Raw genomic sequence first — 57,671 nt, 5'->3', positions numbered from 1 at the left:
CAAAAATAAAGTCGATGACTCAGAAGTTTCTGAAGAAGAGCGAATAGATTTTGAGAGTATTGACGAACAAGAAGTCCAAAAACCAAATAAAAGAAAAATTTTTCCTATATTGAAAAAAATGTGGTGGGTGATACTAGGCTTTTTGGTTGTCTTACTACTCAATCTTTATATTGTTAGTCCATATAGTAGAGTTCAAAAATTTGTTGTGAATGGTGACACACATGAATCTATAGAGTCAATCGCCAATGCAACAGGTATTCGAGAGAATGATAGAATTTATAATATCTATCATCATCGTTCAAAGATATCAAAAGGGGTTTTAAAAGCCTTCCCTCGAATTGAAAATGCTAACTTGCAAATAAAACTACCGAGTACGGTTGTTGTAAATGTTAAGGAGTATCCAGTTGTTGCATATGTGAAAAATAACAATGATTTTTATCCTGTTATTTCCACTGGTACTTATATTGAATCTGAGAAGATTGGTGAAGATAAGATTGATAAAAAATTGCCAGTATTAGATAAAATATTAGACAAAAATGAAGTTAAGTCATTTATTGATTCATATTCAAAACTTCCTGTGGAGATTAGAAGCCAAATTTCAACTGTTACAAAAACACCAACTAAATCAACATCTGATTTCTTAACAATGGAAATGAGAGATGGAAATCAAGTTTTGGTTCCTTTATCTGAAATTGATATGAAACTTCCTTATTATACAAGTGTCAAGAAAAGTTTGGATCAACCAAGTACTATTGATATGGAGGCTGGGATTTTTTCGAGTCCACGAACGAAAGCAGATTCTGAAAAAGATGATTCGCAAGAGAAAGCAGAAGATAAAAAGAAAAATTCCAATCAATAGGGTTAATAATATTAATCTTGATTAATATAACCTAGATAAACGAAAAAATGAATTTTCTTACAATATTATTAAACTGTAAGCTAGAAAGCTTACAGTTTTTTTGGTAAAATGAGGCGATACGTCAAATTCTAAGCAAAGTTGAGCTATATTTTGTGAAAATCTAGTTGATCTTTGTCTAGAAAGACGTTATCAAAAGAATATAGTTAATATTTAATTTTCTAGAAAAAGTGGCTAGTAATTAGACCAAGTAGCTATATTTGCAAATCAAGGGTGTTAAAACACCACTAAAGTAAAGGTGAGAAAATGTCGAAAAAAACTTTTGAAATGGAATTTTATGGTCGTCCTCTAGTTGTTGAGGTTGGTCAAGTTGCTAAACAGGCTAATGGAGCAGCAGTAGTTCGTTACGGTGAAACTACAGTTCTTACAGCAGCAACAATGAGCAAACAAATGAAAGATGGAGATTTCTTCCCTCTTCAAGTAAATTATGACGAAAAAATGTATGCCTCAGGTAAATTCCCTGGAGGATTTAACAAACGTGAAGCACGCCCTTCAACAGAAGCAACTTTAAATGCTCGTTTGATTGACCGTCCAATTCGTCCAATGTTCGCAGATGGATTCCGTAACGAAGTGCAAGTTATCAACACTGTGCTTTCATATGATGAAAATGCAACAGCGGCAATGACAGCCATGTTTGGTTCAAGTTTGGCTCTATCAATTTCTGATATCCCATTCAACGGTCCAATCGCTGGTGTTGAAGTAGGGTACGTCGATGGCGAAATTATAATTAACCCAACTGCTGAACAAAAGGAAAATAGCCTTTTAAATCTATCAGTAGCAGGTAACCGAGATGCTATCAACATGGTAGAATCTGGAGCCAAAGAACTTTCTGAAGAAATTATGCTAGAAGCCCTTTTAAAAGGTCATGAAGCAGTTGTTGAGTTGATTGAATTCCAAGATAAAATCGTTGCTGAAGTGGGAGTTGAAAAAGCAGACGTAGAACTTCTACAAGTTGATGCAGATTTACAAGCAGAAATCGTTGCTAAATACAATGACGATTTGCAAAAAGCAGTTCAAGTTGAAGAAAAATTAGCTCGTGAAGATGCAACAAACGAAGTTCGTGCCCGTGCGATTGAAGAATATGAAGAAAAATTTGCAGAAGATGAAAATAAAGTTCGTTTAATGCGCGAAGTAAATGAAATTCTTGAAATCATGGAACATACAGAAGTTCGTCGTCTTATCACAGAGGACAAAGTTCGCCCTGATGGTCGTAAAATTGATGAAATTCGTCCACTGGATGCCGAAATTGATTTCTTACCACAAGTACATGGTTCAGGTCTATTTACACGTGGACAAACTCAAGCTTTATCAGTATTAACGCTTGCTCCAATGGGAGAAGCTCAAACTATTGATGGACTTGATGATGAATACAAAAAACGCTTCATGCACCACTATAACTTCCCACAATATTCAGTAGGTTCTACTGGTCGTTATGGTGCTCCTGGACGTCGCGAAATTGGACATGGTGCACTAGGTGAACGTGCTCTTGAACAAGTTATGCCAAGTCTGGAAGAATTCCCTTATGCTATTCGCTTAGTTGCTGAAGTATTGGAATCAAATGGGTCAAGTTCGCAAGCCTCTATTTGTGCCGGAACTCTTGCTTTAATGGCTGGTGGTGTGCCTATCAAAGCACCTGTAGCAGGTATTGCAATGGGACTTATCTCTGATGGTGAGAACTATACTGTTTTAACCGATATTCAAGGTTTAGAAGACCACTTTGGCGATATGGACTTTAAGGTTGCCGGAACTCGTGAAGGAATTACTGCCCTTCAAATGGATATTAAGATTGATGGTATTACTCCTCAAATTTTAACCGAGGCTCTAGCACAAGCTAAGAGAGCAAGATTTGAAATTCTTGATGTAATTGAAGCTACAATCCCAGCTCCTCGTCCTGAACTTGCACCAACTGCTCCTAAGATTGAAACAATCAAGATTGATGTTGATAAGATTAAGATTGTTATCGGTAAAGGTGGAGAAACGATTGATAAGATTATCGCAGAAACTGGCGTTAAAATTGATATTGATGAAGATGGACTTGTTGCAATCTTCTCTAGCGATGCAGCAGCAATTGCACGTGCTAAAGAAATCATTGAAGAACTTGTTCGTGTTGCTAAGGTTGGTGACGTCTACGAAGCTAAGGTACAAAGAGTTGAAAAATTCGGTGCTTTCGTAAATCTATTTGGAAATGTAGGAGCTCTACTTCATATTTCTGAATTAGATTGGGCTAAAACAGATAAAGTTGAAGACGTAGTAAATATTGGTGATGTTGTAAAAGTTAAGGTTATCAAAATTGATGACCGTGGACGTATTGATGTAAGTCGTAAAAGACTACTGCCAAGACCTGAAAGACCAGCTAAGCCAAAAACAGAAGAAAAATCAGATGTTGTAAAAGCTGCTGAAAAAGCTGAAGAAAAACAAGATTAAAATTAATACTCATAATATGCAAAAAAGGGAAAGCTTTTATTTCCTTTTTCTGTATATGCTTATAACTAAATTGATTCCATTTATTAATATTAGAAAAAGATATTTATCTAGAAAGGTGTTATTTATGATTTTAGAGGAATTTGAAAATACAAAAGCTGTTATCAACCCTGAAGATTTACGTTCACACTATCCTGATTTTAAGGAAGTATGTGATGTAATGATAATGCCATTTTCTGGAGTGATTGTTGATACACTTATTGCTCAACCTGAAAGTAGACACATCGGCAATATATCTAATATTAATGGATTATTACCAGTCTACATTTATGAAAAATCGGACATAAAAGTTGCCTTTTGTTTGGCTACTTTGGGGGCTCCGTCGACAGTAGGTATGTCTGAAGAGCTGCATGCACTTGGATTTGAAAAATTTATCTATATGGGTTCATGTGGTGTGCTTGATAGAGATCTAGAGGCAGATAAAATTGTTCTTCCGACTTCTGCTGTACGAGATGAAGGGACTAGTTATCATTATGCCCCTACTAGTGATGAAATTGATATTAAAACAGAAATTACAGAAAAGCTGATAGATATTTTTAAGAAAAATAATATTGGTTATGTTCTTACCAAGGCTTGGACTACAGATGCTTTCTTCCGTGAAACGCCTGCCAAGGTCAAAAGAAGACTTGAAAGTGGCGTTCAAGTTGTTGATATGGAATGCTCAGCAATAACAGCTTGGTCACAATTTAGAAATTTACCTGCCTACCAGTTCTTCTATACAGCTGATTTTGTCAATCACGAAGATGAAATATGGGAAGAGAGAACAGATGAGCGACAAGAAGATGTCTTGGTATTTTGGGATATTGCCTTGAAAATAGCGAAAGAGATTTAATATGATTAAAATTTATAATACTTTAAGTCGAAAAAAAGAAGATTTCATACCATTAGAAGCTGGAAAAGTTAAGATGTATGTCTGCGGACCAACAGTTTATAACTACATCCATATCGGAAATGCTAGAAGTGTAGTAGCTTTCGATATGATACGAAAATATTTGGAATACCGTGGCTTTGAGGTGAACTATATTTCAAACTTTACAGATGTGGATGATAAAATAATTAGAGGCGCAAAAGCTGCAGGTCTTGATATTAAAGATTTTTCAGATGGATTTATTGAAGCCTTTTTCGATGATGTAACTTCCTTAGGTGTTAAAAAAGCAAGTCAACATCCACGTGTTGTTGACTTTATGGATTCGATAATTTTGTTTGTGGAGACTTTGATTGAAAAAGAATTTGCATATGAAGTCAATGGAGATGTATATTTTAGAGTTCGTAAATTTCCAGATTATGGGAAATTAGCCAACAAGAATATCTCTGAACTTGAAGAAGGTGCAAGTGGACGACTAGATAATGAATCGTTCAAAGAAGACCCGCTTGATTTTGCCCTATGGAAATCAGTCAAGAATGATGAACCATCATGGGATAGTCCGTGGGGACCAGGGCGTCCTGGTTGGCACATTGAGTGTTCAGTAATGGCTACTGAAATATTAGGTGATACAATTGATATTCATGGTGGAGGACAAGACTTAGAGTTTCCGCATCACACAAATGAAATTGCACAATCGGAAAGTAAAACTGGAAAAACTTTTGCCAATTATTGGATGCATAATGGGTTTGTAACTGCAGCTGACGGTGAAAAAATGAGTAAATCTCTTGGAAACTTTAAAACTGTTCATGAAATGCTTGAAGTAGCAAATCCTCAAGTTTTGAGATTCTTTTTAGCTACTACACATTACCGTAAACCATTGCCGTTTTCAGATGATAATGTTCGTGATGCAGAAAATAACTTGCAAAAGATAAAGAATGCGTACGAAAATTTAATCTTTGATTTATCAAACGGAAAAGATGCTGACAATGAAATTCAAGTTGATGAGTTTCGTGGCAGATTTATCCAAGAAATGGATGATGATTTTAATATCGCCAATGGATTAACAGTTTTTTATGACTTTATAAAATTTATTAATTCTGGTGGTTCGAGCCTTGCTTCTAAAAAACTTTTTGACGAAATAAATGGAATTATTGGCTTAGATTTTGAAGGAAATTCTTCAAAAAAAACTGATGATGAATATATTGAAGCAAAAATTGAGGAAAGACAAACTGCTAGAAAAAATCGTGACTTTGCCCTTGCTGATGCAATTCGTAATGAATTGGCAGAACAAGGAATTATTTTAGAAGATACTCCAGATGGGGTAAGGTGGAAACGTGGCTAAAGTTGATGTTAAATTATTAAATGGGATTGCTCTTGCCTATGCAGGGGACTCAATTTATGAAGTATATGTACGGGATCATTTGATTTTTAATGGTTTGACAAAACCGGATAGACTGCATAAATCAGCAACGAAGTTTGTTTCAGCAAAAGCTCAAGCTTGGCTGGTTAGTCAGATGGAAGAGGCAAACCTTTTGACTGATGAAGAATGGTCTTATTTCAAACGAGGAAGAAATGCAAACAGTAAAACTAAAGCAAAAAATGCTGATATTTTAACATATCGTATTTCAACAGGATTTGAAGCAGTCATGGGATATCTTCATCTTACTGAACAAAATCAAAGATTAGATGAAGTTGTCAGATGGTGTATTGCGAAAATTGAAGAAGAACAAGCGAAACTGTTAGATGAACGTAATTAATTGATATAAAGTCTTATGCTATAATTAGTGTAAGACTTTATTATTTATAGAAATAGGGAAAACATGAGAAAACAAGACAATAAGCGTTTTAATAACAAAAATAAAAATGATTTTAGAAAAAAAAATACAGGTAAAAAGGTATTTGATAAAAATAAAGGAAATTCAAATTTCAGAGAGAAACAAGAATTTGATGCGGAACAAATAGATAATGATATTGTCTATGGTGTACATGCAGTTATTGAAGCTTTGAAGGCAGATACTGGTAATAAGTTATATATCCAAGAAGATCTTAGAGGCAAGAACTTGGCGGATATAAAGGTACTTGCAGCTGATAAAAAAGTCTCAATATCTTTTGAGAAAAAACAAGAACTTGATAAGATGAGTGATAATGGCGTTCACCAAGGTTTTGTGCTAAAAGTTAGCGCATATGCATATATAGATTTTGATGATCTTTTGAAATTGGCAAATTCAGATGAACAAGATAATCCTTTTATAATTATTCTTGATGGCTTAACGGATCCGCATAACTTAGGTTCGATTTTAAGAACAGCAGATGCCACTGGAGTCACTGGTGTAGTCATTCCTAAACATAGAGCAGTTGGAATTACGCCAACAGCTGTGAAGGCGAGTACAGGAGCGGTTCAATATGTGCCGGTTAGTCGTGTAACTAATCTCAGTCAGACACTTGATAAGCTTAAAGAAGATGGATTCTGGATTTTTGGAACTGATATGAACGGTACTAAATATACAGATTGGAACACTCAGGGGAAAATTGCTTTGATTATCGGTAATGAAGGCAAAGGCGTTTCTACAAATATAAAAAAACAAGTTGATGAAATGATTACTATTCCTATGACTGGACATGTTCAGAGTCTTAATGCAAGTGTAGCTGGTGCAATTTTAATGTATGAGGTGGCCAGAAAGCGAGGCTTCTAAATGAAGAGACAGCTGCTGATAGTGGATGGATATAATATGATTGGATCATGGAAGGAAACTCATACACTATTTCAACAAAACAGGTTAGAAGAGGCGCGTGATTATTTACTTGAAAAACTTTCTGAGTATGCAAATTTTGAAGGGATAGAGGTTGTGTGTGTCTTTGATGCACAATATGTACCCGGAGTTAGAACATCGTATAAAAAGTATAATGTACTAGTCGTTTTTACAGAAGAAGATGAGACGGCTGATGATTATATCGAACGCTTAGCGGGTGAGTGTAATGATATATTAACTCAAGTTTTTGTAGCTACTAGTGACTTGGCAGAGCAATGGGTTGTTTTTAGTCAAGGTGCTGCTCGAATTTCCGCCCGAGAACTTGAAAAAATGGTTGATTTAGGTAAAAAAGATGTAAAAAACTTCACAAATTCACTAATGGATGTGAAACCTAGAGCAACACAATGGAGTGAAGAACAGATAAATCAACTGAAAAATCTTATGAATAAATTGGATTAAATATAAAAAATTGATTTAAAATTTTTGTTAAAAAAACCAAAAGAAATATGATAAAAACAGGGGTAAGTTATTGCTTTACTCGGTTTTTATGTTAAAATATTGAATGAGTGTTAATATCTAGAATTAGGAATATTATCTACTTTAATAATAATGTACTTTAAGAATAGGAAAGGAGTCACTTTCATGGCCAAAAGTGGACTTTTTACGGGTGTAGATATCGGAACAAACACAATTAAGGTGTTAGTTGCTGAATACATCCGTGGGGATATGAATATAATTGGTGTAGGAAATGCCAAAAGTGAAGGGTTGAAGAACGGAATTATCGTTGATATCGATAAAGTAGCAACTTCACTTCGTAAAGCTGTAGAAGCAGCAGAAGAACGTTCTGGAATTAAAATTACAAATGTTAATGTGGGGTTACCTGCAAACATGTTGGAAGTTGATCCTTGTCAAGGGATGATTCCAATATCAAATGAATCAAAAGAAATTACAGACAATGATGTCGATCAAGTCGTAGATAATGCATTACTTCGTAGTGTTCTTCCTGAAAGAGAAATTATCGCAGTAGTTCCTAAAGAATTTACTGTTGATGGCTTTGAAGGAATTACAGATCCACGTGGAATGTTTGGAGTTCGTCTTGAAATGAAAGGCCTACTATACACAGGACCAAAGACAATTATTCATAACTTACGTAAGGCAGTAGAACGTGCAGGCTTGGTTGTTGAAAATATAGTGATTACTCCATTATCACTGTCAAAATATGTGTTAAACGAAGGTGAACGTGAATTTGGTACAGTAATAGTTGACATGGGTGCAGGACACACTTCAACAATTGCAATGAAAGATCAAGAACTACAACAAATTGATGTTAGCTCTGAGGGTGGAGATTATGCCACTAAAGATGTATCAACAGTATTAAATACATCAATTGAGATTGCTGAAGATTTGAAAATTAACTACGGTGAAGCTAGTACTGAGAGAGCCAGTAAAGATGAGCGTTTCTTAGTTGACGTTGTTGGTAAAAATGAGCCCGAAGCTATTGATGAGTATTATTTAGCTCAAATTTTAGAAGCTCGCTTAACACAAATTTTCACGCATGTTAAGCATGAACTAGAGCAAAGTAGAACTATTGATTACCCAGGTGGTATTGTTCTTATCGGCGGTGGAGCAGCGATGCCAGGAATCGTAGAATTAGCTAGTCAAGTCCTAGGCGTAAACGTTCGTTTGTTCGTTCCAGCTGAAATGGGGTTAAGAAATCCAATTTTTGCTAATGTATTAAGCATAGTTAACTATGTTGGAAGCCGAAGTGATATTGAAACTTTAGTTCAAAATGCAGTGGTTAAATTAGAATCACCTGCAGAAAGTATTCATAGCCAAAATTCTCAAAGTACAGAATATACAAACTTTATCCCTGTTTCTCGCGAAGAAGATGTAGTTGTATCTAGCAACGTAGCAGCTTTAGCTCCTGAACAGGTTAATCAAGATAATAGAAAAGAAGGTGGGGTATTCCACCGAGTAAGAGACATGTTTGGAAACATGTTCGACTAATAGGAGGAATAAACATGGAATTTTCATTTGATGGTGATTTAAATCAAGGTGCAGTTATAAAAGTAATTGGTGTTGGTGGTGGTGGCGGAAACGCAATTAACCGTATGGTTGAAGAACAAGTTGGTGGAGTTGAATTTATCGCTGCTAATACTGATGTTCAAGCGTTACGTTCATCAAAAGCAGATACAGTAATTCAAATTGGTCCAAAATTAACTCGTGGACTTGGAGCAGGTGCTCAACCAGAAGTTGGAAGAAAAGCTGCTGAAGAAAGCGAAGAAGTTCTTGAAGAAATCCTTCACGGAAGTGATATGGTATTTATCACAGCTGGTATGGGTGGCGGAACTGGTACAGGTGCTGCACCAGTAATTGCTAATATTGCTAAAAATTTAGGTGCCTTAACTGTTGGTGTTGTTACACGTCCATTTGGATTTGAAGGTTCAAAACGTGGTTACCATGCTGCTGAAGGAATTGCTGAACTTAAAGAGAATGTTGATACTTTATTAATTATTTCAAATAATAATTTACTTGAAATCGTTGATAAGAAAACTCCTTTAACAGAAGCTTTACGTGAAGCTGATAACGTTTTACGTCAAGGTGTACAAGGAATTACAGACTTGATTACAAGTCCTGGTATGATCAACTTAGACTTCGCTGATGTTAAAACTGTAATGGCAAACAAAGGTGATGCTTTAATGGGTATTGGTGTTGCAGAAGGAGACGATCGTGTTATTGAAGCAACTCGTCAAGCTATCTATTCACCATTGCTAGAAACTACTATTGACGGAGCTGAAAACGTTCTTTTAAACGTTACGGGTGGACTTGATATGAGTCTTACTGAGGCACAAGATGCATCAGAAATCGTTATTCAAGCAGCTGGGAATGATGTAAATATCTTACTTGGAACTGCAATTGATGATAGCTTACAAGGTGAAATTCGTGTAACTGTTGTTGCAACTGGTGTTGATAAAGAAGAAGTTAATCGTGTTGTTAATCAAAAACAAGAACAACCACGTCGTCGCATCTTAGGAGCATCTTCTGGTGAATATTCAACAAATAATGATATTCGTCGTAAAGAAACAACTTCAAATAACCAAAACCAACAATCTGCTTTTGGTGAATGGGATTTGAGACGTGAGACAAGCGCTCCACGTCCAACACAAAGTACAAATCGTGAAGAACAAGCTTCAGTTAGTAAATATAACGCTCCAAGTCAAACATCTCAAAATGATGGTGAAAACTTGGATACACCTCCATTCTTCCGTAATAACAAATAATTAACATGACAATATCTGAGAATGTACAAAATGTTCTCGATAATGTAAGTAAATCAGAAAAACATTCCTGTCGTGCAGAGAATTCAGTAACAGTAATTGGTGTAACCAAATACGTAGATGAAATCGCTGCACGACAACTTGTAATATCAGGAATTAATAACTTGGCTGAAAATAGAGTTGATTTATTTCTTGATAAGTACCATGCTTTGGATGATTTAGATATAACATGGCATTTAATCGGGACACTTCAAAGACGCAAAGTCAAAGATGTAATAAATTATGTTGATTACTTTCATGCTTTAGATTCAATGAAATTAGCTCAAGAAATAAGTAAACGTGCAGAACATGAAATTAATTGTTTTTTACAAGTTAATGTTTCAGGCGAAGAAAGTAAGCATGGTTTTACAAAAGAAGAAGCATTTGATATAGTAAAAGACCTAAACGAATTGAAAAACATAAAAATTGTCGGTCTGATGACAATGGCACCGTTTGATGCTCAAGAGGAAGAGCTTGCTGTAATTTTTTCACAAACTAAAGAATTACAAGAAGCTATTTCTAAATTAAATTTACCTAATATTCCTTGTACTGAATTAAGTATGGGAATGAGTAGAGATTATCAACTTGCGATTGAAAACGGAGCAACTTTTGTCAGAATCGGGAGTGAATTTTTTAAGGAACGAGATTAATTATGGATAATGTAAAAGATGTGTTCGGTAGAATGCGAGATTTCTTTCTTGGAGATGACGAGGATGACCAAGAAGAATTTTCTGAACAAGGTTCAAGTGTATATGTAGCTAATAATAATCAACAAACAGCTAGAACTAAAACTTCAGCAAATAGGTCTTCACAAAGTCAAGAACCACCAGTTAGACAGCGTCAAGAGTCTAGTACTCCTCAGTCAAGACCTGCTAACAAACAAGAAAACAAACAAACTACTAGTAATAGAAGTCAACAGACTAGACATAATCAACAGTCTGATTCAAATAGACAGAGTCAAAGGGTACAACAACAGTCAGCACCCACTAGACAAAATTCAGAAACTTATAATAGACAAACACAAACAGAGAATAATACAAGAAAGAGCCAAGATAAAAGAATGACTAATGATGATAAATTTTCAACAATTGTAATTAAAGAGCCAAGAGTATACGGCGATGTAATGGAAATTGCGACAATCGTGAAAAATGACGAAAGCGTCTTAGTTAACTTTAAAACAATGGACGAGTACCAAGCTCGTCGTAGCATTGATTTCTTTACGGGTGTTGTTTACACTTTAGACGGAGATATTCAAAATGTTGGTGGACAAATTTTCTTATTAACACCATCAAGTGTTTCAGTAGAAGCAAGTGCTGAGATGAGTTTATTAGCTCGTCAAAATTATGATGATTTTGACTTATAGGAGATAAAATTGTTAAATTTAATTTTCAAATTAATAGATTTATATAGCTGGGTACTTGTTATCTATGCCATGTTAAGCTGGATACCTCCATTGAGAGACTCCAAAGTGGGAGAAATTATTTCAAAAATTTCTGTTCCCTATTTAAATCTTTTTAAAGGCTTGCCATTACAATTTGGTGGATTTGATTTTACTGTTGTAGTGGGGATTGCAGCACTACAATTAATTGAAAGATTCATATATATTATTTATAATTTGCTTTTCTAATATGAATGAAATTTATCAGCATTTTAAACCTGAAGAGAAGGCATTTATTGATAGAGCTAGCGATTGGATAGATCGAGTAAAAGAAAATTACGAAGTTATCTCTACCAATTTTTTAAATCCTAGGGAAGTTGAGATATTGAAATCATTGGCTAATGGAGCTGACATAAAAATATTTTCAAGTTTTGATACAGTGAGAACTGAAATGGTAAAAGTTATTTTAGCACCGAATTTTTATGAACTTACTCTTGATGATTTTCAATTATCTTTGATAGAAATTGATTTCCCTAGTAAATTTGCAAAAATTGGTCATCCACAAATATTAGGAACAATTCTGGGGCAAACTGGACTTGAAAGAAATAAAATTGGTGATATTTTAGTTTCTGATAGTCGCGCTCAATTTTTCGTAGATTCTAAATTTACTAATCTTTTATCTGAAAATATTAGTAAAATAGGTAAATTAGGTGTAAAATTATATCAGGTTCCTTTTGATAAGTTAATAACTATAAGTAATAATGGTTCTAATACCAGACAAAAAGTGTTAGTTGTTTCTAGTCTACGCCTTGATAAACTTGTGGCTTCAAGTTTTAATATTTCAAGAAAGATAGCGGCAGATTTAATTGATAAAGGATTTGTTAAATTAAATTATTCACTAGAAGCACGAAAAGAAACTATTCTTGAAATCAATGATTTGGTAAGTGTTAGGGGATATGGGAGATTCACTTTGATAAATAAGCTTTCTTTAAGTAAAAAAGATAAGAATAGAGTTGAAGTCGAAATTACAAATAAAAAATAATGGAGGAATGTGATGGTTTTAAATAGCTTAGATATCCAAAATAAAGTTTTTTCTAAAGAAATGCGTGGCTATAGTAAAAAAGAAGTTGAAGAGTTCATGGATATAATCATTCGTGATTATGATGAATATGCGCAAACAGTTAAAGATTTAGAAAGAGAAAACAAACATTTAAAAGAAAAAGTTAGCTACTTTGAAGAAATGAAAGATTCTCTGAATAAATCATTAATCATTGCTCAAGATACTTCAGATAATGTTCGTGCACAAGCCGAAAGCGAAGCTGATAACATTTTAACTGATGCTCGTCAAAAATCTGATATTATTATTGAAGGTGCTAAAAAAGAAGGAGCTTTGATTCTTGATACGGCTCGTAATGATGCAGTCCGACTAGTTAAAGAAACAGATGATTTGAAGAGAAATATGCGTTCATATCATCAAAAAATACAGCTGTTGGTTCAAGCACAAATGGACAACATTAACAATGAAGATTGGGATGAAATTTTTAAACCAGTATCAACATATATCCCAATGCATGATGAAACTCTGAAAAACGTTATTGCCGAAGCTCTTGGTAATCAACAATATACAACAAAACTACCAGCAGAAGAAATCAAAGCAGCGGCAAAACAACTTGCTGAAAATGCTGATGCTGAAAAATCGACAGAAGATATTGAGTTAGATCAAGAAAGTGATGCTGATTCAGAAGCTACGAAAGAAACAAAATAAATAAAATTTCAGAACAAGAGAGACTTTGATATTTAAAGCGAACAAGGAAATGGTGTAAGCCTTGTAATTACTCACTGTCTTTTATCATCTGATTAAAATTCCTCCTGAAATAAGTAAGTTGGAACGTGACTCGCGTTAAGAGTTTGAGATATATGATAAACTTTATTTATCATATAAATTAGGGTGGTACCACGATCTTTCGTCCCTTGACGAGAGATCGTTTTTTTTATATTAAAAAATTATAATAAAAAATTAACGAGGTAAAGATTAATGAAAGTTAAAGATACTTTAAACTTAGGGAAAACAGGATTTCCAATGCGAGCTGGTCTTCCTAATAAAGAGCCAGAATGGCAAAAAAACTGGGAAGAAGCTGATTTATACAATAAACGTCAAGAATTAAATGAAGGCAAACCATCATTTATGTTACATGATGGACCTCCATATGCTAATGGAAATATTCATTTAGGACATTCATTAAATAAAATTTCAAAAGATATAATCGTTCGTTATAAAAATATGGCAGGTTTCCGTGCTCCTTACGTTCCAGGATGGGATACTCATGGACTACCAATTGAACAAGTATTGGCAAAAAATGGTGTTAAACGTAAAGAAATGGATCTTCTAGATTACTTAGAAGAATGTCGTAAATATGCTCTTAGTCAAGTTGATACGCAAAGGGCAGACTTTAAGCGTCTTGGTGTTATGGGTGATTGGGAAAATCCATATATTACTCTTGATCCAAGTTATGAAGCAGCTCAAATTCACGTTTTTGGCAAAATGGCTGAAAAAGGATACATTTATAAAGGTCAAAAACCAATTTATTGGTCTCCATCAAGTGAGTCAAGTTTAGCTGAAGCTGAAATCGAATACCAAGATGTACGATCTGCATCAATTTATGTAGCTTTTAAAGCTGTAGATACTAAAGGTAAATTACCAGAGGATACTGAATTTGTTATCTGGACAACTACTCCTTGGACAATTCCATCAAACATGGGTATCTTTACTCATCCAGATTATGAATATGTTTTAGTTGCTGTAGACGGACGTAAATTCCTTATTGCTAGTGATTTATTAAATGACGTTGCTGAAAACCTTGAATGGACTGATTATGAAGTTATTCAAACTATCAAAGGAAGTGAACTTGATGGAATGGTAGCTCGTCACCCATTCTATGATCGTGAAAGTCTTGTAATGAATGCTGAGTATGTAACTCTTGATAGTGGTACTGGTTTAGTCCACACAGCTCCTGGACACGGGGAAGATGACTATTTCTTCAGTCGTAAATATAATCTTCCAGTATTAAGTCCAATTGATGACCGTGGTTACTATACAGACGAGGCACCAGGTTTTGAAGGGCTATTCTATGATGAAGGTAATAAAAAAGTTACAGAATTACTTGAAGAAAAAGGTGCATTACTTAAATTAAGTTTCTTTACTCACAGCTATCCTCATGACTGGAGAACTAAGAAACCTGTCATCTTCCGTGCTACTCCTCAATGGTTTGCTTCAATTGATAAATTCCGTCAAGATATCTTATCAGAAGTTGAAAAAGTTGACTGGGTAATGCCTTGGGGAAAAACTCGTCTTTATAATATGGTTCGCGATCGCGGTGATTGGGTAATCTCTCGTCAACGTGCTTGGGGTGTTCCACTTCCAATCTTCTATGCTGAAGATGGATCTGAAATTATTACTCCAGAAACAACTAATCATGTTGCTGATTTATTTAAAGAACACGGTTCGAAAGTTTGGTGGGAACGTGATGCTAAGGATTTACTTCCTGAAGGATTTACACACCCAGGTTCACCAAATGGTGAGTTCACTAAAGAAAAAGATATCATGGATGTGTGGTTTGATTCAGGTTCTTCACATGAAGCAGTTCTTCGTGGACGTAAAGAATTATCATTCCCAGCTGATTTATATCTTGAAGGAAGTGACCAATACCGTGGTTGGTTCAACTCTAGTATTACTACAAGTGTAGCAATCAATGGTGTTGCTCCATATAAAGCAGTTCTTTCACAAGGTTTTGTTCTTGATGGACAAGGACGTAAGATGTCTAAATCAATCGGAAACATCATCGCACCTGGAACAGTTGTTAAACAATACGGTGCTGATATCCTTCGCCTTTGGGTTGCAAGTGTTGATGCTGAAAGCGATGTACGTGTTTCAATGGAAATTCTTGGTCAAGTATCAGAAACATATCGTAAAATCAGAAATACTCTTCGTTTCCTAATCGCAAATACAAGTGATTTTTCTAAAAATGATAATAGTGTTGATTATGATGAATTACAAGGATCAGACAAATATATCTTAAACCGTTTGAATGAAGTTGTAGCTGCCTCTCTTGAAGCATATAATAAATATGACTTTATGACTGTTTACAAGACAGTATTTAACTTTTTAACAAATGATCTATCAGCATTCTACTTAGATTTCGCTAAGGATGTTGTTTATATCGAAGGAGCTGATAGTAAAGCACGTCGTTCAATGCAAACTGTATTTAACGAAATTTTGGTTAAACTTACTAAATTATTGTCTCCAATCATCCCTCACACTGCCGAAGAAATCTGGTCATATTTGGATGAAGAAGAAGAGTACGTATATCTTGCTGAAATGCCAACTACTGTTGAGTATGTTAATTCACAAGAATTAACTGATACATGGTCAGCATTTATGGACTTTCGCGATGAAGTATTGAAAGCTCTTGAAGTAGCCCGTGATGAAAAAGTAATCGGTAAATCGCTTGAAGCAAGTGTTACTGTTTATCCGAACGAAGTTGTAAGAACTCTTCTTGCATCTATGAATGAAGATATTGCAAAACTTCTAATCGTTTCAGAATTTGTTGTAGCTAATGGTGACGCACCAGCAGATGCTCAACAATTTGAAGATGCGGCTATCTCAGTTAAACATGCTGAAGGTGAAGTATGTGATCGTTGTCGTCGTACTGACTTAACAGTTGGACAAAGTGAAAACGAACACCTCGCACACTTCTGTAAACGTTGTGCAGACATCGTAACAGAAGAATTCCCTGAAGTATTAACAGAAGGATTTGAAGCTTAAAAATTTGCCGTGCAAGTGGTAATAATAATTTTGATTCCAAAGTTACTTTTGCTTTCAAATATAAATAAAACTAGTAGCTGACAACGAAACACTACTAGTTTTATTATAAAATTAAATACTATTTTAATATTATGATTGAGATATGGAATGAACAAATCTATCATTATTTCAGATGAGGAAAGTGATAATCAATCAATTAAGTTTTCGCAAGTTCGTAATGCTAGTCGAGGAATTGTATTAAATGATAAAAATGAAATTCTGATTGAAAAATTTTTGAAATACAATCTTTATACATTGCCAGGTGGTGGAATTGAAAATGATGAAGAACCATCTAAGTCATTTAAACGGGAAGTATTAGAAGAAGCGGGATTGAGCTGTGAAATAATAAAACAACTTCCTGATGTAGTTGAATTACGACATAAGCAAGACTATAAGCAAATAAATCATTGTTTCTTGGCAAAGTTGTGCAATAAAAATGTACAAAACCAAAATTTGGATATACACGAGGAAGAAGATGGTCTTCAGATAAGCTGGTATCCCTTATTTGAAGGAATTAAGATTTTACTAAGCCAAGTTCCAGAAACTGAACAACAGAAGTTTTTAACTTTAAGGGATAAGATTATCCTTCAGCAAGCAATTGGTGATTTATTCAATAATTCAAATTTATTTATTAAATAATCTTTTAGAACTAAACCGAACTAAATTTCTACTTTCAGAAAATATAGTTCGGTTTCTTCTATATAAAACTTTGAAAAATCAAAAAACTGCTTGACTAGAATTACAAAAAGTCGTATTATGGTGAGAAATAATTTTGGGAGATGAAAAATGCTAGACAATAAGATTATTAAAGAAATGCCAAAAATTGAATTACACTGTCACTTAGATGGTTCATTATCAGTAGACGCAATTAGACGGATGGCAATAAATGAAAATATTCAACTTCCAGAAAAAGATGAGGATTTAAAAGCAAATATTCATGCACCTCGAGAAACTCATTCTTTACTTGATTATCTATCGTGTTTTGATTACGTATTACCCCTTTTACAAACAAAAGAAAATCTTGAACTAGCAGCATATGATGTCGCTAAACAGGCAGCTGATGAAAATGTTAAATATATTGAAATTCGTTTTGCCCCAATGCACCATACAAAAAAAGACCTAAATATTATTGAAGTCACAAAAGCTATCTGCAAAGGTTTTGAACAAGCAGAAGCTGATTTTGATATTAAAGTCCGTGGTCTCATATGTGGCTTACGTCATGAAAGCGTTAGTACACTAATGACTTTATTGGACATTTTTGCGGAAGAGGATGAAAATCTAATTTCTCACTATATAGTTGGTTTCGATTTGGCTGGTGATGAAGAGAACTTCCCACCAAAACTTTTTGCCCCTCTCTTAGAAAAAGTTAAGCAAAAAGGGGTGAATTTAACCCTTCATGCTGGTGAATGTGGCTGTGCACAAAATATTTTTGATTCAATTGAACTCGGAGCAAGTAGAATTGGTCACGGTGTTGCCATTCATGAGAATCCTGATGAATTTTCTTTTCTTAAAGAAAAAAATATAACCTTTGAAATGGCTCCAACTAGTAACTTTCAGACTAAGGCAATTGAAAGTTTGGAATTATATCCCTTTAAAGAACTGTTCGATGCAGGTGTTGCAGTAACTATTAATACTGATAATAGAACTGTAAGTGATACAAACTTAGTGAAAGAATATAGGAAAATCAGAGATTGGTATGATTTTACACTTGATGATTTTTTGAAGGTAAATATTAATGCTATAGAAGGTTCATTTGTAACAGGTACTGAAAAAAAATTTTTACTTGATAAAATCATATTAGAATACAAGCAGCTTGGTTAATCACCTTGCTGTATTTTTTGTGGGAAAGCGACAACTTATGTAAGATATGGTAAAATAATAGAAAGAGCATTTAGAAAAATTTATGTAAAAGAAATTTGGAGATAGTAATGAAATTATCAGTAATTGTACCTTGTTATAATGAAGAGGAGTCAATTCCATTATTTTTTGCTGAAATGCAAAAGGTAAACGAAGGGCTACCTTTGGATTTTGAATATATTTTTGTTAATGATGGAAGTAAGGATAAGACGCTAGATATTTTAAGGGACTTAGCGAAAGAAAATAATAACGTTCATTATATTTCATTCTCACGTAATTTTGGTAAGGAATCTGCTTTGTATGCGGGTCTTGAAAATGCTACTGGTGATTATGTAACTGTTATGGATGTTGATTTACAAGATCCGCCAGAATTATTGATAGAGATGTTTGAGAAGATTCAAGATCCAGACATTGATTGTGTTGGATGTCGTCGAGTTAGTCGTACTGGTGAACCACCAATCCGTAGTTTTTTTGCACGTATGTTTTATAAAATAATTAATAAAATTGGGCAAACTGAAATGGTTGACGGTGCGCGTGATTTTCGATTGATGACTAGGCAAATGGTGGATGCAATTTTAGAAGTAAGGGAATATAATCGCTTTTCGAAAGGTATTTTTACATGGGTTGGGTTCAATACAATTTATTTAGAGTATGAGAATCGTGAACGAGTTGCTGGTGAGACTAGCTGGAATTTTTGGTCATTATTAAAATATTCATTGGAAGGTATTATTAATTTTTCAGAAGCGCCATTAAATATTGCTACTTATGGTGGTATGCTTTCAGTATTCATTTCGATAGTTGGGGCGATATTTATTGTTATACGCACATTGGTATTTGGTGATAGCACAAATGGATGGCCTTCGCTTGTGATAATTATTCTATTTTGTAGCGGAATTAATTTATTAATGTTAGGAATTATTGGGAAGTATATTAGTAAAATTTTCTTAGAGACAAAAAGTCGTCCAATTTATGTTGTTCGTGAGACTGAAAAAGATTTGAAAAAATTAACTATTATGAAATAAAAAAGATGAACTCCGGAGAGTTCATCTTTTTTAATTATGTGGCAATGTGATTGTTGATTGACTTAGGTCTATTTCATAAGTTGCTTGTCTATTATCTCGGACTGTAAGTTCAAAATCAGTGCTATATATAATAACTCTTAGACTATCACCTTTTTTCAATTGGTAAATTGTTGGTTGAAGGTCAAGTTTCACATCCATCCATGTGTCAGCTGGTACTTCATCTACTTGGAGTAGACCATTACGGTTTTGAAGATTTAATAAGGCTTTTGATACTAATTTATAAGGAGAATCAGCAAGTTTCAATTCTTTTAAATCATCAAATTGGAAATTATGTCCTAAATCAATTTCTTTTGGTTCAAGCATAGTTGCTAAAGTATTGAGACGTTTTTTGTCACCATATTCAAGAACTTGTGCTGAAAGTAGTCCCTTACTGTCATTTAGTTTTACCTTCAAATTAAGCTGAATTTGACCATTAATTAAAATATCATCATCAATATTTATATCAATTACAGAAGCATTAGCCTTATCTGTATAGAGGTCAGTAATAAATGTACGGTAGTTTTTGCTATAGCTATCGTATTTTTCTTGCTCGTATTGATTTTCAAAGTTTGAAATTTCACTGCCAAGCTTAAAGCTAGTTGCATCCTTTTCGCCAAATCTATCAAGTGACTTGAACGACTGTTCAATATTATTTTCCTGCCATACAACTTCAGGCAATTCAAGATTGAGCTTACGATCCAAAAGTTTTGCTGTGAAATAAGTGTTAATTGTTTCAGAGAAGTCTAGGCTTTGCCAGTTATTAATGTAGATGTGTTCTCCGTGATGGAGGAAGGCATGCTTAGTGACATTTTCAGGAAGGTCTTTTAAGTATTCAAAGGCATGGATTGGTTTAACATTCCAATCTTGTAGGCCGTGAACAGCGATAATATCTGCTTTAACTTTATTGATATGTGGTCTGTAGTTTCTATCGTGCCAATATTGATTATAATCACCAGTTGTACGGTCGATATCAGAGGTCATTTGAGAAAGTTCTTTTTGATAAAAGTCATTGTTTTTGAGGTAGTCAGCTGCATCAAGATTTTTTGAATATGTTAACGCAGCAAGTACATCTAAGTCTTCACCAGGGTAGCCACCAGGACTTGAAATTGCTCCATTTTCACGATAATAGTCATACCAAGAAGTTATTCCAGCTTCGGCAACGATAACTTCTAAACCATCAACACCAGTAGTTGCTGCACCGTATGCTAGAGTACCAAGATAAGACTTACCTGTCATCGCTACTTTACCGTTTGACCAGTTGGCTACAACACGAGAAGTGCGTTTGCGGTCGGTAAAGGCTTTAGCACGTCCGTTTAACCAATCTATTACTGCAGTTACACTTGCTACTTGTTGGTAGTCTCCTGATGTCATAAAACCATCAGATCCACGTGTACCAACACCGGCAACATAGATAGATGCAAATCCTCGAGCAAGCATATAATCATTGAGAGTATAAGTCCAACCATGGGTGAACTTTTCAGTTTCGTCAGATTCAGGAATAAGAATAGCTTTCTCAGGTAATTTCGGAAATTCTGAAATTTCATCGGTAACTTTGATTTCATGACTTTCTTTTTGAATCAATTCAACGTTCATATCATGAAGTTGGTCATCATTTGCCTTAACATTAATTCCTAAATGATAAGGGCTAGCTGTCATAACAGAAGGAAGTTTACCATCAAATTTTGGACGAATAATCTGTACCTTGATTAAATCATATTCCATGTTATTATCTGTATCAACTGGACTCTCAACATAGACAACTTCCCTAATCAAATCTCTTGTATCGAAAGTAGCAAGACTCTTATCGTTGAAGAAGTGGTAGTTATTATCCATAGGTAAAAAGTCTTCTGATACTAATTTTTCAATTAGAATAACTCCATATTTAGTACGAGTTACCAGTAAAAGATATATTGCTTGCCAGACATTGTCTTTATTCACTGAAGGATCTTTATCATAAATTGGAAGATTTACTTCCTTAATAAATTTAAACGCTTCATTAATTTGAAAATCAAAGTGAGCTGTAAAATTTAAAAGTTGTAGGGCAAGTGTATAAAAAATATCCCAAGTTAAATCTTCATCACTTTGAATAAACTCAAAATAATCAAGTGAGTCTGTTGCTTGAAGAGTTGATAAATCGAAGGGAATCTTTACGAGAAAATCATTTAATATTTCTTTTTCTGTTAAATCTCTATCTACTGAAAATCCAAGATTTTTAAGTTCATCAAGTTGCTCTGCTTTTTCTTTTTTTACGATCGAAAATTGGTTAAATTTCATTCTTTTACCTTTCTGGATGCATTATTAGTAAAATTATATCATACATGAGAAACTTTCTATTAACTTAAGCGTTTTCATCTTCTGGAAGTTCTTTACAAAAGACTTTTAACTTGTTAGAATTACTTGAATTGATAATTTTTGGAGGTTTTTTTAATGGATGTAACATGGACAGTCAAGTACATTACGGAATTCTTGGGTACGGCTTTACTTATTATTTTAGGTAATGGTGCGGTAGCTAACGTCGACCTTAAAGGTACTAAAGGTTTTGCCTCAGGTTGGATGACAATCGCATGGGGTTATGGTATGGGTGTAATGATCCCAGCACTTATGTTTGGTAACGTTTCTGGTAACCACATCAACCCAGCTTTCACTCTTGGTCTTGCGGTTTCTGGATTATTCCCATGGGCGCATGTAGCTCAATATATTATTGCACAAGTTTTAGGAGCAATGTTCGGACAACTAGTTTTGGTTTCTGTATATCGTCCTTACTACTTGAAAACAGAAAATCCAAACCACGTTTTGGGTACTTTTTCAACAATTGATAATATCGATAACGGAACAGTTGAAGCTCGTCGTGGAGCAACAATCAATGGTTTCCTTAACGAGTTTGTAGGTTCATTTGTTTTATTCTTTGCTGCTGTTTCAATCACAAGCAACTTCTTTGGTGCTGAGATTGTTAAATCAGTTGGTAAATTATTAACTAGCCAAGGACAAAACCTTGCTACAATGACTACCGACCAACAAATTCAAGCAGGTATCACATCAATCGTTGGAGCTAGCTCTGCTTCTAAAGCAGTAGCTCACGTAGCACTTGGTTTCCTAGTTATGGCTCTAGTAGCTGCTCTTGGAGGACCTACTGGTCCAGGTCTTAACCCAGCGCGTGACTTTGGTCCTCGTTTGGTTCACTACCTATTACCAAAATCAGTATTAGGTGAAGCTAAAGGCGATAGCAAATGGTGGTATGCATGGGTTCCAGTTGTAGCACCAATCTTAGCATCAGTAGCAGCAGTAGCTTTATTCAAGCTTCTATATGCTTAATATTAAATCAACCAACCTTGGGTTGGTTTTTTTGATGGAAAAAATAATTTTCAATATATTCTGATTAATATTAACTATCAGTCATTAAATATTTGTGATAAAATTATGAAAAGACATTGGAGATTTATTATGAAAATGACAAATGAAGAGATAGGATCTTTTTTCAGAGATAGTAGCAAAGTACGCAAGTTAACTTTAAATGATATTGCATCGGATAATATTACTGTTGCTCAATTATCAAAATTCAAACGTGGTAAAACGGTTCTTTCTTTTGATCGCTTATTTCATATTATTGATCATTTACATTTAACAATTGAGGAATTTTCCTATGCTATTAATGGTTATGAAAATGATGAATTGACCTAATACGGACTTCAAATATCTGAAGCATATGATCAAAGAGATATCAGTCGGTTATAAAAAATGTTTGAAGAGTATCGTAATTTTGAAAATCTTACTAGTGATGATAGAATAAAAAAATATTTGTATCAACTACTCTTTACAAATTAAATAAGTATTCAAAAGAAACTTTTCAAATTGAAGCTGATGATATTCGTTTTGTTGCAGATTATTTAATGTCTATTTATGAGTGGACTATGTATGATATGGTTCTTTTTAGTGAGATTATGTGGATGATGAACATTGAAACAGTTAAAACATTAGTAAAGGAACTTATATGTCGCGATTCCTTTTATTATGGCATTTTAAATAATAAGCAATTTAGTATAGTTATTTTGATAAATATATACTGTAGAATGATTTTAGGGTCGGATAGACAAAGTTGTAGGTTCTTTAAAAATAGGATTTCTGAAATGCTCAGTGATTATTCTGGACTTGTAGAAGAAAAAATATATTTTAATTTTGCTAGCGCTTTTGAAGATTATACATTCAATAACTCGCAAGATGGTCTTTATAAAATGGAAAATATTATAGACTATACAAGTAAGTTGGAATTATTTAAAATTTCTTCACATCTTAAATCACAGTATGATAATTTGTTAGCACAATTACAGGAGAAAACGACAATATATGAAAATGACAAATGAAGAACTAGGGTTATTTTTTAGGGAAATTAGAAAAGCTCGCAAGCTGACATTAAATGATGTAGCCTCTGATACTGTAACAGCTGCTCAACTATCTAAGTTTGAACGTGGAGAAAGTGCTTTATCATTTGATAGACTTTTTTCTGTAATTAATGCCTTAAATATGAGTATTGAAGAATTTGCATATGCAATGAATGGTTATGAATTAAATGACTTTCAGACTTTCATAAGTAAGCTAAATGATGCTCAAGGAAGAAAAAATGATAATTACTTATTACAATTAAGAGAAAAATATTCATCAATTGAAAATCCAACAACTGACGAGAGAATGAAAAAAATTTTAATTGACACATATCTAAGAAATTTAAACCGTTTTATCGGAAGCGAATATAAAGTTTCTAAAGAAGATGCGGATTTTGTAGCAGATTATTTGATGTCGGTGGATATATGGACTAACTATGAAGTATTACTACTTAATCAAATTATGTATTTCATTAATATAGAGACAATAAATACCTTGGCAAAAGATATGATTTTTCGTGATACATATTATCAAGATATACATGAGAACAAAGAAGCTATTTTCAGTTGTCTATGCAATATATATTGTTTGATGATTCTCAATAAGGATAATAGCTATCATTTTTATAGGAAAAAAATAGAAGAAATTTTATCTAGTTCATCAGAATCAGAGTTTATATCTTGTAAGATATTCTTTGATTTTGCAACTTGTATGGAAGATTATATTATTAATCAATCACTTCAAGCACTGGAGGAAATGGAAAAAATAATTTCGGGTGTGAAAATATTAAAACTTAATGGGACTTCATCTCACTTACAATTTGAATATGATTTGATTTTAAAAAAATATCCTTTAAAGGAGCAGATCAATGAAGATGACGAATGAAGAACTTGGGATTTTTTTCAGGGAAATACGGAAAGCAAGGAAATTAACTTTAAAAGATATATCTGATCAAAATATAACAGCAGCTCAACTATCAAAATTTGAACGTGGTATTTCTAACCTGACTTTTGATAGGCTTTTCTCAGTAATTGATTCACTAAATATGAGCATAGAAGAGTTTGCCTATGCGATGAACGGATATGAATTAAATAATTTTCAAAGTTTCATTATGGAGATTGAAAATGCATATGATCGAAAAGATGAATTTCATCTATTGAAAATGAAAGAACAATTATTTTTAGTTGAAAATGCAACTACTGATGATAGAATAAAAAGAGTACTAGTTGAATCTCATCTGTGGAAATTAAACTGGTTTTTGAAAACTGATTATAAGGTAAATCGACAAGATGCAAAGTATGTTGCGGATTATCTTATGTCTATTGATGAGTGGACAAATTATGAGGTATATTTGTTCAATGAAATAATATATTTTATAAGTATTGATACTGTCAATGTATTAGCTAGAGAAATGATATTTAGAAATTCTTTTTACCAAGATATTTTAGAAAATAAGAAGACAGTCCTCATTTGTTTATTAAATATTTATAATGTAATGATTCATACTGGTAATAAGGATACTTCTAGATTTTTTAGGAAAAAAATAAAGGAGATACTTCCAAGTAATTCAAATTACCTTTATGAGAAAATCTCTTTTGACTGCTCTAAAGCAATAGAAGATTATGTTTTTAATGAGTCGCAGGACGGTCTTGTGAAAATTAAGAAAATTATAGGAAATCTTGAAGAGTTGGGATTACATGAATTTTCTTCTCAACTGGAATACGATTTAAAAAATATAATTAATCATTATTCAAAAGGTGGAGGTAATCCTTATGATAATTCAGATTAGGATTTATAGTCACTTAAAAATAGACTAATACATCGTTGCGACTCACACTAATAAGCTTGCTTATTTAAGTGTAATCGACAGGGTAGAAAAAAAGGTATTTCTATTTTAATCAACTATATTAAGAAAAAAGTCTAAATTGTAGTTTTTTAAGTTAAAGATCTAGGGAAAATATCATATATGATATTTTCTCTTTTTTATATTCACATACCCTATACTTTATTTATAAAAAAATAGGAATGGAGTATAGAATGAAAAAATATATTTTAAAGCATAAGGGACTAAATATACTGTTATTAACAATTATAATTGTTATTGCCACTATGCAGACATCAGCAAGTCTACTAATAATTCCTTTAACATCAGCATTAAAAAGTGGGGAAAGTTTGAAGTTTTTCAAGTTAATTGTAGTTTTAGGATTATTATATTTAATATGGATTATTGCTAATTTTTTTAAAATCATATTGCAAGCAAATATTACACAAATACAAATTAATGATATTAGAAATGATATTTTAGTTAATATATCTAATATGGATTACCAAGAGTTTCATTCTAGAAAGGCTGAAGATTATGTATCTTGGATAACTAATGATATGAACATGATAGAGACGGAAGTTTTTGATAATTATTATATTATTATTGAATGTATTATAGAAATAATATTAACTTTATTTGCATTTGCTCAGTTAAATTTAATAGTTTTAAGTTCGGTTTTTGTTCTTGGAACTATTATGGCAATAGTACCAAATATTTATAACAAAAAAATGAAAAAAGCGGTATCGAAAATTTCTGAAGAAAATGAAGAATTTACTTTTATATCGAATAATTATCTTACAGGCTTTGATCTTCTTTTTCATAACGGTAGGACATTAGTAATTATAACTAGGATAAGAAAGGTGTATGAAAAACTTAAGAAAGCTAAAATTAACCAATCTAAAGTTCAGGCAAGTATGATGGCATCTGTGTTATCTTTAAATGTTTTTGCACAGCTATCAACTCTTAGTTTTACAGGATACTACATAATCCAAGGAAGTCTTGCATTAGGAGCATTTATGACAGTTAGCAACCTATCATCAACCTTCTACAACAATATTCAATCAATGATTTCTGCATATTCACGCGCAAAAGCTAATGGTAATATCCTTGATAAGTATCCAGTTGTCGAAAGAGATGATTTAGGCATTTCAAAAGACTTTGATAATATTATAAGTTCCAAAAATCTGACTTTCAAATACAATGACAAATCAACTATCACTTACCCATCATTTACTTTTTCTAAAGGCAAAAAATACGCACTAATAGGATCAAGTGGATCAGGGAAATCTACACTTTTTAAACTTCTGATAGGAGATTTAAGAAAGTACCAAGGAAATTTAAACTTTGATAATGATTCATATAGTGAGTTAGATGTTTCAAGTTTACACAATAATATTTCAATAGTAGACCAATCTAGTCATATATTTTCTGACACAGTGAGAAATAATTTAACTTTGGGATTAGAATTTACTGATCAAGAGATTAGAGAAGCCACTGATAAAGCTCAAATTACAGATTATATTGAGAGTTTAGAAAACGGTTATGAAACCATTCTTAAAGACACGGGAGATTTATCTGGCGGTCAAGCTCAAAGAATATCGTTAGCAAGGGCATTACTTTTTAACCGTAATATTTTCTTAATTGACGAAGGTACAAGTAGTTTAGATAAGGAAAATGCAAGAAAAGTAGAAGATACAATTCTTAAGATGAAAGATAAGACAGTTATCATGATTACTCATCATCTACGTGAGGAAAGTAAGAAAGATTTTGATGAGGTTATTGAGCTTTCTTAGTTAAAAATCACGATATTCAATAAAAACAGTAAGAAATTAAAGGAAAATTATTAAATATGATAATTTTCCTTTTTAGTTAATTTTGTAGTCTATACTATGTCTATCAAGCGATGATAGGAGAAAGACATGAAAAAATATTTTCTAAAACACAAAGGACTGAACTTATTGCTAATAGTACTTTTGGTGATTCAAACAGGTATTAATACAATTACCAGTTTATTATTAATACCTATGATGAATTTTCTATCTAATCATAAGCAAGAAGACTTTATCAAGATTGTAATTATTATGGGAGTTTTGTTTATAGTTATGATTATTGTTGGAAATCTAGCACAAGTGTTGCAAGCTGATCTTACTCAAAGACAGGTAAATGATATTAGGGAAGACATCTTGACTAGTGTATCCAATATGGATTACGAGCAATTTCATTCGCATAAATCGGAAGAGTATGTTTCATGGCTTACGAATGATCTGGCCATGGTCGAGGCAGAAGGATTTAAAAATTACTATAGTATTATTGAAAATATAGTTGCTATAATCCTTACAGTTGCTGCCTTGACACAGCTTAATTGGACGATCACGATTACTGCAATTATCTTGGGTATAATCATGGCGGTAGCTCCAAGTATTTTTGATAAGAAAATGAGAAAGGCTGTAGAAAATATTTCTGAAAAAAATGAGTCATTTACTTCAATTTCTAATAACTACCTAACTGGTTTTGACTTATTATTTCATAATGAAAGGACTGTACTTTTAATTGAAAAAATTAAAAACAAGTATGAGGAATTGAAAGATTCAAAAGTTAAACAAGCCAAGGTTCAAGCAGCAATGATGGTTCTGATTTTATTCCTTAATATCATAGCTCAAATGACGATTATTGGAATGACAGGTTACTACATTTTATCAGGCTCATTGACCGTTGGAGCAATTATGACTGGCGGAAACCTATCAGGCTCACTCTACAATAGTATTCAAATAATGGTAGGAGCATATTCACGCGCAAAAGCTAATGGTAATATCCTTGATAAATATCCAGTCATTGAAAGAGATGATTCAGGTATATCTAAAGACTTTGATAATCTTATAAGCTCCAATAATCTGACTTACAAATACAACGACAAATCAACTATTACTTACCCTTCATTTACTTTTTCTAAAGGCAAAAAATACGCACTAATAGGAGCAAGTGGATCAGGAAAGACTACGCTCTTGAAACTTTTGATAGGAGACTTAAGAAAGTACCAAGGGAATTTGAATTTTGACAATGATCTATATAGTGAGTTAAATGTTTCAAGTCTACACAATAATATTTCAATAGTAGATCAATCTAGTCATATATTTTCAGACACGGTGAGAAATAATTTAACTTTGGGATTAGAATTTACTGATCAAGAAATTAAAGAAGCCACTGAGAAAGCTCAAATATCTGATTACATTAACAATCTCGAAGATGGCTATGATACAATTCTTAAAGATACAGGAGATTTATCTGGTGGGCAAGCTCAAAGACTATCACTAGCAAGAGCATTACTTTTTAACCGTAATATCTTCTTAATTGACGAAGGTACAAGTAGTTTAGATAAGGAAAATGCAAGGAAGGTTGAAGATACAATTCTTAAGATGAAAGATAAGACAGTTATAATGATTACCCACCATTTACGTGAAGAAAGCAAAAAGGATTTTGACCAGATTATTGAGTTGAGGTAAAATGGTTTTAAAGGAGCAATCAAATGACTTTTTTTGAAAAGATAGAGGATTATTATAAGGAAGCGACAGATATTGAACTTGTAGCTTTGAATGGTTCACGTGTTAACACAGAAGTCACACCAGATAAATTTCAAGATTATGATTTAGTTTTTTTTACAAATGATATAGCAAAATATCGTGATAATCCTTCTTTTCTTGAACGCTTTGGAAAAATAATGATTATGACTGAACCTGATGGTGAGGGACAAGCTGGTCCTCTTATGTATCCTAATAAAGAGGGATATACATACTTAGTTCAATACGAAGATGGTAACCGTTTAGACTTACAAATAATGGATATGTCCTTACTCAAAAATTATCCTACAGAAGATAGTCTAACTAAAATTATCTTTGATAAAAAAGGATTAATTGAATCTGAAATTATTCCCAATGCTCGCGATTATTATCTTATAAAACCAAGCCAGCTTGAAATTGAAAATTCTGTTAAAGAATTTTATTGGCAATTTAATAATGTATTAAAGGCGAATCTGAGGGGACAATTTCTTTATAGTCAAGAGATATTAAATCTTGTTAGAGACGAGTTGAACTTGCTTATATCTTGGGATATTGGCTTTGAATATGGTTTTGAAAGGAATCTTGGCAAAGCAAATAATAAAATTTTAGATTTTATTGATATGGAAGATGCGAGATTGCTTAAGGAGTCGTATGATACGAGTAGCGAGCAAAAGATATTTTCAGCATTGAGAACATTGAAAAACTTAGAAATTAAGTATTTAAAAGAGCTTGATAAGTTAAGTATTTATACAATGGATGATTTGCTTAATTTGAGTGATGTTCCAGTCAAATATTTACAATCCATGGGAGTGACTGATGAGATTATCAAATGAGGAAATTGGTGAGTTTTTTAGAGATGTCAGAAAAGCACGTAGTTTAAAACTTAAGGACTTGGCAAATGAGCAAGTAACTCTTGCGCAACTCTCTAAGTTTGAACGTGGGGAGACAGTTTTATCCTTTGATCGGCTTTTATCTGTGATTGATCGTTTAAATATGACCTTTGAAGAATTTTCTTATATGGCAAATGCTTATCAGCAGCCAACTTTTCACGAATTTTATGACAAGGCAATTAAGGCAGCTCAATTCCAAAATGTAAATGCTCTACAAAATATGTTAGATATTGAACTCGCAAAAAATAATCCGAACTTTACTGATAAGATTAATCAAATCTATATACGAAATTTTCAAGGAAAATTATCAGATGACGATAAAAAATTTGTAATTAATTATTTGATGGCAGTAGATAATTGGACTTTTTATGAGTTGTTGCTTTTTAACGATACACTATCAAAATTAAAAATTGACGCAGTAGATACTTTAGCTAAAGAAATGATTTCACGCACTAATTTTTATAAAGATATATATCAGAATAAGAAACTTTTTTTAACAATTTTAATAAATGTTTATCGCTTTATGATTAAACATGATGAAAGGGTTAAAGCGCTCTTTTATCAAAGGGTAGTTGAAGAAAATATATCAGAAGGATTTACAATTGAAAAAATAGTTTTTGATTTTATCAAACAAATATTTTTGTTTAGCTTTGCTGATACTCAATCAAACAAAGAAGAATTAAAATTAAAAATGAAAGAGATTATTATTGCTTATGAAAAATTAGATTTTCCAGCCATTGCAAAAAGATTAAGAGAAGAACTAGATGAATTAGAAACATAATATATAGTAACTAAAAAATAGATTGATACATCATTGCGATTTATACTATAAGCTTACTTATTAAGTGTAATCAACAGTGTAGGAAGACGAAAATATTTGTATTTAAATCAACTATATTCATATAGGAACTAAAAAAACCAAATCAAAATCGATTTGGTATTTTTTATCCTAGCATGGACATAGAAGCAAATGTTACCATGCAATTCCACAGCGCGTGGACTGACATGTTAACATATATATTCCGATGTTTATAATAAGGTATTGTAAGAGCTGCGGACATTGCTAAGTAAGGAATGAGACTTAACAAATCACTTGAACCGTGGATATGAAGTAATGCAAATATTAGCATAGAAACAATAACAGCAGTTTTAGGATGTTTGGGTAATAGAAGTTCGAAAATACCAGCACGAAATACTAGTTCTTCAAAGAAACCTGCTGAGATAGTTGTAAGTGCAAAAGCATAAAATGGAACTTTTGACATTAACTCATTAAGAGTTGTCTGATTTGCGGTGTCAGTGCTTCCTAAAAACTGTGAAATAATGCTAGAGGCTGCTGAAGCAATGAAAAGGATAATAAATCCTTGTGCAATCTTACTAAGATTAAAGTATTTAATGTTTATTTTAGGTATTATCTGTAAATATATTGCGTAATAGTAAGTTGCAAGTATTGTAATTAGAAGTCCTGCTATAAATAAAATATTGGATATTGGGGGACTAGTGAACTTATGTACTAGCATTAAAAGAACCATTGGAACTTGACTTAGAATAAAAAGTCCAATCCAATTTGCTTTCCATATGACAATCTTAAGAAAGTTTATAATTTTTTTTAGTATATTCATGCTTGTATTTTAGCAGAGTAAATTAATTTTGTATATAAAAAAAGCCATATCAGGCTTTTAATCTTAATACTTACTATTTTGAATTTAAGTTGTGTATTTTTACGTAATTTTATTTTAAAATACTTTATTGAATTTTCTTTTTGAAGGAGCTATGTATCAAAGAAATACCTGTGTAAATTACTATTACAATTGTTACTTTTTTGAGTAGTTCAATATCAATTCCTGTTAGTACTTTGGCTGCGATAAATACTCCTATAATACCACCAAGTATCATACCAAGAAGCCCGTTCCACTCAACTCGGTCTCTTTTAATGAATTCTTGCGAGCTAGTAACCATAACCATTGCAGCATCAAGCATCATTACAGGTAATGCTATCAAAGGGTTTACTCCAGCAAGTGAAAAGAATACAAGTTCAGGTGCATAGTTTCCAAGTCCCATAGTCATGAGGATCCCTAGGGTAAAGTTGAAGATGATTCCGGCTACTAGCCATGTACCATGAAGTCCATGAACTTCAATAGAATTACTTGTCCCTGGATCAAATATCATTCTTATAATCATTACGATAGCAGCAATTAAAAGAAGAAATCCTAAAGTTCTTTGGACAAGCTTGGCATTCCAGTTTTTCGTAACTCGTGTTCCGATGAATGCTCCAAGAATCGCTGAAGATGTCATCAGAATAAGTGTTGGCATCTCAACTTTTACCGCCGTGATGAAAAATAATGCTTCAAATAATACTGGAATTGCATGTGCTACGGTCATAGTTCCAGGCAAGAATTTGTCGTCTTTGATAAATTTGGTTGCTTTGAAAAGAGTTGTTGTTGTAGCAAAAGAGCCAATACCCCATGTATCAAGTAAGTCTGTAATAAAACCTATTAAAAAAGCCGTAATAAATTTCTTAGGTGTTCCGACAATATTGATTTTTTTAGCGTATACATGTTTGAATATTGTGTATGCTGTAAAAATAATAGATATAATAACAATAATTTTAATAATATGTAGTAAAAAATTTTCAGTCATATTGGTATTTTATATATAAATATGACTGAGGTCAATTGATTTTGAATAATTATCAGAAAATAGACTATATTTTGTTTATATTTATAATAAATTTGTAAAGTAAATTACATATTAAATCCTTTGACAAAAGCGTAAATTATAAATACAATATACATTATAGGTGCTCTATCGCCCTTTTTTTATGGCCTGAGCACAATCATAAGGAGATGTGATGAATAAAATCATAAATGATATAAATAATTTTATTCCCACTGTACGTGTAAACAATAGAGATCTTAATATCGACTTTTACCAACAGTTTTTCGGGTTTAAAAATTTATATGAAGAAAATGCTATCGCAATACTTGGTGGATATGCCAATAGAGAAGAAAAACTTATTTTAGAAGAGTCTCCAAGTATGTGGACTAGGAAAGTTTCTGATGGACATAAGAAATTAAATCGTTTATCCTTTAAAGCTAAACAAGATGAGATATTAGAATTGATGAAAAAACATGATAGTTTACATGATATAAAATATTATAAAGGAAAAAATGGATATGCTTTTGAAGCATCTTCTCCTGAAAATGATTTGATTTTAATCCATTCTGAAGATAATCTGTCAAATTTAGAACGTATTGAAAGAAACCCCATGGAATTATACGTTTCAGATATTAATTTTCGAGGATTATCAGTGTTCAGCGTTAGCGATATAGATATTAATGTTCCTGATGTTGATAAGGCGATGGAATTTTATATTAAAGTATTTGGTATTATGCCAGAAGGAAATACAATTACTCTACCATTTGTTCGTATTAATTTTATTGAATCAAACGGAGCTGACTTACTTGTAGATGCTGCGGACACATGGGATTTAGAAATCTTAGAATTGAATGTTCCTGAAGACTTTGACTTAAAAGAAGCAAATGAACGTTTTGAAGCATATGGTTATGAAACTTATGTTGATAAACCAGGTAAAATATTAAGTGTTAAAGACAATTCAGGTATTGAAACATGGTTTCAAAGAAGTAAGGTAAAGTCTTAAAATGCAAGAAACAATCAAAAAAATAAAAGAATATATAGCGTCTGGCGTCTTTCCAGGCGCTTCTTTTGCAACTATTGATGAAAATATAACTCATAGATATTATCTAGGAAATCAACAAGTTAAACCTTATCAGAAGTTTACTAGACCAAATTTAATTTATGACTTAGCAAGTGTAAGTAAGGTTGTAGGCGTTGGTACCATAATAATTAGGGATTATTTTAGAGGCAATATTGATATTTATAAATCTCTGAAAGATTATTATCCAGCCTTTCATGATGACAAATTGAAAGTGGTTGAATTCTTGACCCATACAAGTGGGGTCGATCCGTATATTGAAAATCGTGATAGCCTTAACGCTCAAGAATTAAAGCAAGCAATGAATAATATTAGTATTACTCCAGATAAAAAATTCAAGTATACCGATGTTAATTTTCTTCTTTTAGGTTTCATGCTTGAAGAAATTTATGGAAAAAATTTAAAGGATATTATTCATGAAGAAGTATTTGTACCTTTTGATATGAGTGAAACGTCCTATGGACCAGTTGAAAATGCAGTTCTTACTTCCCTAGATATCCAAAGAGGGCAAATTCATGATCCAAAAGCTAGATTACTTGGGACCCATGCAGGTAGCGCAGGAATATTTTCAAGCATTGTTGATTTAGAAAAATTTGTCAGAAATTATTTATTTAATGAATATTATTTTTCAGATAATATTGAAAAGCTGAATGAAAATTTTTCTATGCAAGATAAGGAGAGAAGTCTAGCCTGGGATTTAAGAAATGGATGGCTACTTCATACAGGATATACTGGTACCTTTATACTCATTAATTTAAAAGAGAAAAAAGCGATAATCTTTTTAAGTAATAGAGTTCATTTAAAGGATGAAAGAGCAAAGTGGATAGAAGATCGTGATCTTTTAATTGATATAATGATAAATGAATTATAAAGAAGTAAAAATTCTCATTTTATTTTCATTAATATTTTGATAGAATAATGAAAATAATAGTGTTCCGATCATTATTGACAAAAATTAGGGAGAAATAATTTAATGGATAAAAATGGGCTCAAACGAGAAGTTGGTTTGATGGGTGCTCTATCTACTGTTGTTGGAACAGTGATTGGGGCTGGTGTATTCTTTAAAATTGCCTCAATGGCTGAACGAACGGGGAGTGCAAATTTAATAATTCTTGCTTGGATATTGGCAGGAACTTTTACAGTTGCTGGAGGACTTACGGTCGCTGAATTGGCTACTATGTTTCCTGAAACTGGAGGAGCAGTAAAGTATCTTGAAAAGGCATATGGTGGTTTAGTCGGTTACCTCTTTGCTTGGATTCAGACTTTGATATACTATCCAGCTTCAATCGCAGCTTTAGCGATTATATGGGCAACTCAATTTACAAATTTATTTGGAATGAAGCAAGGTAATAATATTATTTTTATTAGCTTAATAATTCTTGTATCAATTATTGCCTTAAATTCGCTAGGAACTAGAGTAGCTAGTTTTAGTCAATCATTATTTACAGTGTTGAAATTGATTCCAATCGCTTTAATTATTATTTTTGGTTTACTTTCAAAAGCTGAAGTTCATTTTTCTTTATTCCCATTCACTGCAGGGAAAGACATTAATTTTGTTACTGGGCTTGGAGGAGCAATAGTAGCAAGTATGTTTGCATTTGATGGATGGATTGGTGTAGGAAATATTGCAGGTGAGATGAAGCATCCTGAGCGTGATCTTCCTAAGGCCATAATTGGTGGACTTAGTCTAATAATGTTTATTTATATAGCCATAAGTTTTGTAATGCTCAAATTTATGCCAGTTGAAGCAATTGCTGGAAATAAAAATACGGCAAGTGAAGTGGCTCAAATGATTTTTGGAAATTTTGGGGGCAAACTTGTAACAATTGGAATTTTGATATCTGTATATGGTGCTATGAATGGTTATACCTTCTCTGCTGTGCGCGTACCATACACCATTGCTTTAGAAGAAAATTTACCAAAATATAAGTTTTTCCAAAAGCTAAATAGGTTTTCAAGTCCTTTCAATGCTTCATTGATTATTGGGGTTATGTCATCATTAATGATTTTAACTAAACAATTCGATATGCTAACTGACTTAGTCATTTTTGTTACTTGGGGGTTCTCACTTTTATTATTTATTTCAGTCTTTAAGTTTAGAAAGACTATGCCAAATGCTAATAGACCTTATAAAGTAATTGGATATCCACTAGTTCCAATAATTGCAATAGTTGGTGCTTTATATATTATGTATAGCTCGTTAACAACAAATTTCACCTTATCAATGATAGGAATTGGTGCAACATTACTTGGAATACCAGCTTACTATTTAACTGTTAAGAATAAAAAATAACCTTGGAAGACATTTAACCTTCCAAGGTTATTTTATGATATATATTTATATTGAAAATACAAAACTTATATTAAAAATTATTTTACATTACGGATTTTAAAACTTCCTTTTGTTTCTCCCATTTCCCATGTATTGATGTCATTTACTTCCTTAACATCAAATTTATAGATAGAAGATTTATCATAGGAGCTAAAATCAATAGTGATTTCAAAAGATTGTAAATTTCCGTTGCTTTCCTCTGTAGATTCAATAATAGGTTTCACTACTTTTTCTCCATTATAAACTTCTACATAGTATGGTTTGGACGTTTCATTTTTTATTGAAAATTTAACTGTAGTTTGTAAGGCATCATTATCTACTGATATATTATTTATATTGCGATCATCAAAAATTTTAACTTTAGACTTGTTAATAACTGGTTTATTAGAAATTTTGAAAATCCAATCTCCTTCAAATTTTAAAGCAGTTGGAAGTTCGTAAGGAGGCTCACCGTTTTGAATGTTACTATTTAATATTTCGTAATCACCCCATGAAAGGCTTTTAATATTAAGAAACAACTTTGCCTCTTCAGCTATTCTATCACTAGTAAATGTTGAGATTACAGATCCATATAAGGTATTTCCTTCTATACGATACGTAGAATATGAGAAATATCCACCTTCTGTCTCTTGAGATTTATTTGTTGAATCAGATAATGTATATTCAATGTCTTGATTCCCTTCACGATGTTTGGGATCAAATTCCTTTTGTTTATTTATTAATTCTTTGATTGTATTTAGTTCATCATCTGAAAGTTTAATTTTATAATCGAATGCGTATTTTTTTGGTGTGGATACAAATTTTGTCAAAGTTATTTTTTTTGAATTACTTTCGCTTATGATGTCTTGAGAAGTGTCTATTCCTTTTTCTTCAACCTTAGACACAGCGATATCATTACTAATTCCAAAGATATCCATGAAAGCAGAGGCAATTTCATGATTAAATAATATAAAAATGGATATTATTGCTGCGGTTAAAAGAATAAAAATATATTTTTTATTTGTGTATTTTTTCGATCCTATATTATTTTTAAAAATAGAAATTCTATCTTCTTCTAATTTATCAGCAATATCTTTTGGGACATCATTTTCTTCTTTTAAAAAATTAAGAATATTTTTTTCATCTTTCATAACTATCATCCTCCATTTGTATTTTTAACTTACCTCGGGCTCTGGCAAGTCGAGTCTTCACAGTATTGCTTGAAGTATTGGTTAGATCTGCAATTTCTGTAATAGAAAACCCTGAGTAGTAGTAGAAGACTATTGGGATACGATATAGCTCAGAAAGATTGCTAATTTGTTCATACATTTCAATACTATATGATGGTTCAGAGATGCTTTCAAAACCATTTTTATTGAAATCGATAATTTTTTTATTTTTTCTTAATATATCATTTGCCTTATTTATCATGATTTTAAACATCCATGATTTAAAGGCTGAATTATCTTTTAATTTTTTAATATTTAACCAAGCACTAATTTGGGTGTCTTGGAGACAATCAAGTACATCATCATTGTTCAATAATATTTTATATGCTGAATTATAAAGAATCTTCTCGTAAGATTTAGTGAGCTCACAAAAAGCATCACCATTTTTCTTTCGAGCTTTTTTCACTAAGTAAATTTCCCTTTTTTTATCCATACTATTCTCCTTACTATATATTAGACGGAAATAAGACCTAGAAAGTTTCATAAAAAGTTTAAAAAAATAAACAACAAAAAATGAATTAAACTTGGTACTTTTAAGTTTAATTCATTTATAGAAAAACTAAGACTATTTTTTACCACCAAATGGTGAATTATCAAATGTTTCTTTCATTCGATTGGTAATTTTTTTCATTTCATCGAGTCGTGGATCAACCTGTAGACGGTATTCTTTATATGATCTATCAAGTTGAGTCATAGCGACTTTAACATCTACTAGTTGACGATCAAGTTTTTTCTTATCGTCACTAATATCGTGTGTACCATCCCATAAATCCTTGATGTTAGTAGCTTGAGCCTTTAAATCCTGCCCAATACCAACGAAATATTTTTTAATACCTTCAAACATAAAATCCTCCTTAATGTCTTAGAAACGGATTTTTTCAGCTAGTTCAGCTAAATCAAATTTGTCCATATTGTTAGTAAATTCAATCTTAAGACCATCAGCAACATCATAGCGAGGAATTAAGTGGACATGAGTGTGGAAAACAGTTTGCCCAGCAATTTCTTCATTATTTTGTAAAATATTCATACCTGTAGCACCAGTCTTTTCCTTTACTGCACGCGCAATAGCAGGAACCTTAGCAAACAATGTTTTGGCTTGTTTCTCAGTCATTGCAAGAACATTTTTACTATGCTCTTTAGGAACAACTAAAGTGTGCCCAGGTGTAGTTTGAGTTATATCTAAAAATGCAAGCACATCATCGTCTTCATATACTTTGTATGAAGGAATTTCACCAGCAACAATTTTACAGAAAATACAGTCGTTCATAAATTTTCTCCCAGAATTTGTTATAATTATATTATAGCAAAAGCTTAACAATAAGTCTTGTAAAGAAAAAAGAGCTATTCAGTACTGAAAAATTAACAAAAAGATTCTTAAACAATAAATTACAACTTAACCATACATGGCCCAGATTTTCTAGGCATTATAATAATAAAAACGGAGAAACTATGACTTTAGAAGTAAAAAATTTATCTGGTGGATACTTTGGTTCACAAGTTCTAAAAGATGTTAACTTTAATATAGATAATGGACAATTAGTCGGACTAATAGGGTTAAATGGTGCAGGTAAATCAACAACTATACAAGAAATTATCGGACTTCTAACACCATACTCAGGTGAAATTAAAATAAATGATAAAAAAATTACAGATGGTGTAGATTCATATCGCAAGCAAATAGGCTTTATTCCTGAAACACCTTCATTATATGAAGAACTAACCCTGAAAGAACATATTGAAGTAACTGCGATGGCCTATGATATCCCAAAAGAGCTTGCTTTTGAACGAGCAAATAAACTTTTGGAAACATTTCGCTTAGCAGACAAACTTGACTGGTTTCCGACAAACTTTTCAAAAGGTATGAAACAGAAAGTTATGATTATTTGTGCATTTTTAACTAACCCAAACCTTTACATTATTGATGAGCCATTCTTAGGTTTAGACCCACTAGCAATTCAAGATTTGATCGATTTAATGATTGAAATGAAAACTCAAGGTGCATCAATCCTTATGAGTACTCATATTCTTTCAACAGCTGAAAAATTCTGTGATAAATTCATTGTTTTGCATGACGGAACAGTAGTAGGAGATGGAACGATTGAAGATTTGCGTGAAAAATTCAAGATGCCAAATGCCAGTCTTGATGATATTTATATTGCCTTAACGAAAGGTGTTGCCCATGCATAAACTCTTTTCGAAAAGAAGGCAAGATTTTTACAAGCAAAATAGTAAATATCTCCGTTATGTCTTCAATGATCATTTTGTAATACTTCTCTTTTTGATGATGGGTTTTCTAATGGTCCAATATGCACAATTTATCAGAACTATTCCAGAAAATTGGTTCTGGGGTAAAATTATAGTTGTACTTATTTCCTTAGTAGCTCTTATATTTGGAAATCTAGCAACATTTATTGAAGAAGCTGATAAACAATTTCTTTTACCAAAAGAAGAAGAAGTTAAACAACATATCAGATCTTCAGTACAAAAGTCTATGATATTCCCAGTGATTTTATTTTTTGTAACGGCCTTAATTCTTTATCCAATATCAGCAAAATCTTTTATGGCTGGACTCTGGCTACCAATCTTTCAGGTAATTATATTAGTTACTATTAAATATTTATTACTAATACAAAAATCTAATTCTTATGTTAAAAATAATTTACTTAACTGGGATAAAGCCATTGATGATGAGAAGAAACGTCAAACTAATATTTTGAAAATTTATAGTCAATTTGTTGATGTTCCAGGTATTAAACCTGTCGTTAAAAGGCGAAAAGTCTTTGATGGATTATTGAAGTTTATTAAAAAAGAACATAAAAATACCTATCTATATCTTTTCGCTCGTCATTTTCTTCGTACGGGAGACTATCTTGGGCTTTATATGAGACTTGGAATCCTATCAATTATATTACTATTTGCAGTATCATCTCCAATAATTTCATTGGTTGGAGTTTTATTTATAAATTTCATTCTATTATTTCAATTAATACCCATTAAGAAATCATACGACTATCAAGTATTAAATAGGATTTATCCAATTTCAAAAGAAGAGAAGAGTAAAAGTCTTAAGCAATTACTTATGGTCTTGATGACTCTTTTAGCACTTGTGCAAACAATAGTTGCCATTTTTACATTTAAAAAAATAATCTTTGTTCCTTTAATTATAATTGGAACACTTGCTGTATTGTTGTTTTACACAAGTCGCAAGGTTGACTGAAAGAGCCTAAAACGGTACAATAAGAGGAACTAGGTTGATTTTACACTAATTGACCGATATCATGAGAATCTAGGAAGTTTTTTGTATGTTACAATCTGATGAAAATTGGCAGTTAACTCCTGTTAAAGGGTCAACTGGTAATACTTTTTACGGCACTCTTGGATCTCAACAGGCCTTCATAAAACGAAATGCTACCCCACTTTTGGCAGCAGTAGCAAGGGAAGAAATTGCGCCTAAGCTTTTATGGAGCCGCCGTACCCGAACTGGTGATACGCTTAGTGCTCAAGAGTGGATAAACGGTGGAGTTTTAACATCTGCTGAGATGACAGATAATCAGATTAATATAGTCCTTGGTAAGTTACATAGAAGTAGAAACTTAGTGGATACTTTTATGAAGATGGGAAACCTGGCTTTTGGACCTACGGAACTATTAAATGATTGTTATCAAGATAGCCATGAAAATATAGAAAAAAATTCATTCTTAAAGAATATCTTTGACAAAATGAGAGAGGATATTCCGCCTTTTGATGTGCGCGAATGTGTGGTTGTGCATGGTGATGTAAATCATAAGAATTGGATTCGTTCAAATACGCAGAAGATTTATCTAGTTGACTGGGAAACTGCAATGCTTGCTGATCCATTAGTGGATGTGTCCCATATTTTGTCACATTATATTGATCCAAGAAATTGGAACACATGGCTTGTATATTCAGGATACAAATTGCGACCTGAACTTTTAAAGAGTATTTTGTGGTATGGTCAACTTTCATTCTTCCGTCAGATTGCCTTATATTTTAAGGAAGATGATATCTATAGGGTCAACCGAGAAATTTATGGCTTGAGAAAATTTTGTGAAGCCTTTGAAAATATTTAGTTAAGAGGAAATAAATAATGCGAGTACGCAACCGCAAAGGTAGTGCAGAATACATTGAAAATAATCCCCAATTTGTAGTGTCAAATCCAAAAGAATATAAAGGACGCTGGCATGAAAAATTTGGAAATGATAATCCTATTCATATTGAAGTAGGAAGTGGTAAAGGTGCATTTGTAACTGGAATGGCAGCCTTAAACCCAGATATTAATTACATTGGAATTGATATGCAACTTAGTGTTTTAAGTTATGCTCTTGATAAGGTGATCGAAGCAGAGCTTCCAAATGTACAATTACTTCATGTAGACGGAAGTGATTTAACAGACTATTTTGCTGATGGAGAAATTGATCTTCTATATCTAAACTTTTCAGATCCATGGCCAAAAACACGTCATGAGAAAAGAAGACTTACATATAAATCATTCTTAAAAACTTTTGAACAAATCCTTGTCGATAAAGGAGAAATCCACTTTAAAACTGACAATCGAGGATTATTTGAATATAGTCTAGCTTCAATGAGTCAATATGGAATGATAATCAAGCAAGTTTGGCTAGATTTACATGCAACTGACTTCCCAGATAATGTAATGACCGAGTATGAAGCGAAATTTTCATCAAAAGGTCAAGTAATATATCGAGTAGAAGCACAATATAAGTGAAAAAAGGTGCTAATATGACTGTTCAGCTTTCGTAGGTAAGAAACTAGGCGATTTATTTACTTTGATTGTTAATCAAAGTCGTCTAGTTGCTTACAGAAAGAAAGCTAGGAATATTAGCCCGATAATGAAAAGGCGCTTAACCGACTGTTAAAGATTTCTAAACAACGAATCTTGCAGTTTATTAACTTTAAACGAAGTTTAAAGCTGTGAGATGAGTAGTTGAAGAAATCTTAGGAGGATAAGCCCGATAATAAAAAGTTGCTATTCCGCTGGTAGTTTCAATGTCGATAAAACATTAGCAAATAAATTTGATTGTTTTAATCGCAATATGACTGTTCAGTATTTGAGTAGTTAAGCACCGAAAAAATAAAGAAAAGGTTGTGTCTAACACGTAAAAAGGATTTAATATGCGTTGTCCAAAGTGTCAAAATGAAAGTTCAAAAGTAGTGGACTCAAGACAGGCAGAAGATGGTCGAGCAATTCGACGTCGTCGTGAATGTGAAAACTGTGGTAACCGATTTACAACTTTTGAGCGCATTGAAGAAATGCCCCTTCTTGTTATTAAAAAAGATGAAAGTCGTGAAGTCTTTAACCGCGATAAGATTCTTAATGGAATTATCCGTAGTGCTCAAAAACGCCCTGTATCTATAGAAGATATGGAAAGGACTGTTGAGCGAGTTGAACAAAAGGTAAGAGCTCTAGGCGAAAATGAAGTCAAAGCAGATGTTATTGGTGGATTCGTAATGGAAGAACTTGCTGAACTTGATGAAATCACTTATGTTCGATTTGCGAGTGTTTATCGTAGCTTTAAAGATGTAAGTGAATTAGAAGATCTTTTGAGGAATATAACAAACAAAGGAATTGATCCAAAAAAATAATTATTTACCTACCTGTTTATTTCATAGATTATAAGAAAATATAAGGAGATATCATGCAAATTAGACCTGCAGATCAAATTAATTTTATAAATAAAAACAGATTAGCTTGGTCGGCTGATGTCTTAATGCGCTTTTATCTACCAATTATTGGGCGAGATGCAGTCGCTCTTTATCAATATTTGACGACATCTGATTCCGTACGCGTTTCAGATGTTTTAAATCACTTAAATATCGGGATCATTGATTTTAACGATTGCTTAGATAAATTGACTGCTATGAACTTGCTTGACGTATATACTGATAGGAAGTCATATCAACTTGAGTTGAAAAGTCCTAAAAATCCAAATGATTTTCTAGCTGACGAATTTTATTCAAGACTTTTACTTAGCAGAGTTGGAGAACAAGCTTTTGAAAAGATAGCTGAATATGTTCAGCCCTTTGAGACTAAGCTTTCTAAGAAATTCTCTGATGTCTTTAAGATTAATTTTAGTGGTACTGTGGAAAGCATTGCTGAGAATAAGACAGATAAAAATGGCTTTGATTTAACAAGTTTTCAAAATATAATGCGACAAAGACATCTTGGTTTTGCAAATAAAGAAGTCGATGTTCTTAGAATTTACGAGTTAGCTGATAAATATAATTTCGATTGGTATGACTTATTTAAGATTGCTGAAAAAACAGCTAATGCCAACAGCACAATTAATATTGATGCTATTATTCTTGAAATAACTAAACCAGATGAGGAAAAACCTGACTTATCAACTTTTTCTCCAGATGAAAGGCAATTAATCATGATTGCTAAGGAAGTTGAGCCAGAAGTATTTTTAAATAGCCTTAAATCTCAAGAAGGTGGCTTTGTAACTAAGCAGGAAAGAGAAATATTATTAAGGCTTACTAGACTTGCAGTTGAGCCTGAGGTTCAAAATATTTTGATTCACTACTCATTAATTCAAACTGCACAATCTAGTTTGAATGAAAAATTTGTTGATCGAGTAGCCAATGATTGGAAAAGAAATAATGTAAGTTCTGCAGAACTAGCCCTTAAAAGAATTGAAAGTTTTAAGGAAAATCAAACTAGTAATAATTCAAAAACAAATAATAACTATAAACAAAATAATAGTTTTGATTCGACTAAATCTAGTGCTAAAGTTCCAGAGTGGCACAATGAAACCACGAAGAATATGACGACTGATCAAGACTTACTTGCCTTAGAAAAATTAAGACAGGAAGCTTTGAAGGATATACAGGGAGTAGGTGATTAAGATGGAAAAAATCGGTGATATTTTGAACAGTAGACCGGGTATGAGAGAAGAGTACGACCGTCTAATTGCTACTGTAATGGGAAACAAGAAGATTCAAGAGTTTATTCAAGAGCAAAAGATGACACCTGAGCAGGTTAGTCGTTCTTATTCAAAGTTTTATGAATATATTCAGGAGCACGAGAAGTTTCTGAGTAATGATCCTAAGTACGCTACTAAAGGATATGAACCCGTTTTAGTTATGAATCATGGTTATGCGGACGTTTCTTATATGGTAACACCAGAACTTGAAAGTCAGCAAAAAGAAGCTAATCAACGTCGTCGTGTTAGGCTTGTTGGTCTGCCGAAGAGTTTTAAGGACATTGATTGGGCTGATGTTGCTATTGATGATACTAGACGTGTTGATGCATACAAGGCTATATCTGCTTTCATAAAAGATTTTAATAAGCACGCAAAAGGATACTATATATATGGTGACTTTGGTGTGGGAAAATCTTTCATCATGGCTGCAATGGCGCGTGAGCTGGCTAAAAAGGGTGTAAGTACAACTATTATACACTATCCAACTTTTACCATTGATGTTAGAAATTCCATTAAAACTGATGGTGGTGTCAAACAAATGATTGATGATGTCAAAGGTGTGGACGTCTTAGTGCTAGATGACATTGGAGCGGAGCAGTCAAGTTCTTGGCTTCGTGATGAGGTCTTGCAGGTTATTCTTCAGTACCGTATGCAAGAAGATTTACCAACGTTTTTCACATCAAATCTTGATATAGCTGGTTTAGAAAAGCACTTGGCGGAGACAAAAAATGCTAATGAAGTATGGCCAGCAAAGAGAGTTATGGAACGTGTACGTTATTTAACAAAAGAGCTACGTTTAGAAGGAGAAAATCGTCGTTATGAATGAAACTATTGATTTAATGAAAAAACATGTGTCAGTAAGAAATTTTACAGATGAAAAAATCCCTGCGGATGTGTTGAAAGAAATTATTGAAGCTGGTCAAGCTGCTTCAACATGGAAAAATTTTCAATCATATTCAATCGTTCTGGTTCAAAGTGATGAGCAAAAACAAGCTTTGTTTGATGTTCAAGCTCAAAAATCAATTCTTGGATGTTCAGCATTCTTAGTTATGGTTGGAGATTTGAATCGTGCTCAAAAAGCTGTTAATATGTATCAAGAAGAGTTTCATCCAGAAGGTGTAGAAAATCTACTTATTTCAAGTGTAGATGCTGCTCTTGCTGGTCAAAATATTTTGTTAGCTGCTGAAAGTCTAGGATACTCAGGTGTAATGGTAGGCTTAATTAGAGAGAAATCAAAAGAATTTTCTCAAGTTCTTGGTTTACCAGACTATACTTACCCAGTATTTGGTATTGCTTTAGGAAAAGCTTCTCGTGTAAATGAAGTTAAACCTCGTTTACCATATGAAGTTGTGGTTTCAGATGAAAAGTATCAAGAAAATACTAAGGCTGATATTGAAGCTTATGATCAAGTTCAAGATGAATATTCAAATCACAGATTTAATAAATGGAGTGAGAGAATAGTTGAGCAATGGGGAAAACCTGAAGATTCAGCAACTCTTGAAAATTTAAAAGATAAAAAATTAATGTAAATTATATAAGATTTAGCCAATTGAATTTAAGACTTTGATATGGCTTAATAATTAAAAGGAATGAGGATGTTATGTAGGCCAAAATAGGGGCACAAGCAATCAATATTATAAAAAATATATTTCAGGTATTAAATTTGAAATTTTTAATAATTTTATACTTATAATTTTTCTTAGCCGATTTGGTCAAGGACGGTATAGGCACAGGTTAGTAAAGAAACAAATTATTTTCTCTGAATTTTAAGACCCCAAATATCACCATTTCAATAAGCAAAGTAGATAAAGAGGAGGGTATGTTATGGCATTACCTACAGTAGCGATAGTTGGTCGCCCAAATGTTGGAAAATCAACAATTTTTAACCGTATAGCTGGAGAGAGAATCTCAATCGTTGAAGATACACCAGGAGTAACACGTGACCGTATCTATGCAATTGGAGAATGGCTAAATAAAAAATTCTCATTAATTGATACAGGTGGTATCGAAATGTCTGATCAACCATTTATGGCTCAGATTAAAGCTCAGGCTGAAATAGCTATGGATGAAGCCGATGTAATCCTCCATGTTGTTGATGGTGAAGGTGGGGTTACAGATGCTGATGAATACGTGGCTCAAATTCTATACAAAACAGATAAGCCAGTAATTCTAGTAGTAAACAAGGTAGATAATCCTGAACGTCGATTAGATATTTATGATTTCTATAGTCTTGGTCTTGGAGAACCTTATCCAGTTTCAGCCGTTCACGGTATTGGTACTGGTGACGTTCTTGACGCAATTGTTGAAAATCTTCCAGTTGATGATGAAGAAGAAAATCCAGATATCATTAAGTTCTCACTTATTGGACGTCCAAATGTTGGTAAATCAAGTTTAATCAATGCTATTCTTGGAGAAGAACGTGTAATTGCTAGTCCAATTGCAGGAACTACAAGAGATGCGATTGATACTCATTTTGTTGACCCAGAAGGTCAAGAATATTTAATGATTGATACCGCAGGAATGCGTAAAAGCGGTAAAGTTTACGAATCAACTGAAAAATATTCAGTAATGCGTGCTATGCGTGCAATTGATCGTAGTGATATTGTTCTTATGGTATTGAATGCGGAAGAAGGAATTCGTGAATATGATAAACGAATTGCTGGATTTGCCCATGAAGCAGGTAAAGGAGTAATTATTGTAGTTAACAAGTGGGACACACTTGAAAAAGATAATAAAACTCTCCAAAACTTTGAAGCGGATATTAGAGATCAATTCCAATATCTTTCATATGCTCCAATTATATTTGTCTCTGCTAAGACTAAACAACGTCTTAACAAACTTCCAGATATGATTAAAGATGTTTCAGCTGCGCAAAATATGCGTATTCCAAGTGCCGTTCTTAATGATGTAATCATGGATGCTGTTGCCATCAATCCAACACCAACAGACAAAGGACGTCGTCTAAAGATTTTCTATGCGACTCAAGTAGCCGTGAAACCACCAACATTTGTAATATTTGTTAACGAAGAAGAATTACTGCATTTCTCATATGAACGTTTCCTTGAGAATCAAATTCGTAAGGCATTTGTCTTTGAAGGTACTCCAATTCGTATTATTGCAAGAAAGAGAAAATAATTGTTTATTAACCAGACCTTATCTATAAAGTCTGGTTAAGTATTACCTGTTCGAAATATTATTTAAGTTTTTATATTTTTTAAAATTAAATAATGTATTTTATATCCAAACCATTAAATTTTAAGTATTTAATATTGGATTAAGGAAAAGGAAATGAACAATCAAAAACAATATAAAAAAAATATACCTCTAATAATAGCGGCAAATTTTGTCTCATTTTTTGGAGTTACAACTTTCTTTGTAGCCTACCTTTCGAGTAGAGGTATGTCAGTTGTAGAGATTGGTATATTGGAAAGTATTTTCCATGTTACTAGTCTCCTATCAGAAATTCCATCAGGAGCACTTGCTGATCGTTTTTCTTACAAATCTAACCTTATTATTGGGCGACTCATGCAGATTTTGTCCGCAATCTTAATGATAGCAGGACATAGTTTCTGGGTATTTGCTCTAGGTATGATACTTTCATCATGGGCATATAATTTTGATTCTGGAACTAACGGAGCATTCTTGTATGAGTCCAGTGTAGGCGCAGGCCTTAAGGGAAAATTTTTAAGGATTACTTCCTTAGAAAATGCAGCTATTGAAATTTCACTTGCTCTAGGACAAGTTGTAGCAGCTTTATTCATCAAGGGACTCTTAGTTTATACATACTACATAAGTATATTATTATCTTTAGTAGCAATTGGCATATATTTGTCCACAAAAGATATTGAGAAAAAAGATGATAATGAAGAAAAACTGACCTTTAAAAAAATTATTTCAACAGTAGGAATAGAGTTCAAAGAAAAGCCATATATCTTAATCTGGATGTTCTTTCAGAACTTTTTAGGAATGGCTCTATCAATGTTTTATTTTTACTATCAATTGAAATTTCCTAGTATGAATAAAGGTTTAGTAGTAGGAATAATGGTTTTAGGTACAATTCTTAATGCCCTATTTTCAATCTTTTCTGCTAAAATTGGTGAGAAGATTTCGGCAATTAAGATTATGAGATATGTATCAATTATCTCATCTATTATCCTTTTAGGAGCAATTACTGATAATAATATAATTTATATTTTCATCTACCTATCTTTAAACGCTCTTTATGCTTTGACTATGCCAGCCTATAATAATGAGTTAAATTTGGTTTTACAAAATGAAACCAGAGCTACTATGATTAGTGTTTCAAGTATGATGTTTAGTCTATCAATGGCTATCTTCTTTCCACTTGTAGGTTACGTCATAAAAAAATTAGAATTTCCACTTGCTTTTACAGGATTGGGTATTCTGATACTTATTTTTATTATGGTAAGTTATAGATATATGACTAAAGTTGATGATAAACTAACAGCAGATATGTGTGAAATGAATTAAAAATAATAACTTTTGTTAACTGATTTGGACCTGTGGAAAACTTTTCAGTTAGTTCGAATTTAGGTAGTATAGTTTGACTGTGCTATCTTTTTTAATTATATCGAAAATATATAGATGATTTTTAAAGGTTAGTATAAACGATTACGGTTTTAAAATATTATATGTTTTAAATTTAAAAATATTGATAATTTTTATTTTTTTTACTTTTTTTTGATATAATAAGGTAAATATATAACAAAAGGAGAATGTTTTATGAAAAAGCTAGCATTAAGCTTACTAATGGTAGGTTCTTTATTGTGCAGTGAGGTGGTGAGTACGGTACATGCTTTAGATTCTACATCTGAAAGTTCATCTATTGTATCCAAAGAAAGTACATCGTTATCAAATGGTGAAGAATTTGATAAAAATTCTAGCTCAAACAGTGAATTAACAAGTTTAGAGAAGAATGCAATAGGAAGTGATGAGTCGTCTAATACAGAACAATCCATAAATCAATCATCAACTTCGAGCAGTAAAGAATTCAAATCAGAAGAAACAGAAGAATCTACTAGTAGTACAAATAATAATCCTTCAGAAAGTCGTGCAACTCCTCAACTTGCTGCTTCTGGAATAAGTCCTAGCGTATTTTATTCAACACATGTACAAAATATTGGGTGGCAAGGATTTGTTAAAAATGGAGAAATGTCAGGTACATCTGGACGATCTTTTAGATTAGAAGCAATTAGAATAGAATTATCCGATCTTGATAGTTTTAGCGGAGGAGTCGAATACTCAACTCATGTTCAAAATGATGGATGGCAGCCAAGTGTAAAAGATGGTCAATTATCTGGAACTTCAGGTCGTTCGCTTAGATTAGAAGCGATAAAAATTAATTTGACTGGTCAAATTTCTAAATATTACGATATATATTATCGAGTGCATATACAAGATAAAGGGTGGTTAAATTGGACTAAAAATGGAGCCGCTGCTGGAAGCCAAGGATTATCTAAAAGATTAGAAGGAATTGAGATTAGACTTATTAGTAAAGACCAGAAAGCTCCGAGTGGAAGTGGAAATTCATTTTTGATTGGCAATGAAGCAAATACTCCTCATGAAGTAAAACCAAATGTAGAATATTCTACTCACGTTCAAAATATTGGATGGCAAAATTATAAAAAGAATGGTGATATTTCTGGAACCTCTGGACGTGGATTACGTCTAGAGGGAATAAAAATTAAGTTAAGTAATTTGCCATATGTAGGTGGAATTTCATACTCAACTCATGTTCAAAATATTGGATGGCAAAATAATGTTTCAAATAATCAATTATCTGGAACTTATGGTCGCTCTCTACGGTTAGAGGGAATAAGGATAAATCTAACAGGTGAGATTGCCAATCACTATGATGTTTATTATCGAGTTCATATTCAAGATAAAGGGTGGTTAAATTGGGCGAAAAATGGATCTACTGCCGGAAGTCAAGATGCTTCAAAACGCTTAGAGGCTATTCAAATAGTAATAAAAAATAAATCAGAAAAAGCACCTACAGGTTCAGGGAAGTCATTTTTAGTCGGTGATGAAGCCAGAAATAGAAAAGAAATTGAAAATATTGCTCTCACTAGATTTAATAATCTAGAAGATAACTGGTTCTGGAGAAGAGTTGATAGGTCTGGTACGGATATAGTTCGTATTAGAAAAAATAGCGAGTTTCCTTTATATAATTTTACAATAAAGAATGTCCCATGTGGTAGTGCAATAAGTACTAAGAAGATAAAAGTTCTTGATTCTAAAACTCTTCTAATTCAATCACTTCCTCTTAATGTTTACGACAATCCTAATGATTATAATGCTAAGATTATTTTTTTAAGTGATGATAAGTTTGAAATGATTATTAGAGCAATAAGTCCTCAAAGTTTTGATTATCATAGTACAAATTGGAGGGAAGAAGAAGGTATTGATATATATAATAGGGAAAAATACACAGGTTGATATGCATGACAGAAGTAATTTATACTGAAAGATTAATTATTCGTCCAATGCTATTAAGTTATTATGATAATTGGATTGGTTCCCAAAATAATCGCTTTCCCAGTCAATATAAACATGATGATGGCTTTAAAGATATATCTACTCATAATTTTGAGTGGTTTAAAGAATATATAGAAGAATGTAGTTTTCTTGCCTCAGAAGATAAAATTCGAGTATTTGGAATTTTTGATAAAGAATCGTCCACTTATCTTGGTTTAATTGATGTTATCACTTTATCAAGAGCAAATGTAGATTGGGCAGAAATAGGTTAATATATTAATAATCAATATTGGAAAAAACGGATATGCTTATGAGGCAGTTTCAGCCTTTATACCCTATTTAAAAGATGATCTTAAATTTTCTAGAATTGATGCAGTAGTAAGTATTGATAATATACCTTCTAAAAATTTATTAAAAAAATTAAGTTTTTCTTATGAATGTGTAAGGAAAGAATTTATTTACGAATTTGGTAAATGGGCAGACCAAGATGTCTTTTATATTAATCTACATGATTAAAATAAGTATTGAGCTAGCAAAATTTTGCTAGCTTTTTTGAATAAAGAATTTTGAGTATAGGTAATGACACTAAAAAAGTGAATGATTTTAGTCATTCACTCGTACGTGATTTTCTTTATGCAATTCCCATCATTCTTGCGAATAGTGGTACTGCGATTACTGTTATTACACCCACGATTACTACTGAAATACTGGCCATGGCTGCTTCGGTATCTCCACTATCCATAGCTACTGATACCCCAAGTGCATGTCCTGCAGCTCCAAGTGCAAGACCTCTAGCAATTGGATTTTTAATATGTAGATATTTAAGGCACATGCTACCTAGAGCATATACCAATACACCATTGAAAATTACTGTAAATGAAGTGATTTCAGCAATTCCGCCTACTGATTGAGAAACAGGTACTGCGATTGCAGTTGTAGCTGCTTGAGGAAGAATTGAAGCCATGACGCTTTTTTCCATTCCGACAATTTGTGCTGAGAACACAACTGCGAACAATGAAGCAAATGTCCCGAGTGAGATTGCTGATACGATTTCTAACCAATATTTTTTTAAAACTTCTCTTTTTTTGTAAAGTGGTATTGCGAATGCTACTGTTGCAGGTTCTAAGAAGAAGCTAATAACTTTTCCACCATGATTATATTCTTCATAAGTTATACCTGTAAGTTTTAATACAACTACACCTAATATCATTGCTACAAATAAAGGTGTAAATAGGAAAAATCCGTTTGATTTAGTAAAGGCCCAAGTTCCAGCCTGGAAAACGATTAATGATATTATAATTCCAACATACGGTGTCATAAAATTACTCCTTATTTATTCTATCTAATTATTATGTGTTAAGATTTGCTCAGCAAGTTTTTTAGCTTCGGCTTTTTCTTTTTTATCTATTTTCTCTTTATTGTGGTGATTTTTACGAACTTTTAAAAAGAAAGAAGCAGACCAACCGGTTGTTCCAAGTAACACTACAGTTGCTACAAGGATTACAAATACTATTTGAAAGGCGTAATGTTGCATTAGGTCTAGCGAATTAATTAGAGAAATTCCCGATGGAACAAATAGAAATGCAATTATACTTGATAAATCATTACTAAGTTCTTCAACTTGATCTAGTTCAACAAGATTTGTACACAATGCGATAAATAAAATTACCATTCCAATTACTGAAGCAGGAAGTGGAATAGGTGATATGTATGCAATACCATTGGATATTAACATTATAATTGCAAAAATAAATGCTTGTTGTAAAAACGAATAAGTTTTTTTCATTTTGACTTCTCCTTTAATAATTAATCAACTTTTATACTTGGATTATATAAAAAAAACAGGTGTTTTAGTGGAAATTTTCATGAGATGTCATATACTCAACACGAAATGCAAAAAAATATCTCCAATTTACATGAAGATATTTTGATAATTTTTCTTAATTTAATCCGAGTACTTCTTTAAAGTTTTTTATATATGAACGACTTACTGGAACCCTTAAATCATTGTCCATTATTACTTGCAAAGTATTATTAAACCAGGGTTGTATTTCTTTTATTTTATTAGCATTTAGAATAAAACTTCTATGAGTCTTAATGAAGATGTCATTAGGTAATTTTTCTTCAATTTTATTTAGACTTCCAGTCATTTGATAGCTTTTGCTTTCTAACATTATATTCAATTGTCTTTCTTCAACCGAGACTAGATATATTTCATCTGGTGCAACAAGATATATTCTATCATCAGTTTGAATTGGGATTGAATCAATTATTGGATGTATAGAAGTATCTGATTTGCCTTGGACCCTAGAATTAATTGATTTAAAAGCTTTTTTCAATACCTTTTCAATCTTTACCTCATCAAATGGTTTTAATATGTAATCTTTTGCATTTACTTGAAAAGCTTTCAATGCGTATTCATCATAGGCTGTTGCAAAGATTAGGTAAGGTGCATTATTAAGATTCACAAGTTTTTCAGCGAGATCAAATCCACTTTCATCAGTTAAATGAATATCTAAAAAAAGTATGTCCGGTTTGTGATCAATCATTTTTGACATAGCCTCATCAACGGATTCAGCTTCATCAATAGTATCTATATTTTCATTTTGACTTATTATGTAGTTTAGCTCCTCACGAGCTAAAGGTTCATCATCAACTATTAATACGTGCATTTTGTTCCTCCGTATATGCAGGGAAATTCAGTTCAATTTGACAGCCACCAGTTTCAATATTAGAAATCGAAAAACTTCCATCATTTGAATACAAATTACTTATTCTCTTATAAAGATTTTGGAGAGCTGTTCCAGTACCACTTTTTGAATCTACCTTCATTTTTCCAATTTGCGGAAGTCTTTCTGGTGATATTCCATTTCCATTATCACTAACTAGTATATTCAGTTTGTTATTAACCATCTTAACTTTTATGTCTACAATATTATTTTCTTTTCGATTTCCAAAAGCATGTTTGATAGCATTTTCAAGCAGAATTTGAATCGAATATGGTGGAACAAAAATATCATCTAAACCATCTTCTATATCATAGTTTACAGTATATCGATTTGGAAAGCGTGCTTGTTCAAGGGAAAGATATGAATCTACTTGACTTAGTTCTTGTTCTAATGGAATTGTTGTCTGGCTTGCTCCTTGAAGATTCCCCCTAAAGTAATTACTAAGTTGAAGTAGTAATTTTCTTGCCTTATCACTATCTTTTCGCATAAGTGCAGAGATTGTATTTATAGCATTGAAGAAGAAGTGAGGGTTTACTTGTGCCTGTAAGGATTTTATTTCTGCTTCCTGAAGTAATTTTGCTTGAGCTTCACTCTCACCTAGCTCAATTTGAGAAGAGAATATAGTAGCAAGTCCTTCAGCAAGTTGTTCTTCGACATGAGTCAATTTAGATGGATCAGTGAAGTACATTTTTAATGTTCCAACGGTCTTGTCCTTAACTACAAGTGGGATAACAATTGCTGCTTGCAATGGGCAATTTGGATTTGGGCAGCCTACCTCTTCCTTAGAGTGAGCAATTACCATCTCTCCAGAAGTTATTACATTTTTAGATAGTTCAGTAAGTATTTCAAGCTTTGGTATATGATGGTCGCTTGCAGCTCCAACATGTGCTAAGATATTATTTTCATTTGTCATACTTATTGCACTTACTCTGGTGTAATGTTTAATAATTGCTGCTGCCTGTTGGCAGGATTCTTCATTTAAGCCTTTACGGAAAAAGGGAAGTGTTTCAGCAGCCAAAGATAGAACATCATGAGTTTGAACAGCTTTTGCTTGTTCTTCTTGTCTAAGAGTAATTGTCAGTATTGACATGAATATAAAAGTTCCCAAACTATTTAGTATAATCATTGGAAGAGCAATAAGACTAATTAACTTTTTACTTTCCTCAAAATTACTACTAAATGTAAGGATAAAGGCAAATTGAATCAATTCCATGAGCACAACAACAATCACTGAATAGACTGGTGGTGGAAATGGATGTTTTCGACTCAGCAACTTACTGGCAATACCTGACAAAACTCCAATAATTAGAGATGAAGGTATATAAAAAGCGGATGTCCCTCCACTTTGAAGTACCCTGTGGATACCTGCGATTAATCCAACAGCTCCTCCAACAAATGGGCCTCCTACGAGACCGGAAACCCCAATAACAAGTGTTCTTGTATTTGCTATTGATGTTCCAATGTTTATTGATGTCAGTATATTACTGGGTATAATTTGATTTTTGCTTATTTCAACACCAGTGAAGTTTGAAATTATGGCAAAAGATCCAAGAATCAATATAAGCTGAAGCTTAGATGACAATTTTTCTCTACTAAGTAATATTTTTTTAAAGTAAGGTACGTTAACAAGTAAGAAGGCGAGTAAAATTATGAGACCAACCCGCTCCATCATTAATATGAATAATTCGAACATAAGCGACTTCCCTTGAAATATATTTATATAATAAGTATATCAAAAAACATACCTAAATAATGGTATCGAAAACAATAAATATAAAAAATTTCTATACTTATTTCATACTAATGAAATTATTTTAAGTTATATTATTTTTCTTTAAATAACATTGTTTAAAGAAAATTTATTGACTATAATTGAATTAAACAAAAAAATAGGGAGTGAATGATGAATAAAAATAAGTTATTTGTTTTAGGACTTTTACTAACTTTCGCAACGACAACTGCCTGTTCTAAAAAAGTTGAAGAAAAAAGCTCAAATGGTAATAATCTTCAAAAGATTGAACGGAAATCAAGTGAAACAAGTTCTTCAACTACCAAGGAAATAAAAAAAACTAGCGAATCTAGTAAGGGCACAGATATAAAAAAAGATTCAAGTGAGGTTGTCCTTAGTGAAGAAGAGCAAAAAGGAATAAATTTTAATAATCTTCCAATAAAAATACAAGTTCATCTCATTGCTACTATTTCAGACTCAAGGGCGGAGTCTGACCTACAAGGTTATCAGCTTGCTTATAATATTGACGGGGATGATTTATATCTTCAAGTTCACTCAGGCGTAGGAAATTCTCATCCGATTCTTCACTTTGTAACTGAAAATAATACGATATATCCAAAAGGTGGAACAATAGGTGATGGACCCTTAAAGATTAAGAAGTTTGAAGTAGATGAAACACCAATTACTAAAGCTCAATTATATGATAAATATACGTTAAACAAATCTATATATGATTCTGGTTTAGATAAAATAAATGAACAAACCGGTGAAAATAATATGGTCAATTATTTTTATGCAAATGAAAAGAGATTAGAATTAATAGATGGTGAAAACCTTTTGATGAGATTAATAGGTACATGGGAATCTTCTAAAGGCGGAAAAATATTTATTAAATCAGGAACTGGTGAATATAGTTCTTTATTGATTGTCATTCAGGAAAATGCTGTGAGTGGTTTTGCAATTAACACAGCTACATATAATCCTATAAGTGAGAACGTTATATTCACGGAAGCAACTGATACAAGATTGCCAGATGGAGAAATAAATTGCAAAGTTATATTTAAAGACGATAACAATTTTGAAATAATTCTTAAGGATAACAATTCTGATTTTTATAATTCAAATACTTGGGTAGAAAATGACCAAATAACGACATTTAAAAGAATTGAGTAAAAAATAAAAATTACATAAAATTATTTTAGTTATTCTTGAATATTTCAAAAGCATTTTCTATATCTAAAACTCTTTCAAAGAATTCAGGAGTCCAAGGAACATGGATGTCTGGAGCAATTCCAATACCATTTATACCACGATCTTCATCGACAACTGACATCTTGCTTGTTGGATAAAAAAGACAAAAATCTTAAATATAATAACAAGCCGATTTCTCGGCTTGTTATTAATTGATTATGCTAGAAGATCTTTTAATTCATTTTGAGAAATTGATTCATCAAAAATTGTTTGACCAATGATTATAGTTGGTACGAACTTAACATTAGCTCTATCAGCTTCATCAGATAGTTCTTTTGCATATTTTTTGTGATCGTGTTCTGTTAAATTTAATTTTTCTTTAGCGTATTTTTCAACATTTTCAAGACTTAAATTTCCCCACTCATCTTGGTGATTGAAAATTAATTCGATTTCTTCAAGAGCCTTTTGAGGGTTTGAATAATCGACGAAGCGGTGCATAACATTTCCACGTTGAAGAGATTCTTTAGTTTTGTCAACTAATTTAATTATTCTTTCAGCCTGCCCATTTGAAACAGCTTCGTCTAAAATATCCTTAGATTCGAAGAACCATTTTCTACAGTAAGGGCATCTAAGATTAATTAATTCTAAAACTTTTTTATCTGATTGACCAATATGAATTCCTAAAACACTTCCTACTTCTTGAGCTTTAATAACACTAATATCCATTTTTATACCACCTTTCTTTTATATAATTTTAGCAAATATAGTTTGAAATATAAAATTTTGTGGATTTTAAATATTATACGAGCTTTAATCCTTTAAATAGGCTTGATACTTGCAATAGTAGGCAAACTGTGTTATTATAAGTAAAAATACATGGAGGGAGCGAACTTAGTTGTTTCGCTCTTTGTGTTTGTTTTAGACCTATAATTAATAATAGACGCAGTCTTTGTAGAAGAAAAGGAGGTATCATGTCAGAAGTTATTAGTATTGTAACTAAGGAAATCGAGCCCTTGATTCCAGCACCATATGAACTTGTGGATGTTGAATGGGAGAAGATGGGAGCCGATTTTGTTCTTCGTATTTTGCTTGATAAACCAGAAGGAATTACTCTTCAAGATACGGTTGAACTTACGGAAATTATTAGTCCAGCT

The 57,671-nt window shown here is 32.4% G+C and carries 57 protein-coding genes and 1 pseudogene (2 of these 58 running past the window's edge); 45 read left to right on the top strand and 13 right to left on the bottom strand.

Features of this window, described 5'->3' with window-relative positions:
* From BG262_RS07430 to BG262_RS07345, 18 genes and pseudogenes are all read left to right on the top strand, one after another.
* A protein-coding gene (locus tag BG262_RS07430) for a cell division protein FtsQ/DivIB (RefSeq protein WP_070788258.1) crosses the window boundary here: on the top strand, positions 1 to 859 show its 3' portion. Its footprint begins 143 nt before the window's first position; 859 of the gene's 1,002 nt are visible here — the last part of the coding sequence; its start codon lies beyond the left edge, outside the window; its stop codon occupies positions 857 to 859.
* Positions 860 to 1,162: 303 nt separating this feature from the next.
* Positions 1,163 to 3,340, top strand: a complete 2,178-nt coding sequence (gene pnp / locus BG262_RS07425) for a polyribonucleotide nucleotidyltransferase (RefSeq protein ID WP_070788257.1) — start codon at positions 1,163 to 1,165, stop codon at positions 3,338 to 3,340.
* 124 nt (positions 3,341 to 3,464) lie between these two features.
* On the top strand, positions 3,465 to 4,229 hold the full coding sequence (locus BG262_RS07420) for a nucleoside phosphorylase (protein WP_070788256.1): 765 nt from the start codon (positions 3,465 to 3,467) through the stop codon (positions 4,227 to 4,229).
* A gap of 1 nt (position 4,230) precedes the next feature.
* Positions 4,231 to 5,604 (top strand): cysteine--tRNA ligase, encoded by a 1,374-nt coding sequence (gene cysS / locus BG262_RS07415; protein ID WP_070788255.1) that lies wholly within the window; start codon positions 4,231 to 4,233, stop codon positions 5,602 to 5,604.
* Positions 5,597 to 6,019 (top strand): Mini-ribonuclease 3, encoded by a 423-nt coding sequence (locus BG262_RS07410; RefSeq protein ID WP_070788254.1) that lies wholly within the window; start codon positions 5,597 to 5,599, stop codon positions 6,017 to 6,019. The genes cysS and BG262_RS07410 overlap by 8 nt, the downstream gene beginning before the upstream one ends.
* A 63-nt stretch (positions 6,020 to 6,082) precedes the next feature.
* Positions 6,083 to 6,955, top strand: coding sequence for a 23S rRNA (guanosine(2251)-2'-O)-methyltransferase RlmB (gene rlmB, locus BG262_RS07405; RefSeq protein ID WP_083312940.1), 873 nt, complete (start codon positions 6,083 to 6,085; stop codon positions 6,953 to 6,955).
* Positions 6,956 to 7,471 (top strand): NYN domain-containing protein, encoded by a 516-nt coding sequence (locus BG262_RS07400; RefSeq protein ID WP_070788253.1) that lies wholly within the window; start codon positions 6,956 to 6,958, stop codon positions 7,469 to 7,471.
* Positions 7,472 to 7,654: 183 nt separating this feature from the next.
* Positions 7,655 to 9,019, top strand: a complete 1,365-nt coding sequence (gene ftsA / locus BG262_RS07395) for a cell division protein FtsA (protein WP_070788252.1) — start codon at positions 7,655 to 7,657, stop codon at positions 9,017 to 9,019.
* Between the two features lie 14 nt (positions 9,020 to 9,033).
* Positions 9,034 to 9,985, top strand: a pseudogene (gene ftsZ / locus BG262_RS07390) (cell division protein FtsZ); the annotation flags it as partial.
* Positions 9,986 to 10,298: 313 nt separating this feature from the next.
* The gene (locus BG262_RS07385; RefSeq protein WP_070788250.1) at positions 10,299 to 10,979 is read left to right on the top strand and encodes a YggS family pyridoxal phosphate-dependent enzyme; all 681 of its coding nucleotides are present in this window, start codon (positions 10,299 to 10,301) and stop codon (positions 10,977 to 10,979) included.
* A gap of 2 nt (positions 10,980 to 10,981) precedes the next feature.
* Positions 10,982 to 11,692 carry a cell division protein SepF gene (locus BG262_RS10935; protein WP_233278840.1) on the top strand — a complete coding sequence of 237 codons (711 nt, stop codon included), beginning with the start codon at positions 10,982 to 10,984 and terminating at the stop codon, positions 11,690 to 11,692.
* A 9-nt stretch (positions 11,693 to 11,701) separates the two neighbouring features.
* Complete coding sequence (locus BG262_RS07375; RefSeq protein WP_233278839.1) at positions 11,702 to 11,956, top strand: YggT family protein; 255 nt, start codon at positions 11,702 to 11,704, stop codon at positions 11,954 to 11,956.
* 1 nt (position 11,957) lies between these two features.
* The gene (locus BG262_RS07370; protein WP_070788440.1) at positions 11,958 to 12,749 is read left to right on the top strand and encodes a YlmH family RNA-binding protein; all 792 of its coding nucleotides are present in this window, start codon (positions 11,958 to 11,960) and stop codon (positions 12,747 to 12,749) included.
* A 12-nt stretch (positions 12,750 to 12,761) separates the two neighbouring features.
* The gene (locus BG262_RS07365) at positions 12,762 to 13,472 is read left to right on the top strand and encodes a DivIVA domain-containing protein (protein ID WP_070788248.1); all 711 of its coding nucleotides are present in this window, start codon (positions 12,762 to 12,764) and stop codon (positions 13,470 to 13,472) included.
* 270 nt (positions 13,473 to 13,742) lie between these two features.
* Positions 13,743 to 16,529, top strand: coding sequence for an isoleucine--tRNA ligase (ileS, locus tag BG262_RS07360; protein WP_070788247.1), 2,787 nt, complete (start codon positions 13,743 to 13,745; stop codon positions 16,527 to 16,529).
* Positions 16,530 to 16,676: 147 nt separating this feature from the next.
* Positions 16,677 to 17,207 carry an NUDIX hydrolase gene (locus BG262_RS07355; protein ID WP_070788246.1) on the top strand — a complete coding sequence of 177 codons (531 nt, stop codon included), beginning with the start codon at positions 16,677 to 16,679 and terminating at the stop codon, positions 17,205 to 17,207.
* Between the two features lie 147 nt (positions 17,208 to 17,354).
* Positions 17,355 to 18,389: an adenosine deaminase gene (add, locus tag BG262_RS07350; RefSeq protein ID WP_070788245.1), complete on the top strand. Its 1,035-nt coding sequence runs from the start codon at positions 17,355 to 17,357 to the stop codon at positions 18,387 to 18,389.
* A gap of 107 nt (positions 18,390 to 18,496) precedes the next feature.
* Entirely contained in the window at positions 18,497 to 19,447 is a 951-nt protein-coding gene (locus BG262_RS07345; protein WP_070788244.1) for a glycosyltransferase family 2 protein, read from the top strand.
* A gap of 30 nt (positions 19,448 to 19,477) precedes the next feature.
* On the opposite strand, the gene BG262_RS07340 is transcribed toward BG262_RS07345, so the two are convergent.
* A complete protein-coding gene (locus tag BG262_RS07340) occupies positions 19,478 to 21,760 on the bottom strand; it encodes a Xaa-Pro dipeptidyl-peptidase (RefSeq protein ID WP_070788243.1) in 2,283 nt (760 codons plus the stop codon).
* Positions 21,761 to 21,913: 153 nt separating this feature from the next.
* Between BG262_RS07340 and gla the strand changes: the two genes are divergently transcribed.
* The 9 genes from gla (at position 21,914) to BG262_RS07295 (ending at position 30,913) form a co-directional block, all read left to right on the top strand.
* A complete protein-coding gene (gene gla, locus BG262_RS07335) occupies positions 21,914 to 22,798 on the top strand; it encodes an aquaglyceroporin Gla (RefSeq protein WP_070788242.1) in 885 nt (294 codons plus the stop codon).
* A 129-nt stretch (positions 22,799 to 22,927) separates the two neighbouring features.
* On the top strand, positions 22,928 to 23,164 hold the full coding sequence (locus BG262_RS07330; RefSeq protein ID WP_070788241.1) for a helix-turn-helix domain-containing protein: 237 nt from the start codon (positions 22,928 to 22,930) through the stop codon (positions 23,162 to 23,164).
* 113 nt (positions 23,165 to 23,277) lie between these two features.
* Positions 23,278 to 23,844: an Rgg family transcriptional regulator gene (locus BG262_RS07325; RefSeq protein WP_083312939.1), complete on the top strand. Its 567-nt coding sequence runs from the start codon at positions 23,278 to 23,280 to the stop codon at positions 23,842 to 23,844.
* Positions 23,828 to 24,748 carry a helix-turn-helix domain-containing protein gene (locus BG262_RS07320; RefSeq protein ID WP_070788239.1) on the top strand — a complete coding sequence of 307 codons (921 nt, stop codon included), beginning with the start codon at positions 23,828 to 23,830 and terminating at the stop codon, positions 24,746 to 24,748. The genes BG262_RS07325 and BG262_RS07320 overlap by 17 nt, the downstream gene beginning before the upstream one ends.
* A complete protein-coding gene (locus BG262_RS07315) occupies positions 24,732 to 25,652 on the top strand; it encodes a helix-turn-helix domain-containing protein (RefSeq protein WP_070788238.1) in 921 nt (306 codons plus the stop codon). The genes BG262_RS07320 and BG262_RS07315 overlap by 17 nt, the downstream gene beginning before the upstream one ends.
* 248 nt (positions 25,653 to 25,900) lie before the next feature.
* Complete coding sequence (locus BG262_RS07310; RefSeq protein WP_070788237.1) at positions 25,901 to 27,481, top strand: ATP-binding cassette domain-containing protein; 1,581 nt, start codon at positions 25,901 to 25,903, stop codon at positions 27,479 to 27,481.
* A 126-nt stretch (positions 27,482 to 27,607) separates the two neighbouring features.
* On the top strand, positions 27,608 to 29,188 hold the full coding sequence (locus BG262_RS07305) for an ABC transporter ATP-binding protein (protein ID WP_070788236.1): 1,581 nt from the start codon (positions 27,608 to 27,610) through the stop codon (positions 29,186 to 29,188).
* A gap of 23 nt (positions 29,189 to 29,211) precedes the next feature.
* Positions 29,212 to 30,075, top strand: a complete 864-nt coding sequence (locus tag BG262_RS07300; protein WP_070788235.1) for an aminoglycoside 6-adenylyltransferase — start codon at positions 29,212 to 29,214, stop codon at positions 30,073 to 30,075.
* A complete protein-coding gene (locus tag BG262_RS07295) occupies positions 30,059 to 30,913 on the top strand; it encodes a helix-turn-helix domain-containing protein (RefSeq protein WP_070788234.1) in 855 nt (284 codons plus the stop codon). Before BG262_RS07300 ends, BG262_RS07295 begins: the two co-directional genes overlap by 17 nt.
* 163 nt (positions 30,914 to 31,076) lie before the next feature.
* Here the strand turns inward: BG262_RS07295 and BG262_RS07290 are convergent, their stop codons facing one another.
* Complete coding sequence (locus BG262_RS07290) at positions 31,077 to 31,751, bottom strand: CPBP family intramembrane glutamic endopeptidase (RefSeq protein ID WP_070788233.1); 675 nt, start codon at positions 31,749 to 31,751, stop codon at positions 31,077 to 31,079.
* A gap of 124 nt (positions 31,752 to 31,875) precedes the next feature.
* Entirely contained in the window at positions 31,876 to 32,769 is an 894-nt protein-coding gene (locus BG262_RS07285; RefSeq protein ID WP_070788232.1) for a sulfite exporter TauE/SafE family protein, read from the bottom strand.
* 211 nt (positions 32,770 to 32,980) lie between these two features.
* Between BG262_RS07285 and BG262_RS07280 the strand changes: the two genes are divergently transcribed.
* The 3 genes from BG262_RS07280 to BG262_RS07270 all read left to right on the top strand — a co-directional run bounded on the left by BG262_RS07280 (position 32,981) and on the right by BG262_RS07270 (position 36,158).
* Positions 32,981 to 33,790 (top strand): CppA N-terminal domain-containing protein, encoded by an 810-nt coding sequence (locus tag BG262_RS07280; protein ID WP_070788231.1) that lies wholly within the window; start codon positions 32,981 to 32,983, stop codon positions 33,788 to 33,790.
* A 1-nt stretch (position 33,791) separates the two neighbouring features.
* Complete coding sequence (locus BG262_RS07275; RefSeq protein ID WP_070788230.1) at positions 33,792 to 34,736, top strand: serine hydrolase domain-containing protein; 945 nt, start codon at positions 33,792 to 33,794, stop codon at positions 34,734 to 34,736.
* A 102-nt stretch (positions 34,737 to 34,838) separates the two neighbouring features.
* Entirely contained in the window at positions 34,839 to 36,158 is a 1,320-nt protein-coding gene (locus BG262_RS07270; protein WP_070788229.1) for an APC family permease, read from the top strand.
* A gap of 77 nt (positions 36,159 to 36,235) precedes the next feature.
* Here BG262_RS07270 and BG262_RS07265 read toward each other — a convergent pair whose 3' ends face one another.
* From BG262_RS07265 to BG262_RS07250, 4 genes are all read right to left on the bottom strand, one after another.
* Entirely contained in the window at positions 36,236 to 37,327 is a 1,092-nt protein-coding gene (locus BG262_RS07265; protein WP_070788228.1) for a hypothetical protein, read from the bottom strand.
* Positions 37,317 to 37,838: an RNA polymerase sigma factor gene (locus BG262_RS07260; protein ID WP_070788227.1), complete on the bottom strand. Its 522-nt coding sequence runs from the start codon at positions 37,836 to 37,838 to the stop codon at positions 37,317 to 37,319. Before BG262_RS07260 ends, BG262_RS07265 begins: the two co-directional genes overlap by 11 nt.
* A gap of 132 nt (positions 37,839 to 37,970) precedes the next feature.
* Complete coding sequence (locus BG262_RS07255; RefSeq protein ID WP_070788226.1) at positions 37,971 to 38,249, bottom strand: hypothetical protein; 279 nt, start codon at positions 38,247 to 38,249, stop codon at positions 37,971 to 37,973.
* A gap of 18 nt (positions 38,250 to 38,267) precedes the next feature.
* On the bottom strand, positions 38,268 to 38,672 hold the full coding sequence (locus BG262_RS07250; protein ID WP_070788225.1) for an HIT family protein: 405 nt from the start codon (positions 38,670 to 38,672) through the stop codon (positions 38,268 to 38,270).
* A gap of 182 nt (positions 38,673 to 38,854) precedes the next feature.
* Here BG262_RS07250 and BG262_RS07245 point away from each other — a divergent pair, with 182 nt between their 5' ends.
* The 13 genes from BG262_RS07245 to BG262_RS11050 all read left to right on the top strand — a co-directional run bounded on the left by BG262_RS07245 (position 38,855) and on the right by BG262_RS11050 (position 51,384).
* The gene (locus BG262_RS07245; RefSeq protein WP_070788224.1) at positions 38,855 to 39,592 is read left to right on the top strand and encodes an ABC transporter ATP-binding protein; all 738 of its coding nucleotides are present in this window, start codon (positions 38,855 to 38,857) and stop codon (positions 39,590 to 39,592) included.
* Positions 39,585 to 40,622 carry an ABC transporter permease gene (locus tag BG262_RS07240; protein WP_070788223.1) on the top strand — a complete coding sequence of 346 codons (1,038 nt, stop codon included), beginning with the start codon at positions 39,585 to 39,587 and terminating at the stop codon, positions 40,620 to 40,622. Before BG262_RS07245 ends, BG262_RS07240 begins: the two co-directional genes overlap by 8 nt.
* An 85-nt stretch (positions 40,623 to 40,707) precedes the next feature.
* Complete coding sequence (locus BG262_RS07235) at positions 40,708 to 41,496, top strand: phosphotransferase family protein (protein ID WP_070788222.1); 789 nt, start codon at positions 40,708 to 40,710, stop codon at positions 41,494 to 41,496.
* A 17-nt stretch (positions 41,497 to 41,513) separates the two neighbouring features.
* Positions 41,514 to 42,152, top strand: a complete 639-nt coding sequence (gene trmB / locus BG262_RS07230; RefSeq protein WP_070788221.1) for a tRNA (guanosine(46)-N7)-methyltransferase TrmB — start codon at positions 41,514 to 41,516, stop codon at positions 42,150 to 42,152.
* Positions 42,153 to 42,559: 407 nt separating this feature from the next.
* Positions 42,560 to 43,030 carry a transcriptional regulator NrdR gene (gene nrdR / locus BG262_RS07225; protein WP_070788220.1) on the top strand — a complete coding sequence of 157 codons (471 nt, stop codon included), beginning with the start codon at positions 42,560 to 42,562 and terminating at the stop codon, positions 43,028 to 43,030.
* Between the two features lie 53 nt (positions 43,031 to 43,083).
* Entirely contained in the window at positions 43,084 to 44,292 is a 1,209-nt protein-coding gene (locus BG262_RS07220) for a DnaD domain protein (RefSeq protein WP_083312937.1), read from the top strand.
* Between the two features lies 1 nt (position 44,293).
* The gene (gene dnaI, locus BG262_RS07215) at positions 44,294 to 45,196 is read left to right on the top strand and encodes a primosomal protein DnaI (protein WP_070788219.1); all 903 of its coding nucleotides are present in this window, start codon (positions 44,294 to 44,296) and stop codon (positions 45,194 to 45,196) included.
* Complete coding sequence (locus BG262_RS07210; protein ID WP_070788218.1) at positions 45,189 to 45,899, top strand: nitroreductase family protein; 711 nt, start codon at positions 45,189 to 45,191, stop codon at positions 45,897 to 45,899. Before dnaI ends, BG262_RS07210 begins: the two co-directional genes overlap by 8 nt.
* A gap of 295 nt (positions 45,900 to 46,194) precedes the next feature.
* On the top strand, positions 46,195 to 47,505 hold the full coding sequence (der, locus tag BG262_RS07205; protein ID WP_070788217.1) for a ribosome biogenesis GTPase Der: 1,311 nt from the start codon (positions 46,195 to 46,197) through the stop codon (positions 47,503 to 47,505).
* 153 nt (positions 47,506 to 47,658) lie between these two features.
* The gene (locus BG262_RS07200) at positions 47,659 to 48,861 is read left to right on the top strand and encodes an MFS transporter (RefSeq protein ID WP_070788216.1); all 1,203 of its coding nucleotides are present in this window, start codon (positions 47,659 to 47,661) and stop codon (positions 48,859 to 48,861) included.
* 252 nt (positions 48,862 to 49,113) lie between these two features.
* Complete coding sequence (locus BG262_RS07195; protein ID WP_070788215.1) at positions 49,114 to 50,829, top strand: Ig domain-containing protein; 1,716 nt, start codon at positions 49,114 to 49,116, stop codon at positions 50,827 to 50,829.
* 5 nt (positions 50,830 to 50,834) lie between these two features.
* Entirely contained in the window at positions 50,835 to 51,140 is a 306-nt protein-coding gene (locus tag BG262_RS10435) for a GNAT family N-acetyltransferase (RefSeq protein WP_083312936.1), read from the top strand.
* Between the two features lies 1 nt (position 51,141).
* Positions 51,142 to 51,384: a GNAT family N-acetyltransferase gene (locus tag BG262_RS11050; RefSeq protein ID WP_083312947.1), complete on the top strand. Its 243-nt coding sequence runs from the start codon at positions 51,142 to 51,144 to the stop codon at positions 51,382 to 51,384.
* A 115-nt stretch (positions 51,385 to 51,499) separates the two neighbouring features.
* On the opposite strand, the gene lrgB is transcribed toward BG262_RS11050, so the two are convergent.
* From lrgB to BG262_RS07170, 4 genes are all read right to left on the bottom strand, one after another.
* Positions 51,500 to 52,186, bottom strand: a complete 687-nt coding sequence (gene lrgB / locus BG262_RS07185; RefSeq protein ID WP_070788214.1) for an antiholin-like protein LrgB — start codon at positions 52,184 to 52,186, stop codon at positions 51,500 to 51,502.
* A 24-nt stretch (positions 52,187 to 52,210) separates the two neighbouring features.
* A complete protein-coding gene (gene lrgA, locus BG262_RS07180; protein WP_070788213.1) occupies positions 52,211 to 52,654 on the bottom strand; it encodes an antiholin-like murein hydrolase modulator LrgA in 444 nt (147 codons plus the stop codon).
* 154 nt (positions 52,655 to 52,808) lie between these two features.
* Positions 52,809 to 53,540: a LytR/AlgR family response regulator transcription factor gene (locus BG262_RS07175; RefSeq protein WP_070788212.1), complete on the bottom strand. Its 732-nt coding sequence runs from the start codon at positions 53,538 to 53,540 to the stop codon at positions 52,809 to 52,811.
* Positions 53,521 to 55,290 carry a sensor histidine kinase gene (locus tag BG262_RS07170; protein ID WP_070788211.1) on the bottom strand — a complete coding sequence of 590 codons (1,770 nt, stop codon included), beginning with the start codon at positions 55,288 to 55,290 and terminating at the stop codon, positions 53,521 to 53,523. The genes BG262_RS07175 and BG262_RS07170 overlap by 20 nt, the downstream gene beginning before the upstream one ends.
* 210 nt (positions 55,291 to 55,500) lie before the next feature.
* Here BG262_RS07170 and BG262_RS07165 point away from each other — a divergent pair, with 210 nt between their 5' ends.
* Positions 55,501 to 56,499, top strand: coding sequence for a hypothetical protein (locus BG262_RS07165; protein WP_070788210.1), 999 nt, complete (start codon positions 55,501 to 55,503; stop codon positions 56,497 to 56,499).
* Between the two features lie 25 nt (positions 56,500 to 56,524).
* On the opposite strand, the gene BG262_RS10965 is transcribed toward BG262_RS07165, so the two are convergent.
* Both BG262_RS10965 and BG262_RS07160 read right to left on the bottom strand, forming a co-directional pair.
* Positions 56,525 to 56,659, bottom strand: a complete 135-nt coding sequence (locus BG262_RS10965; protein WP_267886999.1) for a hypothetical protein — start codon at positions 56,657 to 56,659, stop codon at positions 56,525 to 56,527.
* Between the two features lie 74 nt (positions 56,660 to 56,733).
* Positions 56,734 to 57,243 (bottom strand): thioredoxin domain-containing protein, encoded by a 510-nt coding sequence (locus tag BG262_RS07160; RefSeq protein ID WP_070788209.1) that lies wholly within the window; start codon positions 57,241 to 57,243, stop codon positions 56,734 to 56,736.
* A gap of 245 nt (positions 57,244 to 57,488) precedes the next feature.
* Between BG262_RS07160 and rimP the strand changes: the two genes are divergently transcribed.
* Positions 57,489 to 57,671: the 5' end (the start) of a ribosome maturation factor RimP gene (gene rimP, locus BG262_RS07155; protein WP_070788208.1), read on the top strand. 288 nt of this gene lie beyond the right edge of the window; the window shows 183 of its 471 coding nt (coding positions 1-183); the start codon lies at positions 57,489 to 57,491; the stop codon falls past the right edge of the window.

This window comes from Floricoccus penangensis, from assembly GCF_001832885.1.
GTDB classification, from domain to species: Bacteria; Bacillota; Bacilli; order Lactobacillales; family Streptococcaceae; genus Floricoccus; species Floricoccus penangensis.
Note: the sequence above shows the minus strand (reverse complement) of the source record. Positions and strands in the feature narration are given on the sequence as shown.

Bases quoted from the DNA above. Each gene is read 5' to 3' on its own strand.
- pnp (WP_070788257.1), top strand. From the start codon at position 1,163: ATGTCGAAAAAAACTTTTGAAATGGAATTTTATGGTCGTCCTCTAGTT.
- BG262_RS07420 (WP_070788256.1), top strand. From the start codon at position 3,465: ATGATTTTAGAGGAATTTGAAAATACAAAAGCTGTTATCAACCCTGAA.
- cysS (WP_070788255.1), top strand. From the start codon at position 4,231: ATGATTAAAATTTATAATACTTTAAGTCGAAAAAAAGAAGATTTCATA.
- rlmB (WP_083312940.1), top strand. From the start codon at position 6,083: ATGAGAAAACAAGACAATAAGCGTTTTAATAACAAAAATAAAAATGAT.
- BG262_RS07400 (WP_070788253.1), top strand. From the start codon at position 6,956: ATGAAGAGACAGCTGCTGATAGTGGATGGATATAATATGATTGGATCA.
- ftsA (WP_070788252.1), top strand. From the start codon at position 7,655: ATGGCCAAAAGTGGACTTTTTACGGGTGTAGATATCGGAACAAACACA.
- BG262_RS07385 (WP_070788250.1), top strand. From the start codon at position 10,299: ATGACAATATCTGAGAATGTACAAAATGTTCTCGATAATGTAAGTAAA.
- BG262_RS10935 (WP_233278840.1), top strand. From the start codon at position 10,982: ATGGATAATGTAAAAGATGTGTTCGGTAGAATGCGAGATTTCTTTCTT.
- BG262_RS07370 (WP_070788440.1), top strand. From the start codon at position 11,958: ATGAATGAAATTTATCAGCATTTTAAACCTGAAGAGAAGGCATTTATT.
- BG262_RS07365 (WP_070788248.1), top strand. From the start codon at position 12,762: ATGGTTTTAAATAGCTTAGATATCCAAAATAAAGTTTTTTCTAAAGAA.
- ileS (WP_070788247.1), top strand. From the start codon at position 13,743: ATGAAAGTTAAAGATACTTTAAACTTAGGGAAAACAGGATTTCCAATG.
- BG262_RS07355 (WP_070788246.1), top strand. From the start codon at position 16,677: ATGAACAAATCTATCATTATTTCAGATGAGGAAAGTGATAATCAATCA.
- add (WP_070788245.1), top strand. From the start codon at position 17,355: ATGCTAGACAATAAGATTATTAAAGAAATGCCAAAAATTGAATTACAC.
- BG262_RS07345 (WP_070788244.1), top strand. From the start codon at position 18,497: ATGAAATTATCAGTAATTGTACCTTGTTATAATGAAGAGGAGTCAATT.
- BG262_RS07340 (WP_070788243.1), bottom strand. From the start codon at position 21,760: ATGAAATTTAACCAATTTTCGATCGTAAAAAAAGAAAAAGCAGAGCAA.
- gla (WP_070788242.1), top strand. From the start codon at position 21,914: ATGGATGTAACATGGACAGTCAAGTACATTACGGAATTCTTGGGTACG.
- BG262_RS07330 (WP_070788241.1), top strand. From the start codon at position 22,928: ATGAAAATGACAAATGAAGAGATAGGATCTTTTTTCAGAGATAGTAGC.
- BG262_RS07320 (WP_070788239.1), top strand. From the start codon at position 23,828: ATGAAAATGACAAATGAAGAACTAGGGTTATTTTTTAGGGAAATTAGA.
- BG262_RS07315 (WP_070788238.1), top strand. From the start codon at position 24,732: ATGAAGATGACGAATGAAGAACTTGGGATTTTTTTCAGGGAAATACGG.
- BG262_RS07310 (WP_070788237.1), top strand. From the start codon at position 25,901: ATGAAAAAATATATTTTAAAGCATAAGGGACTAAATATACTGTTATTA.
- BG262_RS07305 (WP_070788236.1), top strand. From the start codon at position 27,608: ATGAAAAAATATTTTCTAAAACACAAAGGACTGAACTTATTGCTAATA.
- BG262_RS07300 (WP_070788235.1), top strand. From the start codon at position 29,212: ATGACTTTTTTTGAAAAGATAGAGGATTATTATAAGGAAGCGACAGAT.
- BG262_RS07295 (WP_070788234.1), top strand. From the start codon at position 30,059: ATGAGATTATCAAATGAGGAAATTGGTGAGTTTTTTAGAGATGTCAGA.
- BG262_RS07290 (WP_070788233.1), bottom strand. From the start codon at position 31,751: ATGAATATACTAAAAAAAATTATAAACTTTCTTAAGATTGTCATATGG.
- BG262_RS07285 (WP_070788232.1), bottom strand. From the start codon at position 32,769: ATGACTGAAAATTTTTTACTACATATTATTAAAATTATTGTTATTATA.
- BG262_RS07280 (WP_070788231.1), top strand. From the start codon at position 32,981: ATGAATAAAATCATAAATGATATAAATAATTTTATTCCCACTGTACGT.
- BG262_RS07275 (WP_070788230.1), top strand. From the start codon at position 33,792: ATGCAAGAAACAATCAAAAAAATAAAAGAATATATAGCGTCTGGCGTC.
- BG262_RS07270 (WP_070788229.1), top strand. From the start codon at position 34,839: ATGGATAAAAATGGGCTCAAACGAGAAGTTGGTTTGATGGGTGCTCTA.
- BG262_RS07265 (WP_070788228.1), bottom strand. From the start codon at position 37,327: ATGAAAGATGAAAAAAATATTCTTAATTTTTTAAAAGAAGAAAATGAT.
- BG262_RS07260 (WP_070788227.1), bottom strand. From the start codon at position 37,838: ATGGATAAAAAAAGGGAAATTTACTTAGTGAAAAAAGCTCGAAAGAAA.
- BG262_RS07255 (WP_070788226.1), bottom strand. From the start codon at position 38,249: ATGTTTGAAGGTATTAAAAAATATTTCGTTGGTATTGGGCAGGATTTA.
- BG262_RS07250 (WP_070788225.1), bottom strand. From the start codon at position 38,672: ATGAACGACTGTATTTTCTGTAAAATTGTTGCTGGTGAAATTCCTTCA.
- BG262_RS07245 (WP_070788224.1), top strand. From the start codon at position 38,855: ATGACTTTAGAAGTAAAAAATTTATCTGGTGGATACTTTGGTTCACAA.
- BG262_RS07240 (WP_070788223.1), top strand. From the start codon at position 39,585: ATGCATAAACTCTTTTCGAAAAGAAGGCAAGATTTTTACAAGCAAAAT.
- BG262_RS07235 (WP_070788222.1), top strand. From the start codon at position 40,708: ATGTTACAATCTGATGAAAATTGGCAGTTAACTCCTGTTAAAGGGTCA.
- trmB (WP_070788221.1), top strand. From the start codon at position 41,514: ATGCGAGTACGCAACCGCAAAGGTAGTGCAGAATACATTGAAAATAAT.
- nrdR (WP_070788220.1), top strand. From the start codon at position 42,560: ATGCGTTGTCCAAAGTGTCAAAATGAAAGTTCAAAAGTAGTGGACTCA.
- BG262_RS07220 (WP_083312937.1), top strand. From the start codon at position 43,084: ATGCAAATTAGACCTGCAGATCAAATTAATTTTATAAATAAAAACAGA.
- dnaI (WP_070788219.1), top strand. From the start codon at position 44,294: ATGGAAAAAATCGGTGATATTTTGAACAGTAGACCGGGTATGAGAGAA.
- BG262_RS07210 (WP_070788218.1), top strand. From the start codon at position 45,189: ATGAATGAAACTATTGATTTAATGAAAAAACATGTGTCAGTAAGAAAT.
- der (WP_070788217.1), top strand. From the start codon at position 46,195: ATGGCATTACCTACAGTAGCGATAGTTGGTCGCCCAAATGTTGGAAAA.
- BG262_RS07200 (WP_070788216.1), top strand. From the start codon at position 47,659: ATGAACAATCAAAAACAATATAAAAAAAATATACCTCTAATAATAGCG.
- BG262_RS07195 (WP_070788215.1), top strand. From the start codon at position 49,114: ATGAAAAAGCTAGCATTAAGCTTACTAATGGTAGGTTCTTTATTGTGC.
- BG262_RS10435 (WP_083312936.1), top strand. From the start codon at position 50,835: ATGACAGAAGTAATTTATACTGAAAGATTAATTATTCGTCCAATGCTA.
- lrgB (WP_070788214.1), bottom strand. From the start codon at position 52,186: ATGACACCGTATGTTGGAATTATAATATCATTAATCGTTTTCCAGGCT.
- lrgA (WP_070788213.1), bottom strand. From the start codon at position 52,654: ATGAAAAAAACTTATTCGTTTTTACAACAAGCATTTATTTTTGCAATT.
- BG262_RS07175 (WP_070788212.1), bottom strand. From the start codon at position 53,540: ATGCACGTATTAATAGTTGATGATGAACCTTTAGCTCGTGAGGAGCTA.
- BG262_RS07170 (WP_070788211.1), bottom strand. From the start codon at position 55,290: ATGTTCGAATTATTCATATTAATGATGGAGCGGGTTGGTCTCATAATT.
- BG262_RS07165 (WP_070788210.1), top strand. From the start codon at position 55,501: ATGAATAAAAATAAGTTATTTGTTTTAGGACTTTTACTAACTTTCGCA.
- BG262_RS10965 (WP_267886999.1), bottom strand. From the start codon at position 56,659: ATGTCAGTTGTCGATGAAGATCGTGGTATAAATGGTATTGGAATTGCT.
- BG262_RS07160 (WP_070788209.1), bottom strand. From the start codon at position 57,243: ATGGATATTAGTGTTATTAAAGCTCAAGAAGTAGGAAGTGTTTTAGGA.